General features: G+C 67.4%; 45 protein-coding genes and 1 tRNA gene (1 of these 46 cut by a window edge). 41 read left to right on the top strand and 5 right to left on the bottom strand.

What is annotated here, in order from left to right:
• The first annotated feature begins 212 nt into the window (after positions 1-212).
• The 12 genes from WC971_06025 to WC971_05970 all read left to right on the top strand — a co-directional run bounded on the left by WC971_06025 (position 213) and on the right by WC971_05970 (position 12004).
• A complete protein-coding gene (locus WC971_06025) occupies positions 213-644 on the top strand; it encodes a pyridoxamine 5'-phosphate oxidase family protein (GenBank protein MFA5844374.1) in 432 nt (143 codons plus the stop codon).
• 84 nt (positions 645-728) lie between these two features.
• Positions 729-998 (top strand): autorepressor SdpR family transcription factor, encoded by a 270-nt coding sequence (locus tag WC971_06020; protein ID MFA5844373.1) that lies wholly within the window; start codon positions 729-731, stop codon positions 996-998.
• Positions 995-1666: a DUF1648 domain-containing protein gene (locus tag WC971_06015; protein ID MFA5844372.1), complete on the top strand. Its 672-nt coding sequence runs from the start codon at positions 995-997 to the stop codon at positions 1664-1666. The genes WC971_06020 and WC971_06015 overlap by 4 nt, the downstream gene beginning before the upstream one ends.
• A gap of 366 nt (positions 1667-2032) precedes the next feature.
• The gene (gene trpE, locus WC971_06010; protein MFA5844371.1) at positions 2033-3523 is read left to right on the top strand and encodes an anthranilate synthase component I; all 1491 of its coding nucleotides are present in this window, start codon (positions 2033-2035) and stop codon (positions 3521-3523) included.
• The gene (trpD, locus tag WC971_06005; GenBank protein MFA5844370.1) at positions 3520-5211 is read left to right on the top strand and encodes an anthranilate phosphoribosyltransferase; all 1692 of its coding nucleotides are present in this window, start codon (positions 3520-3522) and stop codon (positions 5209-5211) included. Before trpE ends, trpD begins: the two co-directional genes overlap by 4 nt.
• A complete protein-coding gene (locus tag WC971_06000; protein ID MFA5844369.1) occupies positions 5208-6014 on the top strand; it encodes an indole-3-glycerol phosphate synthase TrpC in 807 nt (268 codons plus the stop codon). Before trpD ends, WC971_06000 begins: the two co-directional genes overlap by 4 nt.
• Entirely contained in the window at positions 6011-7354 is a 1344-nt protein-coding gene (locus WC971_05995) for a TrpB-like pyridoxal phosphate-dependent enzyme (protein ID MFA5844368.1), read from the top strand. Before WC971_06000 ends, WC971_05995 begins: the two co-directional genes overlap by 4 nt.
• Positions 7355-7413: 59 nt before the next feature.
• The gene (locus WC971_05990; protein ID MFA5844367.1) at positions 7414-8055 is read left to right on the top strand and encodes a phosphoribosylanthranilate isomerase; all 642 of its coding nucleotides are present in this window, start codon (positions 7414-7416) and stop codon (positions 8053-8055) included.
• Complete coding sequence (trpB, locus tag WC971_05985) at positions 8052-9275, top strand: tryptophan synthase subunit beta (protein MFA5844366.1); 1224 nt, start codon at positions 8052-8054, stop codon at positions 9273-9275. Before WC971_05990 ends, trpB begins: the two co-directional genes overlap by 4 nt.
• Positions 9268-10062, top strand: coding sequence for a tryptophan synthase subunit alpha (trpA, locus tag WC971_05980; protein MFA5844365.1), 795 nt, complete (start codon positions 9268-9270; stop codon positions 10060-10062). The genes trpB and trpA overlap by 8 nt, the downstream gene beginning before the upstream one ends.
• A gap of 42 nt (positions 10063-10104) precedes the next feature.
• A complete protein-coding gene (locus WC971_05975; protein ID MFA5844364.1) occupies positions 10105-11715 on the top strand; it encodes an NAD+ synthase in 1611 nt (536 codons plus the stop codon).
• 61 nt (positions 11716-11776) lie between these two features.
• Positions 11777-12004, top strand: coding sequence for a hypothetical protein (locus WC971_05970; GenBank protein MFA5844363.1), 228 nt, complete (start codon positions 11777-11779; stop codon positions 12002-12004).
• A 12-nt stretch (positions 12005-12016) separates the two neighbouring features.
• On the opposite strand, the gene WC971_05965 is transcribed toward WC971_05970, so the two are convergent.
• A complete protein-coding gene (locus WC971_05965) occupies positions 12017-12265 on the bottom strand; it encodes a hypothetical protein (protein MFA5844362.1) in 249 nt (82 codons plus the stop codon).
• 76 nt (positions 12266-12341) lie between these two features.
• Between WC971_05965 and WC971_05960 the strand changes: the two genes are divergently transcribed.
• The 6 genes from WC971_05960 (at position 12342) to WC971_05935 (ending at position 22928) form a co-directional block, all read left to right on the top strand.
• A complete protein-coding gene (locus tag WC971_05960) occupies positions 12342-12791 on the top strand; it encodes a GNAT family N-acetyltransferase (GenBank protein MFA5844361.1) in 450 nt (149 codons plus the stop codon).
• A 132-nt stretch (positions 12792-12923) separates the two neighbouring features.
• Positions 12924-13871, top strand: a complete 948-nt coding sequence (locus WC971_05955) for an aldolase (GenBank protein MFA5844360.1) — start codon at positions 12924-12926, stop codon at positions 13869-13871.
• Positions 13872-14747: an acetyl-CoA carboxylase, carboxyltransferase subunit beta gene (gene accD, locus WC971_05950; GenBank protein MFA5844359.1), complete on the top strand. Its 876-nt coding sequence runs from the start codon at positions 13872-13874 to the stop codon at positions 14745-14747.
• Positions 14744-15709, top strand: coding sequence for an acetyl-CoA carboxylase carboxyltransferase subunit alpha (locus tag WC971_05945; protein MFA5844358.1), 966 nt, complete (start codon positions 14744-14746; stop codon positions 15707-15709). The genes accD and WC971_05945 overlap by 4 nt, the downstream gene beginning before the upstream one ends.
• Positions 15710-15721: 12 nt before the next feature.
• On the top strand, positions 15722-16951 hold the full coding sequence (locus WC971_05940; GenBank protein ID MFA5844357.1) for a 6-phosphofructokinase: 1230 nt from the start codon (positions 15722-15724) through the stop codon (positions 16949-16951).
• Between the two features lie 298 nt (positions 16952-17249).
• The gene (locus WC971_05935; GenBank protein MFA5844356.1) at positions 17250-22928 is read left to right on the top strand and encodes a pre-peptidase C-terminal domain-containing protein; all 5679 of its coding nucleotides are present in this window, start codon (positions 17250-17252) and stop codon (positions 22926-22928) included.
• A 106-nt stretch (positions 22929-23034) separates the two neighbouring features.
• Here WC971_05935 and WC971_05930 read toward each other — a convergent pair whose 3' ends face one another.
• The 3 genes from WC971_05930 to WC971_05920 all read right to left on the bottom strand — a co-directional run bounded on the left by WC971_05930 (position 23035) and on the right by WC971_05920 (position 27379).
• Positions 23035-25629 (bottom strand): YCF48-related protein, encoded by a 2595-nt coding sequence (locus WC971_05930; GenBank protein MFA5844355.1) that lies wholly within the window; start codon positions 25627-25629, stop codon positions 23035-23037.
• A 208-nt stretch (positions 25630-25837) separates the two neighbouring features.
• Positions 25838-25924 (bottom strand) — tRNA-Leu (locus tag WC971_05925).
• A 126-nt stretch (positions 25925-26050) separates the two neighbouring features.
• Positions 26051-27379 (bottom strand): HD domain-containing phosphohydrolase, encoded by a 1329-nt coding sequence (locus WC971_05920; protein MFA5844354.1) that lies wholly within the window; start codon positions 27377-27379, stop codon positions 26051-26053.
• Between the two features lie 155 nt (positions 27380-27534).
• Between WC971_05920 and WC971_05915 the strand changes: the two genes are divergently transcribed.
• The 16 genes from WC971_05915 to WC971_05840 all read left to right on the top strand — a co-directional run bounded on the left by WC971_05915 (position 27535) and on the right by WC971_05840 (position 46053).
• Positions 27535-28953, top strand: coding sequence for a histidine kinase N-terminal domain-containing protein (locus tag WC971_05915; GenBank protein ID MFA5844353.1), 1419 nt, complete (start codon positions 27535-27537; stop codon positions 28951-28953).
• A 4-nt stretch (positions 28954-28957) separates the two neighbouring features.
• Positions 28958-29533 (top strand): response regulator, encoded by a 576-nt coding sequence (locus WC971_05910; GenBank protein ID MFA5844352.1) that lies wholly within the window; start codon positions 28958-28960, stop codon positions 29531-29533.
• A gap of 54 nt (positions 29534-29587) precedes the next feature.
• Entirely contained in the window at positions 29588-30253 is a 666-nt protein-coding gene (locus WC971_05905; GenBank protein MFA5844351.1) for a hypothetical protein, read from the top strand.
• A gap of 2 nt (positions 30254-30255) precedes the next feature.
• The gene (locus WC971_05900; protein ID MFA5844350.1) at positions 30256-31497 is read left to right on the top strand and encodes a glycosyltransferase family 39 protein; all 1242 of its coding nucleotides are present in this window, start codon (positions 30256-30258) and stop codon (positions 31495-31497) included.
• Positions 31498-31500: 3 nt separating this feature from the next.
• Complete coding sequence (locus WC971_05895) at positions 31501-32106, top strand: hypothetical protein (protein ID MFA5844349.1); 606 nt, start codon at positions 31501-31503, stop codon at positions 32104-32106.
• Between the two features lie 201 nt (positions 32107-32307).
• The gene (locus tag WC971_05890; protein MFA5844348.1) at positions 32308-33642 is read left to right on the top strand and encodes a heterodisulfide reductase-related iron-sulfur binding cluster; all 1335 of its coding nucleotides are present in this window, start codon (positions 32308-32310) and stop codon (positions 33640-33642) included.
• A gap of 8 nt (positions 33643-33650) precedes the next feature.
• Positions 33651-34844: a glutamine amidotransferase family protein gene (locus WC971_05885; GenBank protein MFA5844347.1), complete on the top strand. Its 1194-nt coding sequence runs from the start codon at positions 33651-33653 to the stop codon at positions 34842-34844.
• A gap of 2 nt (positions 34845-34846) precedes the next feature.
• Positions 34847-36358 carry a glutamate synthase-related protein gene (locus WC971_05880; protein MFA5844346.1) on the top strand — a complete coding sequence of 504 codons (1512 nt, stop codon included), beginning with the start codon at positions 34847-34849 and terminating at the stop codon, positions 36356-36358.
• 44 nt (positions 36359-36402) lie between these two features.
• Positions 36403-37194: a hypothetical protein gene (locus tag WC971_05875; protein ID MFA5844345.1), complete on the top strand. Its 792-nt coding sequence runs from the start codon at positions 36403-36405 to the stop codon at positions 37192-37194.
• A 459-nt stretch (positions 37195-37653) separates the two neighbouring features.
• The gene (locus WC971_05870) at positions 37654-40107 is read left to right on the top strand and encodes a hypothetical protein (GenBank protein ID MFA5844344.1); all 2454 of its coding nucleotides are present in this window, start codon (positions 37654-37656) and stop codon (positions 40105-40107) included.
• The gene (locus tag WC971_05865; GenBank protein ID MFA5844343.1) at positions 40104-40703 is read left to right on the top strand and encodes a hypothetical protein; all 600 of its coding nucleotides are present in this window, start codon (positions 40104-40106) and stop codon (positions 40701-40703) included. The genes WC971_05870 and WC971_05865 overlap by 4 nt, the downstream gene beginning before the upstream one ends.
• Entirely contained in the window at positions 40700-42301 is a 1602-nt protein-coding gene (locus WC971_05860; protein MFA5844342.1) for a glycosyltransferase, read from the top strand. Before WC971_05865 ends, WC971_05860 begins: the two co-directional genes overlap by 4 nt.
• 150 nt (positions 42302-42451) lie before the next feature.
• Positions 42452-42655, top strand: a complete 204-nt coding sequence (locus tag WC971_05855; protein MFA5844341.1) for a hypothetical protein — start codon at positions 42452-42454, stop codon at positions 42653-42655.
• Between the two features lie 312 nt (positions 42656-42967).
• Positions 42968-43822 (top strand): hypothetical protein, encoded by an 855-nt coding sequence (locus WC971_05850; GenBank protein MFA5844340.1) that lies wholly within the window; start codon positions 42968-42970, stop codon positions 43820-43822.
• A gap of 117 nt (positions 43823-43939) precedes the next feature.
• Positions 43940-45274 carry a glutamine synthetase family protein gene (locus tag WC971_05845; GenBank protein MFA5844339.1) on the top strand — a complete coding sequence of 445 codons (1335 nt, stop codon included), beginning with the start codon at positions 43940-43942 and terminating at the stop codon, positions 45272-45274.
• A 113-nt stretch (positions 45275-45387) separates the two neighbouring features.
• Positions 45388-46053 carry a response regulator transcription factor gene (locus tag WC971_05840; GenBank protein ID MFA5844338.1) on the top strand — a complete coding sequence of 222 codons (666 nt, stop codon included), beginning with the start codon at positions 45388-45390 and terminating at the stop codon, positions 46051-46053.
• 9 nt (positions 46054-46062) lie between these two features.
• On the opposite strand, the gene WC971_05835 is transcribed toward WC971_05840, so the two are convergent.
• A complete protein-coding gene (locus WC971_05835; GenBank protein MFA5844337.1) occupies positions 46063-46641 on the bottom strand; it encodes a methyltransferase domain-containing protein in 579 nt (192 codons plus the stop codon).
• Positions 46642-46751: 110 nt separating this feature from the next.
• On the opposite strand from WC971_05835, the gene polA reads away from it, so the two are divergent.
• From polA to uvrB, 7 genes are all read left to right on the top strand, one after another.
• Positions 46752-49394: a DNA polymerase I gene (gene polA / locus WC971_05830; protein ID MFA5844336.1), complete on the top strand. Its 2643-nt coding sequence runs from the start codon at positions 46752-46754 to the stop codon at positions 49392-49394.
• Between the two features lie 243 nt (positions 49395-49637).
• The gene (gene rpsA, locus WC971_05825; GenBank protein MFA5844335.1) at positions 49638-51137 is read left to right on the top strand and encodes a 30S ribosomal protein S1; all 1500 of its coding nucleotides are present in this window, start codon (positions 49638-49640) and stop codon (positions 51135-51137) included.
• A 102-nt stretch (positions 51138-51239) separates the two neighbouring features.
• On the top strand, positions 51240-51851 hold the full coding sequence (gene coaE / locus WC971_05820; GenBank protein MFA5844334.1) for a dephospho-CoA kinase: 612 nt from the start codon (positions 51240-51242) through the stop codon (positions 51849-51851).
• Positions 51841-52443, top strand: a complete 603-nt coding sequence (locus WC971_05815) for a lytic transglycosylase domain-containing protein (protein MFA5844333.1) — start codon at positions 51841-51843, stop codon at positions 52441-52443. The genes coaE and WC971_05815 overlap by 11 nt, the downstream gene beginning before the upstream one ends.
• Positions 52444-52616: 173 nt before the next feature.
• On the top strand, positions 52617-53330 hold the full coding sequence (locus WC971_05810; protein ID MFA5844332.1) for a hypothetical protein: 714 nt from the start codon (positions 52617-52619) through the stop codon (positions 53328-53330).
• A 33-nt stretch (positions 53331-53363) separates the two neighbouring features.
• A complete protein-coding gene (locus tag WC971_05805) occupies positions 53364-54026 on the top strand; it encodes a hypothetical protein (protein ID MFA5844331.1) in 663 nt (220 codons plus the stop codon).
• Between the two features lie 120 nt (positions 54027-54146).
• On the top strand, positions 54147-55584 hold the 5' portion of the coding sequence (gene uvrB, locus WC971_05800; protein ID MFA5844330.1) for an excinuclease ABC subunit UvrB. The gene runs 632 nt beyond the window's last position; 1438 of the gene's 2070 nt are visible here — the first part of the coding sequence; its start codon is at positions 54147-54149; its stop codon lies beyond the right edge, outside the window.

Here is a 55584-nt window from a genome sequence, read left to right as displayed (position 1 = left end):
CAAGCTTCTGACCAGCGGGAATACGGACGCCTAGATACACGCCGTTTCTGCGCATGATCGCTCGTCTTCGCAGCTTAGACCCATCAAACGCGGACTATTCGCGGGAGTTAGCTGCGGAACCCAGGCCTGCGCGGTCGTTGGCGCGTGCAGGCCATTCACCGCGACGCGGCCGACGCGGTCTGGCGCTCGGCGTTCAGCTACGTGACCGTCGAGTGACCCTCGACACGGCGATAGACGCGGTCCTCGACGCCGCGCCGGTGTTGCGCCTCGCGCTGAACACGGGCGGCGCTCCCTACGTCGTGCCGTTGTGCCTGGCCAGGGTCGGCGACGCGATCTACGTGCACTGCTCGGATGCGGGTCGCAAGCTCGACCTGCTTCGCGCCGATCCCCGCGTCGGGTTCGAGGCGACGATCGAGGCCGAGCCGATCGAAGGTCCGAAGCCCTGCAAGTGGGGGATGCGCTATCGCAGTGTGATCGGAGAAGGGGAGGCGGCCGTCGTCGAGGACGAGGACGAGAGGCTCCTCGCGCTTCGCGCGCTGGCGAAGCGCTACTCGGGCAGCGACGACGTCACTTCCGAGGACGCCGCCGCGACGGTCGTGATCAGGGTCCGCATCGTCGCTGCGACGGTGAAGTCGCACGGGTAGCGTCGCCTCTTGACGCGCTGGGCTCTCCGGCTATCATTTAGACGGTTGGCTAAACGTCTAATCACTCGCGGATGGAGGTGGCGCATGTCGGAGGTCTTCAAGGCGCTCTCCGACGACACCCGCCGTCAGATCCTCAAGATGCTCCGTGAGGAGGACATGACCGCGGGAGCCATCGCGAGCCGCTTCACCATCAGCAAGCCCTCGATATCGCACCACCTGTCCACCCTGAAGGCATCGGGTCTGGTCAACGCCGAGCGGCGAGGCCAGGAGCTGGTCTACTCGCTCGACACGACCGTCTTCCAGGAGGTCCTCGCGACGTTGCTCGAGTTGTTCGGAGAAAGGGACGAGAAGTGAGATTCAAGGACGCACCGAAGCTGCCGCTGCTCTTCATCACCCTGATGTTCGCGACCGGCGCCCTGGCTTGGGACCGGCTTCCGAACCGCATCCCGACGCACTGGGGGCCGAGCGGGGCGATCGACGCCTGGGCGGACAAATCGTTCGGCAGCGTCTTCGCCATGCCGCTGCTCGCGCTCGGTCTCTACGTGCTGCTCCTGGTCGCCCCGTACCTCGATCCGAAGCAGCGCAACCTGCTGGCCTCGGGCAAGGCGTACGGGATCGTCATAGACCTCGTCATAGGGGTCGAGGCGGTGGTCTTCGCGTCGACACTTGCGGCCGCGTTCGACCACTCGTTCGCGGTCGACCGGGTGGTCATGATCGCCGTCGGCGTGATGTTCGTGGTGATAGGCAACTACATGACGACCGTGAAGCAGAACTGGACGTTCGGGGTGCGTCTCGCGTGGACGCTCTCCGACGAGGTCGTCTGGCGCAAGACGAACCGCCTCGGCGGGTGGCTCTTCGTCGGCGCGGGGCTGTGTTCGATCGCCGGCACGTTCCTGCCGGCCCCGGCGAACCTGTTCGCGATGCTCGTGCCGCTTGGGATCATGCTCGTGACCACATACGTCTACTCGCTCGTCCTCTACAAGCGGCGCCACCCCGAGGAGTCGGGCCCCGCGCCGGAGTAGGTTGCACACCGTCGCGACGGGTGCTAGCATGCGCGGCAACCGAATAGCACGCCTGTGACGGGGAGGAGTACCCCGGTCGCGAAGCATAGAGAGCCGGTGGCAGGTGGAAACCGGCGTGAGCGATCGGCGGGAATGGACCCTCGAGGCACCGGGGCAACGGCGAACAAGCCTATTAGTCCCGGCGGACCCCCACCGATAGAAGGGGCCGGGTATCGGAGCACCCGCTCCGGCACCGCAGGAAACGAGTGGGCCCGCCATCTTCGGCGGGTCAACAAGGGTGGCACCGCGAGATGACCTCTCGTCCCTTGGGGATGAGGGGTTTTTCTATTCCCGGGAGCCAGTCTCCCGGCCGGAAAGGAGGACGGGATGCTGTTGCCGGGCAAGGACGAGTTCGTGAGACTCGCCGCCGAGCACGACGTCGTGCCGGTCGCGCGTGAGGTCTACGCCGACCTCGCGACGCCGATCTCGGCGTTCCTGGCGCTGGCCGACGGCGCCGAGCACGCGTTCCTCCTCGAGAGTGTCGTCGGTGGAGAGAGGCTCGGACGCTACTCGTTCCTCGGGATCGGCGCCGGCGAGACCATCACCGCCCGCTCGGGCGTCGCCCGGGTGAGCACCGGCCGCCGCCACAGCGACGTCCCCGCTCCCGACCCGTTGAGCGTCGTCGCGCAGCGTCTGCGGGCGGGTTCCGTCGCCCTCCTCCCCGGCCTGCCGGCCTTCATCGGTGGCGCCGTGGGGTTCGTCGGCTACGAGGCGGCGTCCGGCTTCGAGAAGGTCCCGCGCCACGACGTCGACGAGACAGGTCTTCCCGACGCGACGTTCATGTTCGCCGACACCATCGTCGCCTTCGACCACGTCCGGCGGGTGATGCAGGTGATCGCTCCCGTGCGTCCCGGCGACGAGCCCGCGGCCGACCACGACGCCGCCGTCGCCCGCATCGACGGCGTCCTCGCGCGGCTCACGGCCTCGGGCGCTTCGGCGCCGCTCGGGGAGGTCGGCCGAAGCGCACCCGTGCCCCTCACGGCGCACACGTCGCGCGAGGACTTCCTCGCGGCGGTGGGCACCGCCAAGGAACACATCGCGGCGGGAGACGTCTTCCAGGTCGTCCTCTCCCAGCGCTTCTCCGCTCCCTACGACGGGGACGGCCTCGACCTCTACCGCGTGCTGCGGGCCGTCAACCCCAGCCCGTACATGTTCTACGTCCGCACACCGGAGGTGACGCTCGTCGGGAGCAGCCCCGAGCCGCTCGTCCGCGTCGAGGGCACCACGGTGCTCACGCGCCCGCTCGCGGGCACGCGGCCCCGCGGAGCGGACGCCGCCGAGGACGGCCGCCTGCGCGCCGATCTGCTCGCGGACGAGAAGGAGCGTGCCGAGCACGTCATGCTCGTCGACCTCGGCCGCAACGACCTGGGCCGCGTCTGCGTCCCGGGCACCGTGCGAGTCGACGAGCTCATGGAGGTCGAGAGCTACAGCCACGTCATGCACATCGTGAGCAACGTCACGGGCACCCTAGCGCCGGGCCGCGACGCGTTCGACGCGTTGCGGGCGACGTTCCCCGCGGGGACGGTCTCGGGTGCTCCGAAGATCCGCGCGATGGAGATCATCCGCGAGTTGGAGCCTTCCACGCGTGGGCCTTACGCGGGCACGGTCGGTTACGTGGGCGTCGACGGCGCGATGGACATGTGCATCACCATCAGGACGTTCGTCCTCGCCGGCGGGCGGGCGTACGTGCAGTCGGGAGCAGGCATCGTCGCCGACTCCGATCCCGAGCGCGAATACGAGGAGACGCTGCACAAGGCGCGGGCTCTCCATCGCGCACTCGAGCTCGCCGCGGGGATGACGGCGGAGGTGGCGGCGTGATACTCGTCGTCGACAACTACGACTCCTTCACCTATAACCTCGCGCAGATGCTCGCCGCGCTCGGCGCCGAGATCCGCGTCGAGCGCAACGACGCGGTCAGCGGCGAGCAGGTCGCGGCGATGGCGCCCAGCGGCGTCGTTGTCTCTCCCGGCCCGGGGACGCCCGCGGACGCCGGCGCCAGCGGAGAGGTCATCGCCGCCTGCGCCGCCGCCGGCATCCCGGTGCTCGGCGTCTGTCTCGGCCACCAATGCGTCGCCGAGGTCTTCGGCGGCCGCGTCGTCCGGGCCCCGGTGCCGGTACACGGGAAGACCGCCGACGTGCTGCACGACGGCACGGGGCTCTTCTCCGGCATGCCCCGGCCGTTCACGGCGACCCGCTACCATTCGCTCGTCGTCGAGTCCGGCAGCGTCCCCGACGTGCTCGAGGTCATCGCGCGCACCGCCGATGGCCTCGTGATGGCGCTGCGCCATCACGAACTGCCGATCTTCGGCGTCCAGTTCCATCCCGAGAGCATCCTCACCCCCGAGGGCGCGGTCCTGCTGCGCAACTTCCTCGAGATGTGCGGGGAGGTCGAATCGCTGGCGGAAGCGGCACCCGCCGTCCATGCGTCCGAGGGAGTCTCCGACGCCAAGGAAGCTATCGCGCACGTCGTCGCGGGCGGGTCGCTCACCGAGGACCAGGCGTCCGAGGTGATGGGGGCCGTCATGGACGGGGAGGCGACTCCCGCGCAGATCGCTTCGCTCATCACGGCGATCAGGATGAAGGGCGAGACCGTCGACGAGATCGTCGGCTTCGCTCGCGCGATGCGCTCGCGGGCGACTCCCGTTCGGCCGGTCGCGGCCGATTGCGTGGACACGTGCGGGACGGGAGGGGACGGGCTGCGCACCTTCAACATCTCGACCACGACCGCGTTCGTCGCGGCGGGAGCGGGCGTGCCGATCGCCAAGCACGGCAACCGCGCGGTCTCGTCGTCGTCGGGCAGCGCCGACGTGCTCGAAGCGCTCGGTGTGCGCGTCGACCTCTCGCCGGCCGACATGGCGCGCTGCATCGACGAGGTCGGCGTCGGATTCCTCTTCGCCCAGGGCTTGCACGCGTCGATGCGCCACGCCGGCTCGCCGCGCCGCGAGATCGCTATTCGCACCATCTTCAACCTGCTCGGACCGCTCACGAACCCCGCCGGCGCGAAGCGTCAGCTCCTGGGCGTCTACGACCCGGCGCTCGTCCCGGTTATCGCCGAGGTCGCTGGCCGCCTCGGGGCACACCGCGTGCTCGTCGTCCACGGTCATCCCGGGATGGACGAGGTCTCGGCGAGCGGTCCGACCATCGTCGGGGACTTCGCCGACGGCCGCGTGAACACGTACGAGATCCTTCCGGAGGAGGTCGGCATCGCCCGCGGCTCCACGTCGGCGCTTGCGGGGGGCGACGCTTCCGAGAACGCGGGCATCGTCCGCGAGATCCTCTCCGGCGGGACCGGCCCGCGCCGCGACGTCGTGCTGATGAACGCCGCCGCGGCGCTGCTCGCCGCGGGGAAGGTCGCGGACCTCGCCGAGGGTGTCGTGCGCGCGCGCGAAGCGCTGGAGACAGGCGCGGCGCTCGCCGCTCTCGAGGGGCTCATCACCTTGAGCAGCCGGCTAGGTGCGGAGGCGGACGCCCGCGCGGCGCTTCAGACCGCGGAGGTGACGGGATGAGCGCGGGTGTCCTCGACAGGCTGACCGCGAGCAGGCGAGAGAGCATCGCCGCCGGGTTCGGTCGGCTCACGGCCGCCGAGTGCGAGCGCATGACCGCGCATGCCCGACCGGTGCGCGACTTCGCGGCGGCGCTTCGCGAGCACGCGGATGTCGCGGTGATCGCCGAGGTCAAGAAGGCATCGCCTTCCAGGGGGCCGATCGCCCTCGACTGTGATGCGGCGCGTCAGGCGCTCCTCTACGAGAGCGGCGGCGCGGCGGCGGTGAGTGTCCTGACCGAGCCGGACTCGTTCCGCGGCTCGTACGACGACCTCTCCGGCGTCGCCGAGGCGGTCGGCGTCCCCGTCCTGTGCAAGGACATCGTCGTCGACCCCGTGATGCTCCACCTCGCGCGGGCGCACGGCGCCGACGCGGTCCTGCTGATGGCGAGCGTGCTCGGGGAGCGTCTCGGCGCTTTCGTCGACGAGGCCGCGACGCTCGGTATCGCGTGTCTCGTCGAGGTGCGCGACGTCGAGGAACTCGAGACTGCGCTGCACGCCGGCGCTTCCATCGTGGGCGTGAACGCCCGCGACCTGCACGACCTGACCATCGACCGCGCTCGCGCGCGGGAGACGGTCGCTTCTGCCCGCCGTGCGGGAGTCCTGGTCGTCGCCGAGAGCGGTGTGCGCGGCCGCTCCGACGTCGAGGACTTCGCCCGTGCGGGAGCCCATGCGGTGCTAGTCGGCGAGACGCTCATGCGCTCGCCGTCACCACAGACGATCCTCAAGGGACTGACAGGTGTGCCGAAGGAAGGAGATCGACAATGAGCGGCAAGACGAAGTACGTGCTCGACGAGAAGGACATGCCGACCGCCTGGTACAACGTGCTGCCGGACCTGCCTCGGCCGCTCGACCCGTACCTGCATCCGGCGACGAACGAGCCGATCGGTCCGGACGATCTGGCCCCGCTCTTCCCGATGGAGATCATCAAGCAGGAGCTCAGCCCGGAGAGTTACATCGACATCCCCGGCGCCGTGCTCGACGTCCTCAAGACGTACCGGCCCTCGCCGCTCAACCGGGCCAAGCAGCTGGAGAAGGTCCTCGGCCTTCCCGCGGGCGTCAAGATCTACTACAAGTACGAGGGCGTAAGCCCCGCCGGCTCGCACAAGCCCAACACCGCCATCCCGCAGGCCTACTACAACAAGCAGGAGGGCATCTCGAAGATCTCGACCGAGACCGGCGCCGGCCAGTGGGGCAGCGCGCTCTCCATCGCTGGGGCGCTCTTCGGTGTCGACATCGAGGTCTTCATGGTGAAGGTCTCCTACGACCAGAAGCCGTACCGCCGCTTCCTCATGGAGACGTACGGCGCGAAGGTGCACGCATCGCCGTCGACGCTGACCGACGCGGGCAAGCACGTGCTCGCGATGGATTCCGACTCCACCGGATCGCTCGGCATCGCGATCTCCGAGGCCTGCGAGGTGGCGTTCAAGAACCCGGACGTGCACTACTCTCTGGGATCGGTGATGAACCACGTCTGCATGCACCAGACCATCATCGGTCTCGAGGCCATCAAGCAGATGGAGATGGCCGGCGAGGAGCCTGACGTCGTCATCGGCTGCATCGGCGGAGGCTCCAACTTCGCCGGCATCGCGTTCCCGTACTACCAGCGCAAGCTGCAGGGGAAGTCCAAGGCGCGCCTCGTGGCCGTCGAGCCCAAGGCCTGCCCCACGCTGACCGCGGGCGAGTACCGCTACGACCGCGGCGACGAGGCCGGCATGGCGCCGATCGTGATGATGTACACGCTCGGCCACGACTTCGTGCCGGCAGGCATCCACGCCGGCGGCCTGCGCTACCACGGCGACTCTCCGCTCGTGTCGATGCTCTACAACACCGGCGACATCGAGGCCGTCGCGGTGCACCAGATCGCGTGCTTCGATGCCGCGGTGCAGTTCGCTCGCGCCGAGGGCATCCTGCCCGCTCCCGAGTCGAGCCACGCCATCCGCGTCGCCATCGACGAGGCGCTCGCCGCCAAGGAGGCGGGCGAGGACAAGGTCGTTCTCTTCAACCTCTCCGGTCACGGGCACTTCGACCTGGCCGCCTACGAGGCGTACAACTCCGGCAAGCTGGTCGACTACGACTTCGCCTCCGGAACACACGTCCAGGACTGACCGATGACTGGCGGGCCGCCCCTGCAGGCGGCCCGCCGCGTCACCGTCCGGAGGAGCGCATGCGACAGCACAGGACGCGAGTGAAGATCTGCGGTGTGACCTGCGCCTCCGATGCGCAGGCGGCGGTCGCCGCCGGTGCCGACGCCGTCGGCGTCGTCCTCGCCGACGGCCCGCGCAGCGTCTCGATCGATGAGGCGCTGGCCGCCCTCGAGGTCGTACCGCCCTTCGTGGGACGCGTCGGGGTCTTCGTCGACGCGCCTCTCGATGAGGTGCGCGATGCCGCGAGCCGGTTGCGCCTCTCGGCGGTCCAGCTCCACGGCGACGAGGACCCGGGCTACTGCCGCGAGGTGGGAGTCTCCGTCATCAAGGCGTTCAAAGTCGGCACGGGGTTCGCTTTTCCGGCCATCGAGCCCTTCCGGGGCTCCGTGGCCGCCGTACTACTCGACACACTCGTGACCGGCAAAGACGGCGGGACCGGCATAACCTTCCCCTGGCAAAGCATCACGGATGTCCCCGGTTGGGCCACTCTCGTAATCGCGGGCGGATTGACACCCGTGAACGTCGGCGCGGCGATGAACGCGATGCGCCCGTTCGGCGTCGACGTCTCGTCGGGGGTCGAGGAGCGTCCTCGTCACAAGGACCGCGAGAAGCTGCGGGCCTTCGTGGCGGCGGTCCGCGCGGCGGACGAGGCGGCGTCGTGACCGGCCTCCATGGCGTCCCACCGATCGGCCCTGACGCGAGAGGCTTCTTCGGCGCGTACGGGGGGCGGTTCGTTCCCGAGACCGTCGTCCCGGCGCTCGACGAACTCGAGATAGCCTTCGCCGACGCCCAGGCGGACCCCGAGTTCCGCGCAGAGGTCGCCAGGCTCCTGCGCGACTACGTGGGCCGTCCGACGCCACTCTGGAGTGCCGAGCGCCTCGCCGCCGCGGTAGGGCTGGGGGCCGTCCTCCTCAAGCGCGAGGACCTCGCGCACACGGGCGCGCACAAGATCAACAACACCGTCGGCCAGTGCCTTCTCGCGAAGCGGATGGGCAAGGACAGGGTCATCGCGGAGACGGGCGCGGGGCAGCACGGCGTGGCGACGGCCACCGTGGCGGCGCTGCTCGGTCAGAAGTGCTGCGTCTTCATGGGCGTCGAGGACGTGCGGCGGCAATCGCTCAACGTCTACCGCATGCGCCTGCTCGGCGCCGAGGTCGTGCCCGTCGAAGAGGGCGGGGGGACGCTCGCCGACGCCACCACCGCCGCGCTGCGGCATTGGGTGGAGCGCGTCGAGGACACGTACTACGTGATCGGCTCGGCTGTCGGACCACATCCGTATCCCAGCGTCGTGCGCGCCTTCCAGTCGGTGATCGGGGAGGAGACCCTCGCACAGCTTGCGGAAAGGGACGAGGACATGCCCGACGCCGTCGTCGCGTGCGTCGGGGGAGGGTCGAACGCGATCGGCATGTTCCATCCCTTCATCCGGGATGTCCCCGCCTCGCGCCGCCCGCTGCTCTTCGGCGCGGAGGCCGCGGGTCTCGGTCTCGACACCGGGCGCACGGGCGCCTCACTCACGCTAGGAACGCCCGGGGTGATGCACGGCTTCTTCTCGTACCTGCTCCAGGACGAAGCCGGCGATCCGCTCGAGGCCTATTCGATCTCCGCGGGGCTGGACTACCCCGGCGTGGGGCCGGAGCACGGCAGCCTCAAGGACGCCGGGCTCGTCCGATACCTGCCGGTGACCGACCGCGAGGCGCTCGACGCCTTCGAGCTGCTCTGCCGGACCGAGGGCATCATCCCGGCGATCGAGTCCGCGCACGCGCTGGCCCTCCTGCCTCGTCTGGCCGACGAACTCGGTCCCGAAGCGCGAATCGTCGTCAACGTCTCGGGCCGTGGGGACAAGGACATCGACATCGTGCGGGAGGCCGGGCTCGGTGGCTGAGCGTGCTGGCCGGCTCGGGCGCGGGTTCCCGAAGGACCGCGCCGCCCTCGTCTGCTACCTCATGGCCGGCTACCCCGACCGCGCGACCTCCCTCCTGGCCGTGCGGGCCGCCGTCTCGGCGGGCGCGGACGTGGTGGAACTCGGAGTCCCGTATGCCGACCCGCTGGCGGACGGCCCGGTCATCGCCCAGGCGGCCAAGGCTGCGCGGGCGGCGGAAGGGGGCTTCGGACTCGCCGAGACCATCGGTCTCGCGCGCGAGACCGCGCTCTCTCCCGACGCGGTCGCCGGCGTGCCCATCGCGCTGATGACGTACTTCAACCCGATGCTGAAGTTCGGGCTCTCCCGGCTCGCGAACGAGGCGCTCGAGGCGGGGGTCTCAGGATTCATCGTCCCCGATCTTCCGCCCGACTCGGCCGGAGAATGGCTCGCGGTCTCGCCGGATCTGGACACCGTCTTCCTCGCGGCCCCCACCTCAACGCCGGAACGGCTCGCGCTCGTGGGGTCGTCGTCGCGGGGATTCGTGTACTGTGTCTCGACCACGGGGGTGACCGGGGAGCGCTCGGAGTTGCCCTCGGGGATCGACGCCCTCGTCGCACGCGTGAAGGCCGCCACGACGCTGCCGGTCGCGGTCGGATTCGGCGTCTCGACACCAGCTCAGGCCGCCGCGCTCGCGCGGATCGCCGACGGGGTGGTCGTCGGTTCGGCGCTCGTCCGGCTGCAGGCCGACCCCGCTGCGCTCGGGTCGTTCGTCGCCGAGCTCGCCTCGGCGGTGCGGGAGCCGGCGTGACCGAGTAGGTGCTACGCTTGGGAGGACGTCGACCCCCAGGAGATGCCGGCCGTGCGACTAGCCCTCGCCCAGATCGATGTGACCGTCGGCGACCTCGACGGCAACGCAGCGCGCGCGCTCGACGCGATAGGGCGCGCCGAGTCCGCGGGGGCGACATTCACGCTCCTGCCGGAGCTCGCTCTCACCGGCTACCCGCCCGAGGACCTCCTAGCGAAGAACCACTTCGTCGACGACGGCCTCGACGCGCTCGAGCGCGTCGCATCGGGCTGCAGGCATTCGACGCTCGTGGGCTTCGTCGACCGCGACGAACGCGGGCTCTACAATGCGGCGGCGCTGTGCGGCAACGGACGGGTGCTGCGCGTCTACCGCAAGCGCCGGCTGCCCAACTACGGCGTCTTCGACGAGGAACGCTACTTCCTGCCGGGCGACGACGACGGCCTCATCGAGCTCGGAGGCGACATGTTCGCGGCGACGGTATGCGAGGACGTCTGGGATCCCGGCATCGTCTCAGGTCTGGCCCGGCAGGGCGTCAGACTCGTGCTCAACATCTCGGCTTCCCCGTTCCACGCGGGCAAGGGACTCGAACGCGAGGAGATGTTGCGCGCCCGCGCTCGCGACTGCGGCGTCTGGCTCGCGTACTGCAACCTGGTGGGGGGGCAGGACGAGCTCGTCTTCGACGGGAGGTCGGTCGTCGTCTCTCCCGAGGGAGAGGTCGTCGCCCGGGCACGTGCTTTCGAGGAGGACCTGCTCATCGCGGACTTCTCGCCGCGTGGGAAGCTCGGCGCGTCGGGAGACGTCGCCCCGCTGCTCGCGGGCCCGGAGGAGGTCTACGCCGCGCTAAAGGTCGGACTCGGCGACTACATGCGCAAGAACGGGTTCGGGCACGTGGTCGTCGGTCTCTCCGGCGGCATCGACTCGGCGCTCACCGCCACGCTCGCCGTCGACACGCTCGGTCCACAGCGCGTCCACGGGGTCCTGATGCCGTCGCGGTACTCCTCCGCCGGCAGCGTGGACGACGCCCGCGCGCTCGCGGCGGCGCTTCATATCGACGCCGCCGAACTCTCGATCGAGCCGGCGTTCCAGGCGCTCTTGGGCACGCTGGACCCGGCGTTCGGGGGCCGGGCGGCGGATGTGACGGAGGAGAACCTTCAGGCCCGCGTCCGGGGGACGCTCCTCATGGCGCTCTCGAACAAGAACGGCTGGCTCGTTCTCGCGACCGGCAACAAGTCCGAGCTCTCCGTCGGCTACTCGACGCTCTACGGCGACATGGTGGGCGGTTTCGCGCCGCTCAAGGACGTCTTCAAGACGCGCGTCCAGGAGTTGGCGGCCTGGCGCAACGCTGCGGGGGCGGTAATCCCTGAGGCGACGCTGGCCAAGCCTCCGTCCGCGGAGTTGCGCGAAGGGCAGGTCGACGAGGACACGCTCCCGCCTTACGCGGTCCTCGACAGCATTCTCGCCGCATACGTCGAGCAGGACCGGTCCGTCGACGAGATCGTCGATGCGGGACACGATAGGAGCATCGTCGAACGGGTGTGCCGGATGGTCGACGCCTCCGAGTACAAGCGGAGGCAGGGGCCGATGGGCATCAGGGTCACCCCGGGGGCGTTCGGGAAGGACCGCCGCATGCCCGTCACGAACGGCTATCGTCGCTGAACCGCTCGTGGGGTGACAACGCTTTCTGGACAAGGTACCCTCTGTCTTGGGAGGGCCGCGGTTGCCGACGCGGTTAAGTGAAGTGGGGAAGCTCTACGATCTCATGACCGAGGTCGACAAGGTCATCGACCAACGCGGTCTCGACGCATTCAAAGTCAAGGGACAGATGAGCCTGAAGGCGGGGTTCTTCGTCAGCCTTGTCACGCCGTCGATGCCCGATGACGATGTGAAGATGAAGGCTCTGCTCGACGCTGCGCGAGAGGTCCTCGGGGTCACCCTGCGCGCGTGAATCCCTCTTCAGTCAGCAACCCTCGGCCGTCTTGCGGTCGTGTCGTACCCGTGTGCCCGCCACATGATCGGCGGAGTTCACGATCATCGTCTCGCTCGGCGGGCTGCGATGCTTCAGCATCGCGACCGTGGCGGCTCCTACGCCGACGACGATGATCCCCGCGTGACCGAAGAGCAGCACCGCGGCGATGAACGGTGCGGGCAGAGTCGAGACGCTCGTCTCGCCCGCATAGATGTCGATGACCAGGGCTTCCATGAGCATGGCGACGATCCCTAGCCCGCGACGAACGGTACCGGCTCGACGCGGCGGAACGCTCGAGACGCGCTACGATACGCGTATGCCCGGTACGCCAGACCTTCACTACGTCCGCGCCGGCGACGTCCTCCTTAGCGAAGCCGCCGCTCTGCGCTACTCGGTGCTCCTCGAGCCCTTCGGAGTGTCTGCCGACGGCGATCGGGACGACGCCGATCCCGCGTCGACGCATCTTGTGGCGGTCGAGGACGGCAAGGCCGTCGGATATGCTCGTCTCATCGCCATGCCTGACGGTTCCGCCCGCATCCGCCAGGTGGCCGTCGAACCGTCCCGGCAGCGTTCGGGGATCGGTTCGTCGCTCGTGCTCGAACTCGTAGGACTGGCGCGCAGACGGGCCATCCCGCTCGTCTGGCTCGAGGCGAGGGTCACGGCCATCGCCTTCTACGAGCGTCTCGGCTTCAAGGCTCGCCCGGGTGTCTTTCCTTCCGGTAGGACCGGGCTCCCGCACGTCCGGATGGAACAACCGTTGCGCTGAGCGTCGGGCGCGGTCCTCTGCTGGCGTGCTGGCCTCACTTGCCCTACCCTGGTGGGTGCGCTGCGAGTGCCCGCGGACCGGTCCGCGGGGAGCGCGAGCGGGGGAAGCCCGACGCTTCAAGGAGGAGGGACCATGCCCAGCATCACCCGTGAGCAGGTCCGAGTGCCCGCCGATGTCCCGGCGGCCGCACGGGAGACCTACATCGACAACTACCTTGCCGCCACGCGCGGCACCGGTCGGCTCATGCTCTACGCCTGCGACCAGAAGATCGAGCACCTCAACGACGATTTCTTCGGTGAAGGCATCTCGCCCGAGGACGCCGACCCGGAGCACCTTTTCCGTATCGGCTCGCAGGGGGTGTGCGGCGTGCTCGCCGGGCAGCGGGGGCTCATCGCCCGCTACGCCGCGGACTATCCCGACATCAACTACCTCGTGAAGATGAACAGCAAGACGCACCTCGTGAAGACGTCGCAGGAGGACCCGTACAGCCCGCAGCTGTACGACATCTCGACCGTCCTCGACCTCATCGACAACGGCGTGAACGCCGTGGGCGTCGGGTACACGATCTACCTCGCTTCGGAGTACGAGGCGTCGATGATGACCGAGGCCGGACAGCTCATCGCCGATGCGCATTCGGTCGGGCTCGTCGTCGTGCTGTGGATGTACCCGCGCGGCAAGGCCGTCTCGAACGAGAAGGACGCCCATCTGATCGCCGGCGCCGCCGGCGTCGCATGTTGCCTCGGCGCGGACTTCGTCAAGGTCAATCCGCCGAAGGGCAACGAAGAGAAGACCAGCGCCGAGTTGCTCAAGGAGTGTGCGCTCGCCGCGGGCTCGCCTCGCGGGACGAAGCTCGTCTGCGCCGGCGGCTCGACGGTCGACGCGAAGACGTTCCTCAGCCAGCTCTGGGAGCAGATCCACGTCGGTGGCGCCGAGGGCAACGCGACAGGCCGCAACATCCACCAGCGTTCGCTCGACGAGGCCGTCCGTCTCACGAAGGCGATCTCGGCGATCACCCTCGGAGACTGGAGCGCCGATGACGCGCTCGCCGTCTTCGAGGGCCGGAAGGACTACTCGGTCTAAGTGTCGATCGCGGACTGGTTCAAGGCGCGCGAAGACCGCCGCTATACCGTCGCGGGCGCCGTCGCGAACCGTTCCGAGCTGCCCGACGGCGTATGGCAGAAGTGCCCCTCGTGCAGCCGGATCATCTACCAGGGCGACCTCGAGCGGGACCTCGAGGTCTGTCCGCAGTGCGGTCATCACGGCGTGCTCGCGGCCGAGAGGCGCATCGCGCTGCTGGCGGACGAAGGGACCTTCGAGGAGACGGACGCCGGCATGTCCGCGTCCGACCCGCTCGGGTTCACCGCGGCCAAGTCGTACACCGAGAGTCTTGCGGTCGCGCGGGAGCGCACGGGGATGCGCGAGGCGTTCATATCCGGACGGTGCTCGATCGGGGGTCACCCCGTCATCGCCGGCGCGATGGACTTCCGCTTCATCGCCGCGTCGATGGGCTCCGTCGTCGGAGAGAAGGTCGCGAGGGTGTTCGACCGCGCGCTCGACGAGCGCCGCGCGGTCGTGATCGCGACCGCGTCGGGTGGCGCGCGGATGCAGGAGGGCATGCTCTCCCTGATGCAGATGGCGAAGACCGCCGCCGCCGCGAGAAGGCTCTCCGATGCGGGACTCCCGTACGTCTCGGTGCTGACCGACCCGACCTTCGGTGGCGTCACGGCGTCGTTCGCGACGCTCGCCGATGTCATCCTCGCGGAGCCCGGCGCGCATGTGGGTTTCACCGGTCCTCGGGTCATCGAGCAGACCATCCGGCAGAAGCTGCCCAAGGGTTTCCAGACCGCGGAGATGCTCGAGACGCAGGGTCTCATAGACGCCGTGGTCCCGCGGGCGGAGATCCCGAAGACCGTCGCGACGATCCTCGGCCACCTCATGGCGGGAGTGGCGCCATGACGCGGTTCGTGATGGAGTTCGAGCGACCGCTCTACGACCTTGAGGCGAAGCTCGAGGAGCTGCGTCGGCTCGACGTCAGCGAGCGGCCCGAGCTCGCGACCGAACTCGAGGAGCTCGCCGCCGACGTCGAGTCGCTTCGCGCGACGCTCTACGCCGACCTCGGTCCTTGGGAGCGGGTCCAGGTCAGCCGTCATCCCGACAGGCCCCACACGCAGGATTACGTCGCGGCGCTGTTCGCGGACGTCTTCGAGCTGCGCGGAGACCGCTCGGGTTCGGACGATCCCGCGATGTTCGCCGGGCTCGGCTCGCTCGAGGGACGGCGCGTGGTCGTGCTGGGACACCGCAAGGGCAAGACGACGAAGGAGAACATCGAGCGCAGGTTCGGCAGCGCGCAGCCGGAGGGCTTCCGCAAGGCTCGGCGCGCGATGCTGCTCGCCGAGCGGTTCGGTCTGCCCGTCGTCTCGTTCGTCGACACGCCGGGAGCGCATCCGGGCATCGAGGCAGAGGAGCGCGGGCAGGCGTGGGCTATCGCGGAGAACCTGGCGACCCTGTCCGCTCTGCGCGTGCCCGTCGTGATCGTCGGCATCGGCGAGGGCGGGAGCGGGGGCGCGCTCGCCATCGGGTTCGGCGACCGTCTCATCATGCTCGAGAACTCGTACTACTCGGTGAGCAGCCCCGAGGCCTGCGCTTCCATCGTGTTCAAGGACTCGTCGAAGGCCTCACAGACCGCCGCGAGCCTGTGCCTCACGGCCGCCGACCTCGTCGGACTCGGCATCGCGGACGAGGTCGTCCCCGAGCCCGCCGAGGGCGCGCACCGCGATCCCGGCCTTGCGTTCGAGCGGGTGCGCGACAGTGTCGTCTCGGCGCTCGACGATCTCGCAGGCAGGCTTCCCGATGACCTGGTCGCGACTCGACAGGGAAGACTCTCGCGTGTAGGGGTCTTCGTCGACGAAGGTGTGTGAGGAGGCGTGGCGATGGGCAGCGAACGGGTCGTCAAGCGAGTGGGGATGCTCTTCTCCGGCGGTCCGGCACCCGCCGCGAACGCGGTCATCTCGGCCGCCGCACTCTCCTTCCTCAACGCGGACATCGAGGTGATCGGCTTCCTCGACGGATACGAGAACCTCGAGCGGTGTTGCGAGAGCGGCCCGCTCGTCGAGGGGCGCGATTTCGTGCGGCTGTGCGTGAACGACGTGTCGGGCATCCGTAACCGCAAGTCGATCATCCTGCGGACCTCGCGCGCGAATCCCGGAAAGCACATCTCCTCGCTCGAGGACCTCACCGACTCCGCCAAGAACGAGAAGCTGCGAGCTGTCTTCCGCGGGCTCGAGTCGCTCGAGATCGACGCGCTCGTCTCCATCGGCGGAGACGACACGCTCAAGACCGCCAACTACCTCTATCTCATCCAGGAGGTCATGCCCGAACTCCGCCGCGTGAAGATCGTCCATCTGCCGAAGACGATCGACAACGACTACTACGGTATCGATTGGACTTTCGGCTTCACGTCCGCGGCGAACTTCGCGGCGACCGAGATACGGAACATCTCCGCGGACGCGCAGTCGACGAAGTCGTGGTACGTGCTCGAGCTCATGGGCCGCAAGGCCGGCTGGCTCACGTACGCCGCGGGTATCGCCGGAGAGGCGACGCGGATGCTCAGCGTCGAGGACGTCGACGGCGAATGGGACTTCGAGGCCGCCGCCTCCGACCTCGTCGACCTGATGGCGGTGCGCATCGCCGACGGCCGGGAATACGGCATCATCTGCGTCGCCGAGGGACTCGCGGAGCGGCTCCCGGACGACCAGCGGCCCCAAGAGGTCGACATGCACGGGAATTCGATGCTCGGGACGGTCCAGATAGGCGAGCACCTCGCGAAGGCGATGGAGCGCGTCTATCTGGCGCGGACCGGTGAGCCCATCAAGATCCGCAGCAAGCAGATCGGGTACGAGACGCGGTGCACCGAGCCCGTCGCGTTCGACATCCTCCTCGGGAGTCAGCTCGGGGTCGGCGCCTTCCGGGCCATCGCGAAGGAGGGCCTCACTGGGATGATGGTCAGCGTCCGCGATCAGCTCCAACTCATCTTCGTGCCCTTCGCCGAACTCATCGATCCCGAGACGCTGAGGACGCGCGTGCGTTTCATCGATCGCGAGAGCGACTTCTACAAGCTGGCCCGGGCGCTCGAGTACCAGCGCGGGCACGACAAGGCCTGACGCACGGCTCTCGGGCACGCGCGTCGACACGGGTCTCCTGTGGCGTGCGGCGCGCTCGATATCCGGGACTCCCTCGGGCTTCCGGTCAAGGGGTATCGCGAGCACGGTGAGGAGTACGGCCGGTGGTGAGGTCGCCATTCGGCGCACTTGTCGCGGGGGTGCTACCGTTCGTCGGTTTCTTTCAACCGTTGACGAGGGACATCCCTGGTTAGAGATTGTGCGCGGGGCAAAATCGGAGTATCCAGGAGGAGTACGAAAATACGTGCACGCATGTCCTGATCCCGGGGAGGGTTACGTCATGAACACACGCAAGGTCAACTCGGCCGCTCGCCGGCTCGTCGCGCTCGTCGCGATGGTCGCGCTCGTGGCCCTCGTAGTGCCGGTCTCGGCCGGTGCCGCGCTGCCCGCGAAGACGGTGGCAAAGCCGTCTCTCAAGGTGCAGGGGGCGACAGCTAAGAAACTCGAACACAACAAGCCGATCCCCGGCTTCAGTGACAAGCATGCGAAGAAGCTCGAGCCGACCCCGGGCGCGAAGCCGGGTGACGACGACATCTCGGGCGCGACGGCGATCCCGGCCTCCGGGTTCACGGGCACCGTCCAGGGATACACCGGCTCCGGCACCGACCCCTACGACTGCTATAGCGTCTACCTGACCGCGGGGACGACGTTCAACCTCACCATGACGGGGCCGTCGAACGACATCGACGTCTACCTCTTCGGGATCGGCTCGACCTCCGTCGCGGGCTGGAACCAGGTTGCCGGTTCCGGCGGCGGCACCTCCTACGAGAACTTCACGTACACGCCGACGACGTCCGGCACCTACTACGTCATCGTCGAGGCTCACTACGTCCCGACGGCATCCTCGTACACCGTCACGTGGTCCGGCGGCACGTCGTCGGGTGGCGGCGGGACCGTGACCAGCGGTGACAACGACATCTCGGGCGCGACGGCGATCCCGGCCTCCGGGTTCACGGGCACCGTCCAGGGATACACCGGCTCCGGCACCGACCCCTACGACTGCTATAGCGTCTACCTGACCGCGGGGACGACGTTCAACCTCACCATGACGGGGCCGTCGAACGACATCGACGTCTACCTCTTCGGGATCGGCTCGACCTCCGTCGCGGGCTGGAACCAGGTTGCCGGTTCCGGCGGCGGCACCTCCTACGAGAACTTCACGTACACGCCGACGACGTCCGGCACCTACTACGTCATCGTCGAGGCGCACTACGTCCCGACGGCATCCTCGTACACCGTCACGTGGTCCGGCGGCACGTCCACCGGAAGCACGGGGCCGCCGCCCGACGGCGGCGGGGTCGTGACCGACAACGACATCTCCGGCGCGATCGCGCTGCCGGCGTCCGGGTTCACGGGCACCGTGAACAGTTCCTCGGATACCTACGACTGCTACGTCGTCTCCCTCACGGCCGGCCAGTCCTTCACGGCCGGCGTCACCGGTCCCTCGAGCACCGACTTCGACCTGTACCTGTTCCCGCCAGGATCGACGCATGTGGCGAACTGGAACACCGTCGCGGCGGCTGCCGCCGGCACGGGCTCCTATCCCGATCAGTTCACGTACACGCCCACGACCTCCGGCACCTACTACCTGGTCGTAGAGGCGCATAGCGGTTCCGGGACCTACAGCGTGACGTGGTCGCGCGGCTCCGGCGGCGGGACCACCGGCTCCGACAACACCATCTCGAGCGCCGTGGCGATACCCTCCTCGCCGTTCTCCGGCACCGTGGTCGGCTCGACCGGCTCCGGCACCGACCCCTACGACTGCTACAGCGTCTACCTGACCGCGGGCTCGACCTTCAACCTGACCATGACGGGGCCGTCGAACGACATCGACGTCTACCTCTTCCCGCCGGGATCCACCGCGATCTCGAACTGGAACAACGTGGCTGGTTCCGGGGGCGGTTCCTCCAGCGAGAACTTCACGTACACGCCGACGACGTCCGGCACGTATTACCTCGTCGTCGAGGCGCACTACGTGCCGACGGTCTCCTCGTACACCATCACCTACTCGACCGGCGGCGGCTCCGGCGCGACCGATGCCGCGAACGACATCCCCAGTGCCGTGACGGCTCCTGCGTCCCCGATCAGCGGCTCGCTGACCGACGGTTCGGACGACTGGGACGTCTATGCGGTCGCCCTCACCGCAGGCCAGCCGCTGTCCGTGAGCCTCACCGGCCCCTCGGGCTCCGACTTCGACCTCTACCTCTACGCGCCCGGCTCCGGCTCGGTGAACACAGCGGACGAGGTGGCTGGGGCCTACGGCACGTCCTATCCCGACCAGTTCACCTACACGCCCACGACTTCAGGGACGTACTACCTGTGCGTCTACAGCTACTCGGGCAGCGGCGCTTACAGCCTGACGTGGCGCACGTCCGGCGGGACGACCGGCTCCGACGCCGCGAACAATATCCCCGGCACCACGGCCCCCGCGTCGCCGATATCCGAGAGCCTCGGGACGGGTGACGACTGGGACGTCTACGCCATCTCGCTCCAGTCGGGGCAGCGGTTCGCCGCCTCCCTGAACGGACCGGCCGGCTCCGACTTCGACATGTACCTCTACGCGCCGGGCAACACCACGATCAACGGCGGGACGACCGTCGCCAGCGCGAACGGAGTTACATATCCCGACACGCTCGACTGCGCGATAACGCGGACAGGGACGTACTACCTCGCGGTCTACCGCTACTCGGGGACCGGCGTGTACTCGCTCACCTACGCCGCCACCGGTTCGTCGGGCGGCACCGGTGACGCCGAGCCGGCGAACAACAACATCCCGGGTGTGGCACTGCCGTCACCCTCGCCCGTCTCCGGCTCGCTCGACGAGAACAGCGACACCGCGGACGTGTACTCGGTCACGTTGGCCGCCGGCGAGACCATCCAGGTGATCCTGACCTCCCCCGACGCCAGCACGGACTTCGACCTTTACCTGTACGGCCCCGGGGCGACCTCGATCTGGGTCGACTCCGCGGTAGCCGAGGCGGCGGCGACCTCCTACCCCGACACGTTCTCGTTCACCGCCAGGACGGCCGGCACGTACTACCTGGAGGCGTACGCGTACTCCGGGTCCGGCAGGTACTCCCTGGCCTACACCAGGGGGACGGTGTCCGCTCCGGACAACAACATCCCCGGCGTCGCGGCGCCTGTCTCGCCGATCTCGGGCGACCTCGCCGACGGCACGGACGATTGGGACGTCTACTACCTGGATCTGACCGCGGGCCAGCAGCTCACCGCATCGCTCACGGGCCCCTCGGGCAGCGACTTCGACCTCTACATGTTCGGTCCGGGGGCGACCTCGGTGCAGTCGGCGTCGGCTGTGGCCGTCGCCAACGGCACGGCGTATCCGGACACGTTCACGTTCACGGTCCCGACCGGAGGCAGCGGGCGCTACTATCTCGGCGCCTACTGCTATTCCGGTAGCGGGAGCTACTCGCTCACGTACAGTCGCACGACTCCCAGCACTTCCGACGGCAACAACGACATCCCCGGTCGCCCCATCCCGGCGAGTCCTGTCAGTGAGGGTCTCGACCAGACCTCCGACAGGGCCGACGTCTGGAGCATGTCGAACGCGCAGGCCGGAGAGACGCTCTCGTTCGACCTGACCGGTCCCGCCGGCAGCGACTACGACCTCTACCTCTACGGTCCGACGGCGACCTCGGTATACACCGCGAACGCGGTGGCGGCCGCGACGGTCGTCGGCAACGACACGCTGCGCTACACCGTGCCGTCCGGAGGCGCGGGCACCTACTACATGTGCGTGTGGGGTTATAGCGGCACCGGCTCCTATTCGCTCGTCTGGTCCCGCTCGAGCGGGACCGGCGGCAGCGTCGGCGGCGCCCCCGACAACGAGATCCCCGGCGTGGTCGCGCCGGCTTCGCCCGTGTCCGGCCATCTCGGCCCGAACACGGCGAGCGGCGAGGCGACCGACCCGGCCGACGTCTACCGTCTCGCCCTTGCGGCGGGGCAGCGCCTCACCGTGAGCCTTTCGGCGGCTAGCGGCACCGACTTCGACATGTACCTCTTCGGTCCCGGCTCGACGTCGATCTACCGCGATTCCTACGTCGCCTATGCGAACGCGACGACGTATCCCGATCGGTTCACCTTCGACGTCCCGGCGGGTCGCGCGGGCACCTACTACCTGTCCGTCTACCAGTACAGCGGAGCGGGCGACTACACGCTCACCTACGGTCTTGGAGTGGGTGAGACGCGCATCGGCGCCGATCCCACGTACATGAGCTTCTCGGCGCCTCCTGGGGTCAACCCGGCGGCCCAGCAGCTCGCGATCACGAACGCCGGCGCGGGCACTCTCACGTGGCGCGTGACGGAGTCCTCCGACTGGCTGAGCGTCTCGCCGGCCAGCGGCACGAACACCGGCCGCGTCACCGTCTCGGTGACCCCGGGCGATCTTCGCGCGGGGACCTACGTCGCCAACATGACGATCACCGCCGCGGGCGCCGTGAACTCTCCGATGACCGTACCGGTCCGGCTCACGGTCGGTTCGAACAGCGGTGGCGGCAAGTACGCCGTCCTCATCGGCATGCAGGACTACCCTGGCGTCGCCAACGACCTGCAGTTCCCGCACAACGACGTCTCCGACATGCGGTCGATGCTCATCAACCAGGCGGGCTACGACCAGTCGAACATCCTGGTGCTCCAGGACTCGCAGGCCACGCGCGCCGACATCCAGCAGGCGATCACGGGCTGGCTCGACCCGCTCGAGAACGCCGACAGCCAGGTCGCCATCTACTACTCGGGTCACGGCTCCTACACGATGGACACGGCTCCGATCGACGAGCCGGACGGCCGTGACGAGACGATCTACGTCTACGACGGCAACATCACGGACGATACGTTCGGGACGTGGATGGACACCCTCGAGAGCAACCACATCATGGTCGCCCTCGACAGCTGCTACAGCGGCGGCTTCATCCGCGGGCAGTCCGGCTCGGGCGACCGCGTCAAGTTCATGAAGCCGGGGCCGATCGCACCCGCGACCGCCGTTTCGGCGCGGAGCTTCCTCGCCCGCAACGGTTTCGCTCGCGATCTCGACGATGGCTCGGGCCGCGTGGTCATCAGTGCGTCCGACTACAACCAGACGTCGGTCGAATCGCCCTCGATCCAGAACGGTGCGTTCACCTACTACTTCGTGGAGGCGTTCGGCGCCGCGACGGCCGACTCCAACTCCAACTCCTGGATCAGCGCCCAAGAGGCGTTCGCCTACACCCAGCCCCTCACGGCCTCGAACTACCACCACACGCCGCAGATGCATGACGGTCACAGTGGTGCTCTCGAAGTCGTCGACCTGTCGGGTGGTACAGGCACCGGCGATGGCACCGGCGAGGAACCGCCGACGGCGCTCTCGACCGACCTCGAGTTGTCCGACCCGGGCAGCGTCCCCTACGGCGGCGGCATGATCACCGCCACGCTGCGCACCTCGGACGGCGAGCCGATCCCCGAGCGTGACGTGCGCCTCGAGTCGTCGACCGACGGCGACACGTGGGAAGAGACCGACACGATGGCGACCGATTCCGACGGTGTGGTCGAGTTCAACGTCGCGCCCGAGGGCTCGGTCTCGTACCGCGCGGTCTTCGAAGGCGATGACAACTACGACCTCGCCGAGTCGAACCAGGTCGATCTCATGCAGCGCGTAGCGCTGACGCAGCCGGCGGTCCCGGCGGGCACGCGGTACATCAACCGCGCGTTCACCGTGTCCGGCTACCTCAGCCCGCAGCACACGGTGGGCGCAGTGAGCGTACGCATCTACACGTGGCGCTACGTCTCCGGCAGGTGGGTCGCCGGCACGACATTCTCGATGCGCAACGCCAACTCCGGGTCGCGCACACGCTACGCTGGGGCCGTCACGCTCCGGGCGAGAGGTTCCTGGCGGATGCAGGCGGTCTACTCAGGCAACAGCAACTACGCTCGCACGTCGAGTTCGTATCGCACCCTGACGGTGCGCTAGCTTCGCGATAGAACGACACCTACGCTCCGCGGCGGCGGGGACTTCTCGAAGTCCCCGCCGCCGCGCCGTATCGTCTGGTCGTGCAAGTGCGAGTTGAACGCAGCCGCTACCTCACGGTCACGTAGTCGTATCCGCTCGACCATGTGGCCCTTTGGCCGGCATCGGCGGGGTGGTACGCCCGCAGCCTCCACGCGCCAGCGTAGGTCAAACTGATCGAAGCCGCGTACTTCGAGTAGGTGGAGTAGTTCGAGGCCCTGGCTGTCGTGTTGCCGTAGCTCCTCCAGACGCCGCTCACCTTGCGCCACTTGTAGATGCGCACCGGATAGGTCCCGGAACCATGTCTCGGCTTCAGGTAGCCGTAGACGGTGTAGTACCGCGAGCGGTACATCGTCGACGGCGCGACGGGGTTACCCACGTATGCGACGGGCGTCACCTTCACGTAGTTGCTCGCGCTCGACGCGGGAGCGTCGCCATCGCCGGCGAAGCTCACCTTGTAGTACGTCGCCGAGGACGGCCTGACGGTGAAGGAGAAGGCGCCTCCTGCGGTGGTCGTGGCCACGGTCGTGCTCTGGACGAAGCCGCTGGTCGAGCCCGAGGTCCACAAGCGCATCGGTTTGCCGGCCAGAGGGGCGTCCCGATAGGTCAGAGTCCCCGTCACGACACAGCTCTGGTCGTACGATGCCAGCGTCCTGGAGACGGAGGTGATGGTGGCGGTGCTGTGGGGCAGTGTCTTCAGGATCGAGCCGTTCCCGCCCACTATCCATGTGTCACTGCCGAAGGAGTCGACAGCGGTGATCCCGACCTTGGTCCCGGTCGAGCCGCTATCGGCATTGGTGGGATCTGCGTTGAAGTCCCAGCTCGATCCGCCGTTCGTGGTGTGGGCCGCGAAGTCGTGGCGGTACGAGCCGAGCAGGTTCGAGGCGTTCTGGCGGCCCACTATCCAGCCGTCGGTGGGGCTCGAGAACTTGAGGTCGGTGATGCGGAAAGTGGCGAGGTAGGGGCTCAGCGTGACCGCGTTCCAGTGCGCGCCGCCGTCGGTCGTCTTGAATAGGTTGGCGAACGAGTCGGCTGCGTAACCGGTGTTCGCGTCGACGAAGTCGAGCTCCTGCAGGCTCCCGCCCGTCGTGGCGACGGTCTGGGTGGTCCAAGTGCTGCCGCCGTTGCTCGTGCGCATGACGTAGCAGTTCGTGTTCGGGCTGGTGCTGAGTGCCATCCAGCCGTTGTTGGCGTCGACGAAGTCCACGTCCCAGTGGAAGCCGTCGTGAATGACCTTGTTCCAGGTCGCGCCGCCGTCGGTGCTGCGCCAGAAGTAGCCGAATGTGTGATCGGTCGCCCAGCCGTCGTCCGCGTCGGCGAAGCACACCTCGTCGGCCGCCATGTCGGTCTCGACCTGCGACTCCCATCTGGCGCCGCCGTTGGTGGTCTTGAGGACGCTGGGCCCTCCCGAGGACGGGCTGCCGACGATCCAGCCGGTCCGTGGATCGTTCTCGAGGAAGAAGACGTCCTTCATGTAGATGTTCCTCGACGACATGTCCTCGACCGTCCACGATAAGCCGCCGTTGTTGGTGCTGGCGTAGTCGTACGGTGTGATCGCATGACCGCTCGTGGCGCTCGTGAAGTCGACGGACGAGTAGCCCCGCTCCGTGGAGTCGGCGTAGCGGGGCTGGAAGCTCGCGCCGCCGTCGGTGCTGCCGACTACCTTGATGTTGTCGATGGCGAATATCGCACTGGAGGACGGGGCGTCGAGGTCGTAAGGCGACCGGTTGGGAGTCGTGGTGCAGTACACCCAGCCGGTGGCGCCGCTGTTCGTGGTCTTGTAGAGCTTGCCCGCCTCAGAGGTCGCGTACGCGGTGGAGCCGGTCAGGTCGCCGTCGACGACGCAGACTCTCTGGACCGGGTCGCCTGAGGCGTTGCCCACGGTCATCGTCGTCCAGCTCGAGCCCGCGTCGGCCGTCAGCAGCACGTCGCCGCCGGTCACGACGTAGACCTTCGTGCCGTTGACCGCGGCGATCGAGTCTGTCCAGTGCGCGGTGTGGGCGGTGCCGGTGAATGTGCGCTGCGTCCAGGTCGCGCCGCCGTCGGTGGTCTGCAGGTAGCCCTCGAAGATCCCTCCCATGTATGCATGCGTGGAGCTGGCCGCCGCGACGAGGTCAGGCGAAGCGCCTGCGGGCAGGACCTGCGAGGTGACCGACGTGCCCCCCGTCGTCGTGTGCCAGACCTTGTGGTTCCCCACGATCCAGCCGTTGTTGGCGTCAGCGAAATCGACGCTCGCGTACGAGATGTAGTTGCCGCTCATGTCCGTGTACCAGGCGCCCGTCCGGGTCCACGTCGCCCCGCCATTCGTGGTGCGGTAGACATGCTCCCCGGCCGAGACCCACCCCTTGTTCGCGTCCACGAAGCACACGTCGGTCGCGTCGTTGACGTTCGTCTCCGCGCCCTGAGGGACGATCGGGCCCTGCTGCGTCCAGGCGTAGCCGCCGTCGGTGGTCTTGATGACGGTCCCGTTCGCGCCCACCGCCCAGCCGGTGTTCGCGTCGACGAAGTCGATCGCCGCCAGAGGGTTGCCTTGCGGCGACGGCTGCTGCCAGACGAACCGCTGCGATGCATCCAGCGGTGTCCAGCCCACCACGGCTTGCGTCACGGAAGACGTGAGGCCGACCAGTGATGCGGCTAGAAGCAATGCGGGCAGGATGCGCTTCATGACGACCTCCAGACGCTGGATGACACATGCGCTTTCCGGGACAGGGGTAGCACCGTCCGTCACACCATTATTCCCGCAAACCTCTTGCGTGATGCTGGGTGTGGTGGCGGCGCAGCGCGCGACCGTGCTCTCGCTCGTCTCGTTCTTTCGGATGCGTGAAGGACGGCGGCACGGACCGGGTTCGGCTCGTCGCGAAGGCGGCGAGCGATGGTGCCCGGGGCGGGGATCGAACCCGCATGGCCTTTCGGCCACCGGTTTTTGAGACCGGCGCGTCTGCCTGTTCCGCCACCCGGGCCTGTGGGCGACGTCGCCCATGATAGGGCAAGCTCACGCCGTGGTGCCAGCAGAGTGCGAGGGGGCCGGGGAAAGCGCAGGGCCGGCGTGCCACTCGCCGGCCCTGGTGGATCGATGGCGCTGAGCGTCAGACCGCTCGGGCGAGGTGCGGCACCGCCTCCACGGCGTCGGCCTGCAGGCTTCGGACGAGATCGGCGACGAACGCGCGTACGATGCGCCGGTCGAATTCCGTCCCAGCGTGCTGGGTGAGGTACTCGGCCGCGTCCCGGATCGACATCCGCGGCTCGCCGCGGCGCTCCGAGGTCAAGCGCTCGTACTCGTCGCACACGCTGATGATGCGTGCGGCCAGCGGGATGTCGTCGCCTCCGACGTGCGTGGGGTATCCGGACCCGTCGAGTCGCTCGTGATGGGAGAGGATGGCGGTCTGGACGTCGTCATCGAATCCCGCGCTCGCGGCGAGCCGGGCTCCGAGCGCCGTGTGCGCTTCGAGCATCCCGCGCTCCGCGTCGGTGAGGTCGCGCCGCGCAGCGACGACCGCTTCGGGCACCTCGAGCATGCCCACATCGTGGAGGAGAGCGGCGCTGCGGACGTCCTGGAGCTGTACGGGCGTGAGACCGAGCCTGCGTCCGACCGAGACCGCGCGCGCGGCGATCTCCGTGGAGTGGCGCAGATAGTCGGGCTTACGAAGATCGACGAGGTGAGCGAGCGCCTCGAGCGTGCCTCTCAGCTGGGAGCGGACCTCTTCGAGCAGTTCGCGGTTCTCGAGGGCGAGTTCCATGACGCGCCCGACGAGACGCAGCCCACCGAGGTCCTCGTCCGTGAAGGCGGGGCCGACGCGCCACATCACGGCGACGGTGCGCAAGCGGTCCCGAACGCGCAGGGGGACCGTCAGGGTCGCCGTGCCCGATGCCGCGTCCGCCGCGGAGATAGGACGGCCTTCGCGGACGGACTCCACGGACGCGCGGATGACCGCGCTGAGTGTCTCTGCTCCCTCGTGGGCGGGATCGGTGTGGATGACGACGTCATCGCCGACGATGGCGACCGCGTCCGCGCCGAAGTGCTGTGCGGATTCCTTCAGCAACCAGCGCATCCCGTCTTCCTGGGAGAGTGAAGTCATGAGAGTGGCCGCACGGTGCGCGAAGGCGAGTCGATCATAGGAGCGCTGCACTTCGGCCTTGGCTTCCGCGAGGCGGTCGTGCACCTCGGTGATCTCGTTCCGCAGGCGGCGCGAGGTGTCGGCGAGATAGAGGACGACCATGAGCACGAAGCCGGTGATCAGCGTTCTCGCGATATCGTTGCGCAGCACCCACAGCTGCGACGAGCCCAGGTTCGACAGCAACGCGAATCCGAAGAGCCCGACCACGCCCACCAGGGCGAGGATGATCACGTACGCGAGGTAGCTGACCTGGACCTCACGGTCCAGCAGTGACTTGATGTCTCGTCCCCTGGCTGTCATCGTCTCCGACCTCCGATGCGAAGTGGCTTCCGTTCATCTATTCCGACTATCGTCCGGTGACAGACCGGCGTGCACAATGGGTGGACGAACGGTCGTGGCTCATTCAAGTGAGGCCGGTTAAGTTGCCGTTCGTCATGCTGGCGTATACTCGTTCCATGGACTCGAAGAGCGCATGTGGTGATGCTGGTAGAGGTGACGTCGAGGCGCATCTCGAGAACGTCGCGGCCAACCTCCAGCTCGTCGCAGACATGGGCTACGGGGACGTCGCGCTGGCCGTGCCTCGTCCCGACGGCTCGCTGTACGTCGTGGCCGACGCCCGGCCGATGACCGCGGTCCCCGTGGTCGCGTCGAGCCGGGTCGGCCGGACGCTGGGCCGCGGCGACGAGGTCGAGGCGTACGAAGCTCTCGTCTCCGGCCGGGTCGTCCTCGGCACTCGACGGCGCAGCACGCGCGGGCTGACGTATGCCACGGTCGGGTATCCCATCGGTCCCCGTGAGACACCCGCCGCGGTCGTCGTGCGCGACGTGACGCAGCAGGTGGACGAGGCGCCAGGGAAGATGGAGCGCATCTTCATCGAGCTCGCCGAGGGACTTCTCGAGGTACTGGCCGACGGCCCACTGCTCTGGGGTGGGTCGCACGAGGCGTTCTCGACGACGCGCCGTGCCGGCGACGGCGTCCTGCGCATCGACCCTGCGGGAACGGTCGACTACGCGAGTCCGAACGCGGTGACGATCATGAAGGCCGCCGGCGTCGAGCGGAGCGTGATCGGCATTCCCGCGTCGGCGATGCCGGCAGCGGTGGAGGCCGTCACCCTCGGGTTGCGCAGCGGCGAAGCGCACGCGGTCGAGGTCGAGGTGGCCGGCCGCGTACTCAGCTACCGCGAGATCGCGCTGCAGTCCTCGATGCTCGTGCTCGTGGAGGACATCACGGAGTCGCGCCGCCGGGAGCAGGAACTCAAGGTCAAGGAGGCGACGATCCGCGAGGTCCACCACCGGGTGAAGAACAACCTGCAGACGATCGCCTCTCTCCTTCGGATACAGGAGAGAAGGACGGACAGCCCCGAGGCCACGCGAGCGCTCGCCGAGGCCGTCGAGCGGGTGTCTTCGATGGCCGTCGTGCACGAGATGCTCGCGGCGTCCAGCGAGGAGCGGGTGGACTTCGCACAGGCGGCGCGCTCGGTGGTCGACATGGTCCGCCAGGGGCTCGCGGGGACGGAACCCGGCGTGACGGTGACGGTGCGGGGCTCGACAGGTGAGGTCCCGGCCTCGATGGCGACCTCTCTCGCCCTCGTGGTCGCGGAGCTCGTGCACAACGCGATCGAGCACGGCCTCGCCGGGGGTCCAGGGACGGTCACGGTCGCCATGCGCAGGCTGCCGGGAGAGGTGCACCTGTCGGTCAGGGACGATGGGGCGGGTCTTCCGGAGGGTTTCGACGTGGAGGGCTCGGCCCACCTCGGTCTCGCGATAGTCAGGACCATCGTCGAGGACGACCTCCGCGGCACTCTCTCGTTCGGACGCGGTCGCGGGACGTCCGTCACGCTGCACATCCCGCTCGCGGACACCGGGGAGGAGTGAGCCCATGCGCGCGCTCATCGTCGAGGACGAGGCGATCATCCGCATGGACCTCAAGGAGATGCTCGTCGAGGAGGGTCACGAGGTCGTCGGCGAAGCGCGCGACGGCGAGGAGGCGGTCGATCTCGCTCGTCGTCTCAGACCCGACATCGTCTTCATGGACGTCGAGATGCCGAGGATGGACGGGATAGCCGCGGCTCGCGTGATCGGTGACGAGAGTATCGCCCCCGTGGTGATGGTCACGGCGTTCTCGCAGGCAGGGTACGTGAGAGACGCAACCGACGCCGGAGCGATGGCGTATCTGGTCAAGCCGTTCACGAAGCAGGACATCGTGCCCGCGATGCACGTGGCCGTCTCTCGTTTCGCGGAGGCTCGCGCGCTAGAGGCCGAGGTGGTCGACCTCGAGGAGCGTCTCGAGACGCGCAAGGCCCTGGACCGGGCGAAGGGCGTCCTGATGTCGAAGGGCGCGACGGAGCAGGATGCCTTCCGGCGGCTCCAGAAGCTCGCGATGGACCGACGGCTGACGCTTCGGCAGGTCGCCGAGGCGGTCCTGCTCGCCGCGGAGGCCGACGGAGACACGTAGGCGAAGCCCGCTCGACCGGTTGGCTTGCGGACTCGGTAGAGATACACTCCGCCAATGAACGCGAAGAACGCACCTGCAATCGACACTCAGGACGATCCGAGTCCGTTGTTATTGCGTGCCGTTCTCGGCGCTCGGCGATACGCGCCGGCGATCGCGTGTATGGCCCTGCTGGCCATCATGTTCTTGGCGTTCCAGACCGTCGGTGTGAGCAACAGGCGGTTCGCCGAGGGATACCGCCGCTACGAGGTCGGAAGCTCTCGAGACGGCTACCTGCTCCTTCGCCGCCTCGGACTGCGGGGACGCATTGTCGTCCTGTTCGACAAGACAGCGCACATCGAGCAGTGGGGTGCCAGGGAGTACATCCGGTCGCTCGGGGGACGGGACGAGTCGGCGCCGGTCACCCCCGATAACTTCGTGGAAGGATTCATCCTCTCGGGCGTCGCCCGCCACGTCTACGTGGTCGTCCCCGAGAAGGAATGGCCCTTGATCGTGCTGCACATGTCGACGCGCGGTGACGGGATCGTCACGTCGAGCAGCGTGTCCAGCCGACTGTATGGCGCGCGCGTCGACTACGTGACGCCCGAGAACCTGCCGCGGTTCGGCGAGAGAGTGGTCGCCTACGTTCCAAAGACCGCGGAGTCCGAATATCCCTCCTCGTTCCTGACCTCCTTCGACGACCCGAGGGTCTCCGACATCTACGTCGTCCAAGAAGGCCGATGACGATGACGAGGGGACGCACGACGGACGCCGAGGGGACCGGAGTACCGGCGACCGCTTGGGCTCCTCCGTGGTGGACGCCGCTGGCGGTGTTCCTCTTGTCGTTGCTCCTCAGGATCTTCCATGTCGCCGAAGTCACACTGTGGCTGGACGACACAGCCCTCCTCGCGCCCAGCGCCTTCACGTACATCCGGTACGGTAGCCTTGGCCCTCCAGGCTGGTGGACGCAGCCGCTCAAGTACGTCCTGCTCTATGCCAGCAGCATCTTCTTCGGCAACGACCCTGTCGGCTGGCGGATGTGCAACGTGATGTTCGGGACCGGGTCCGTGCTGATGACCTACCTGGTAGCGCGCGCCATGTTCCGCCGTCCGTTCCCAGCGATAGCCGCCGCGGCGCTGATCGCGCTCGACCCGCTCTCGGTCGCCTTCTCGCGCAACATCTCGGAGGACACTCCCGCTACCTTCTTCATCCTCGTGGTCTGTCTGTTCTTCATAAGAGCCATGAAGACCGACCGTGACCGTGACTGGATCCTTACCGGGCTGTCTCTGGGCGCGGCGTGGGCGCTGCGCTGGTACGCGGTCATACCCGGTCTGCTGATGCTCGTCTTAGCACTCGCCCGGCACCGCAAGGAGGGCCTGCCCGGCATGTCCCGGATCGTCGCCTACCTCGGACCGCTTCCGCTGTCGATCTACGTCGCCGCTTTCCTGCCGTGGGCCGCTCGCGGCTACTCGGTGGCCGAGTGGTTCAGCCTCAACGTCGATGCTTACCGCGTCCAGGCGTCCGGCATGGAGGGGATGTTCACGGGTCTGACCAGGATCGCCGGACCGTCGCGGTGGTTCACCACGTGGATAGGAGCCGTCGACACGGCTTACCGCCCCGGGTCGTATGCGGCGATGTTCAACGATCTGCCGATCTGGTTCCTGTTCGTCCCGGCGGTAGCCTATCTTCTGTGGCGTGGATACAAGGGCAGGTCCATACCGGCGTTGCTCGTGGGGGGCTCGTTCATCCTGCTATATGTCTTCTTCCTGACCGCTAGACGTTCGATCATGCTCTACTCCAGCATCCCGCTCCTGCCGTTCGGTGCCATCGCCCTTGGATTCGCGGCCGACAAGGTCCTCGGGAGGAAGGCGTGGATCTTCCTCGCCATCGCCGTCGGGTGGAGCCTGTACCTGTTCCCTATAGTGAGCGGGATGCCGGTGCCGGGATGGGCCTATGGCTGGCTCCTCGCGAGACTGGGATGGTCGTGAGACATGGCTCGCTCTGACCCGATGGAGCAGCGGGATCGGCGTGCGATGATCGCTTTCGCTTTGACGCTGCTGACGGTCGTGGCTGCCGGGGCGCTTATGGGGCAGCAGCGACGTCTTGAGGGCAGCCATCTCGCGGCGAATGCGATCCTGAGCCTTCACGCCCTGGATAGGGGAGACTCTGGGGCGATATCGAGTGAGGAACCGACCGCGAACACCGAGATCGCCATGTTGAAGGCGGAGACCTTCGTCGATGCGTACGTGGAGTCCGATTTGGGGTTCCATGCGATCGCACGTCACGTGGATCGGGCCTGGCTCGCATACCGAGTGTCATACAGACTTCTCCGGGATCGTGAGGAAGGCGAGCTTTCGCCCCTGCTGGTCTCCGTGCCGGGAGGCGAGGAGGCTGTGGCGGCCTTCCCCGAGATCGCCCCGTTCGTGGAAGAGACGCAGGGCCTGCGCCGATTCGTGAATACCGACGTATTGGCGAAGGAGCTCGAAGCGAGGTCCGCGCGAGAGACGTTGGACGCCAAGTACGACTTCGATCGGCGGTATCCGATGTTCAGCGGACTCGACTCCGGCGAAGGTGGGGCTGCCAACCGCAGTCACTAGCGACCGCGGCATGTGGCCCGCTCGCGTGGGCGGCTCGAGCGGGATACCCCTACGCCTTCCACTTCGGCACGGCGGCTGCTATCATCGACGCATCGAGGCGAAGGTGCCTCGGGCATAGGACACGAGCAAAGGCGCTCGTCGGACCCCTCAGGGGGCCTCGGCGGGCGTCTTTCGTCGTCCGGAGAGAGAAAGCTGGCGCACATGAAGGGTCTAGCGGTCTTCTGGGGGTGCACGATACCCGCCAGGTTCCCGTTCATCGAGAAGGCGACCCGGCTCGTCTTCGACGACCTCGGCGCTGTGCCGGTGGAACTCGAGGGCCATACGTGCTGCCCGGAGGGCATCCTCGTGAAGGCGAACGACGAGGACGTCTACTACCTTACCGCTGCGCGCAACCTTGCTCTGGTGGAGCGCGCGGGGCTCGATGTCGTGACGCCGTGCAACGGCTGCTACTCGACGTTCAAGGAGACCGCGAGCCACCTGGCGGTCGATTGGCGGGCGCGCGACGCCGTCAACGAGCGCCTCGCGCAAGAGGGACTTCGCTACGAAGGCGAGTCGAGTATCGAGCACTTCGCCGAGTGGCTGTCGGAGGACATCGGGGCCGGCGTGCTCGCCTCCCGGGTCAAGCGGTCGCTGTGGGGGATGCGGGTCGCCGTCCACTACGGCTGCCACCTTCTTCGCCCACAGCCGGCCGTGCGCTGGGACGACCCGCTCCAGCCGACGAAGGTCGAGTCGCTCGTCGCCGCGCTCGGCGCTCACGTCGTCGACTATCCGACGAAGATGACCTGTTGCGGCGGGGCGCTCGATCGCGTCGGGGAGCGTGAGGGCTCGCTCGCGTTCGCGAGGCGCAAGCTCACCGACGTGCAGCGCGAGGGCGCCGACGCGCTCGTCGTGGTCTGTCCCTCCTGCTTCCAGCAGTTCGACCTGAATCAGGCGGCGCTGCAGAGGGCGCAAGAGGATGTCCACGTCCCGGTCTTCTACCTCTCCGAGCTGATCGCGCTCGCGATGGGCCACGAGCCCGAGGAGATCGGCCTCGATATGCATCGGGTCAGCGTCGAGCCCTTCCTGGATGCCTGGGCGTCGCGTCGCGCCGATCGCGAGCGGCTGGCCGAGCACTTCGACGTCTCGCTTCTGGCGAAGTGCGAGGCGTGCCGCGCGTGCAAGGACGACTGCCCGGTCTGTCAGGTCGACCCCACGTTCCAGCCGACCGATATCGTCGCGCGGTTGGTCCAGGGCGAGCTCGACGAGGTGCTCGCCGACGGGCAGCTGTGGAAGTGTCTCGAGTGCTACACGTGCCAGGAGCTGTGCCACAGCAGGATCGGCATGGCGGAGATCTTCCGGAAGCTGAAGGAACTCGCGACCGCCGCCGGGACGGGGCCGGAATCGGTGACCGCCGCCTACCGGGCGTTCACCGAGACGGGCACGCTCGGCAAGCCGAAGGAGTCGGCCCGCAAGAAGCTCGGACTCGACCCGCTCCCCGACGGTGGCGGTGAAGCGCTCGCCCGACTGCTCGCGAGCGGACACGAGGAGGGAGGGTGACCATGCCTATGCGACCCGCATACAGTGAGGAGTCGCCTTTCAAGATCCACGGCGGCTGCGGACTCATGGGCATCTGCGACGAATCCGGCGTCCGGTTCTCCGGCGAGGTGGCGATCCAGGCGATGGCCGTCCAGCACGACCGCGGGAACGGTCTGGGTGGCGGCTTCGCGGGCTACGGCATCTACCCGGAGTTCCCCGACCATTTCGCTTTCCACATGATGTACCACGACCTCCGGGCGAAGGACGAGGCGGAGGCGATGTTCGATCAGTACTTCCTCGTCGACCTCGCCGAGCCCATGCCGACGCGGATGGTGGCCGGGATAAACGACCCTCCGCTGCTGTGGAGGTACTTCCTGAGGCCGTACCCTCACAAGCTCGAGGAGTCCGAGGTCAGCGCCGAGGACTACGTCGTCCGGGTCGTCATGACCGTGAACTCGAGCGTGGACGGGGCGTTCGTCGCCTCCTCGGGGAAGAACATGGGCGCCTTCAAGGGCGTCGGCTATCCGGAGGAGATCGGGCACTACTTCATGCTCGAGGAATACGAAGGCCACACCTGGGTGGGGCACAACCGCTTCCCGACGAACACTCCAGGCTGGTGGGGAGGTGCCCACCCGTTCACGCTCCTCGACTGGTCGATAGTCCACAACGGCGAGATATCGAGCTACGGCATCAACAGCCGTTATCTGGAGCAGTTCGGCTACCGCTGCTCGCTCGGTACGGACACGGAAGTCGCCGCGTACCTCTTCGACCTGTTGCTCCGCCGCCACAAGCTCCCGCTCGAACTCGCATGCAAGGCGCTCGCAAGCCCGCTGTGGGCCGATATCGACCGGATGCCGGCGAACGAGCGGGACGTGATGCGCAGCCTGCGAGCGGTGTACGGCCCGGGCATGCTCAACGGGCCGTTCGCGATCGTGCTCGGTTTCAACGGCGGTATGGTCGCACTCAACGACCGCATCAAGCTGCGGCCGCTCGTGGCGGCGAAGTCAGGATCCCTCGTCATCGTCGCCTCCGAGGAGAGTGCCATCCGGGCCATCTGTCCGGATCCCGACGCGCTGTGGGCGCCGAAGGCCGGCGAGCCGGTCGTGGCCCGGGTCCGCGGGATGGATTGGCCGATCCATGGCGACCTGCACGCTACCCCAGGCGAGGTCTCCTGTGCCGTCACCGGCACGGAAGCCTCCTGCGACACGGCCGAGGTGAGTTAGAGATGCCGACCACCTACATCCAACCGGAGTTCCGTGTCCGGATCGACTACGACAAGTGCCACAAGTGCGGCCGCTGCGTCCAACAGTGCGGCTGGGGGGTGTACTCGTTCAACGAGCGCCCCATCCCGGACGACGCCAAGTGCAAGGCGTGTCACCGGTGCGTGACGTTCTGTCCGGCGCACTGCATCTCGATCGAGAAGAGCCCGCTCGCGTACCGGGACAACGACAACTGGTCGCCTTCGCTGCGCAAGGCTGTATGGCGTCAGGCGGAGACGGGCGGCGTGCTGCTGACGGGGATGGGCAACGATAAGCCCTACCTGCGCATCTTCGACCACCTGGTGCTCGACGCCTGCCAGGTCACCAACCCTTCCATCGACCCGCTGCGCGAGCCGATGGAGCTTCGGACCTTCCTCGGGCGCAAGCCCGATTCCGTGGCCGTCGAGGCCGACGCCGATGGAGGCTGGCGGCTCGCCGATGGCGGAGGCATGGAGAACAACGTCGAACTCGAGGCGCCGATCGTCTTCGCGCCGATGAGCTACGGGTCGGTCTCGCTCAACGTGCACAAGTCCATGGCGATGGCCGCGAGTAGGCTGGGCATCCTCATGAACACCGGTGAGGGCGGGTTGCACGCGGACCTGTACCCGTACGCCGACAACATCATCGTCCAGTGCGCTTCGGGCCGCTTCGGCGTGACTCCCGAGTACCTGAACCGCGGCGCGGCCATCGAGATCAAGGTCGGCCAGGGCGCGAAGCCGGGCATCGGCGGTCACCTGCCGGGCGAGAAGATCGACAACGAGGTCAGCCGGACCCGCATGATCCCGCAGGGGACGGACGCTCTCTCGCCAGCGCCCCACCACGACATCTACTCGATCGAGGACCTGCGGCAGCTGATCTACGCCCTCAAGGAGGCTTCGGGCTACAAGCCGGTGGGCGTCAAGATCGCGGCCGTGCACAACGTCGCGGCGATCGCGAGCGGGATCGTCCGCGCCGGCGCGGACTACATCTACCTCGACGGCTTCAGGGGCGGCACCGGCGCGGCTCCTACGATCATCCGCGACCATATCGGGATACCCGTGGAGATCGCGATCGCCGTCGTGGATCAGCGCTTGCGCGAAGAGGGCATCCGCAACCAGGCTTCGATCGTCGCGGCTGGCTCCATCCGCTCGTCGGCGGACATGGCCAAGGCGATCGCGCTCGGCGCGGACGTCGTCGCCATCGGGACGGCGACGCTGATGGCGCTCGGTTGCCACCTCTGCCAGCAGTGCCACACGGGCTGCTGTTCCTGGGGTATCACGACGCAGAAGCCCGAACTCACCCGGCGTGTCGATCCCGAGTGGGGCGCCGAGAGGCTCGTGAACCTCGTGCACGCATGGAGCCACGAGCTCCAGGAGATCCTCGGCGCGCTCGGCGTCAACGCCGTCGAGTCGCTGCGCGGGAGCAGGGAGCGTCTGCGCTCCATCGGTCTCGACGAGCAGACGTGTCGTGTCCTCGGCGTCAAGCCGGCCGGGTTGTGAGGGATAGGGGAGCGAACGCGATGTCGATCACGAGCACCGGCCCGATGGAGGGTTATCGCAAGGCCGCGCCGGACGTCGCCGTCGATGGCAAGACGGCGGTCATCGACGCGAAGGGCGTCTACTACCGCCAGTTGAACCAGGCCGTGAGAGCGGCCTTTGCCGACGGGGCGACGACCGTGCGGCTGAACGACGTCAACGGTCAGCGCTATATCGGCACCGGCCTCACCGGCGCGGGCCGGCGCATCGAGGTGCACGGCACGCCCGGCAACGACCTCGGGATGTTCATGGACGGGCCGACTGTCGAGGTCTTCGGCAACGCGCAGGACGGCGTCGGCAACACGATGAGCGGCGGTCGAGTCGTCGTCCACGGGGACGCGGGGGACGTCCTCGGGTACGGCATGCGAGGCGGGGTCGTCCACATCGCGGGCGACGTCGGCTATCGGGTGGGCATCCACATGAAGGCGTACGAGGGGCTGCGGCCTATCGTGGTGTGCGGCGGCAAGGCGCGCGACTTCTTCGGCGAGTACATGGCGGGAGGCCTGCTCGTGCTGCTCGGGACGCGGACCCAGTTCCCCGATCAGCCGATCGTCGGATCCTTCGTCGGGACGGGTATGCACGGCGGCGTCATCTACCTGCGAGGCGGTGTGGAGCCCTGGCAGTGCGGCAAGGAGGTAGGGATCTTCACCGCTGACGAGGACGACCTGTCTCGACTCCGCCCGATACTCGAGGATCACTGCGGCGCATTCGGCCTGGACCTTGCTGATATGATGTCGGTGCCGTTCACCAAACTCGTGCCCACGAGCCACCGGCCGTACGGGAAGCTGTACGCGGGCTGACCGTTCGTCGCCTCTGGAATAGACCGGTTCTCGCGGTCGACCGGACATCGTGCCCGGTCGATTTGCTGCCAGGGGTGCGGGATGTGGTCGGTTCGAGTACCGCTTGTCGATGACGGCTTTCTTGCCGGTAGGCGTTTCGGGAGTCTCTCTCGGTCGAGCGACTGCCCACAACGAAGGGATTTAGCGAAGAGGATAGGACGGTCGACGTCGATGTGATGGCGCGCACAGTCCGAAAGGATTTTCTGTGCGGGTCGGAGGCGTCGAAGGAAGCCGCTGACGGGTGACCTGGCACCGGGATGTGCATCTCCGACATGGACGGCAGCCGGACCGAAGGCGGGCCGACCGGGGAGCCACTGCTGCACGATGCGGGCTCACCGAACGCATACGCGTCCCCCTGGGGGACGCGACGAGCGGCGTCGAAGGTGGTGCGCCGCGCTTCCGGTCGTTCTCCTGCTGCTCATGGCGAGCGTCGTCCTCGTCATCCCGTCGTCGGCCGACGGGTTCGTGAAGACCACCATCAGCATCAACGGCCTCGTGGGTGACTGGGACGGCGTTCTGTCCGACCCGGACAACGTCATGTACGACCGCACCGGCACCGACGACCCCGACGATCCGAGCAGGTCCGAGCAGCGCGACATCAGTCTCGCCGCGATCACGTACGACGATACGAACCTCTACTTCTACATCCGCCGGAACACCACGGGGCAGAACGAGGTCCACTTCTTCTTCTACGTCGACAAGAACGGCGATGGTCGCCTGAAGTCGAACGAAGTCTACATGGACTACAAGTTCACCGGTGACCGGTACTTCTCCAACGGCACGAAGCTCATGTCGTACGTCCCGGCGGACGCCGTCAACGGGGACGCGATCACCGGCGACGGTGTCGACGAGCCGGGCTCGGCGGGCAACGAGATCACAGGGGCGTCGTTCGACGCGACCGCGGCTGCGAACGGGCTTGAACTCGAGTTCCGCGTGACGTGGGCGTCGCTCGGTCTAGCTCCCGGAAGCCCCATCATGCTGCACTTCTCGAGCGGGAACAGCGCGAACATCCCCGGTGGCGTCATGGACAACACCGATCCGTTCGACCTGCGGCTCCGCTCCGTCTCGGTCGAGCCCGACCTTCAGAGCGGCGGCGCGGCGGGTTCGACGGTGACGTACAGCCATACCGTGCTGAACTCCGGCGCATCGACCGAGACGTTCAGTCTTGCCGCGTCGTCGACGGCGGGCTGGGCCGTCGGGATCTACCGTCCGGGCGGGCCGAGCATCACGTCCGTGACCCTGCGCTCCGGGGAGACGACGACCGTGCAGCTGCGGGTGACCATCCCATCCGGCGCCCCTGACGGTGCTCTGGACACCGAGGTCCTGCGCGCGACTTGCGCGAGCGACAGCGCGGTCTGGGACATCGCGACCGACTCGACGAGGGTCGGCCTGGTCACCATCGTGCCTCCGCGAACGGGCTCCATCGCTCCGAGCTCGACCATCTCGTTCACACATACCGTGTCGAACAACACCAGCCAGTCCCAAGTGGTGTCACTGACCGCGTCGTCGTCGCGCTCGTGGACGGCCCTCGTCTACGACTACTCCGGCGCGAGCCTGTTGCCGACCGTCGCGCTCGCATCGGACGCTTCGACGACGGTCGTGGTGAAGGTGAGCGTGCCCTCGACCGCTACCTATGGGACGCAGGACAGCATCAGGGTCCTGGTGCGGCTGCGCTCGGACCCTACGATCTCGGCGTACGTCGACGACACGCTGACCGTAAGACGCGGTATCGACATCGAGTCCGACAGCAGCGGCCCCGGAGCGGCGGGGACCCGCGTCTCGTATCCGCACACGATCACGAACAGCTCGGCGACGACGCGGACGGTCAGCCTGACCGCGTCCTCAACCCGGTCGTGGACGGTGCAGTTCTACCTCGAGGACCTCGTCACCCAGGTGACGACGATCGCAGTCGGTCCGTACGGTGCGAGCCGGATCGTCTACGCGCGTATCGACATCCCGTCGGGGACGAGCACGAGCACCGTGGACACGACCACCGTCACCGCCACCGCGGGATCCGACAGCGACAGCGTCAAGGACGTGACGAGGGTCGCCACGCCGGTCACATACGCGGATCCCGGCTACCAGAGCCCGAGTTCGCTGTTCACGCTCGGCGACAAGGTCTATGCGCAGGGCATGAACCTGCAGGACTACGCGGCGGTGCGTTTTCGCTGGATAGACGCGTCCGGCACGGTGGTGTACGAGAGCGGCGACGTGCCCGTCGACGCGATGGGGTACGCGCGCGGGGACTACACCGTCCCGACGACCGCGACGGTGGGCGACTGGACGGTCATCCTCCTCAACGCGAAGAACGGCTCCGAGATCAACCGCAGCCCCTTCAAGGTGAGGTTCGACGGCACGTTCACGTCGCTGTACGCCACCGATGCCGGCGCGGTCGGCTCGACGGTGTCCGTCGACGCCACCGTCACGAACAACGGCACGAAGACCATCACGGACTCGAACGTCGAGTACGTGATCTGGTGGGACTCGAACGCGGACGGGGTCTTCGGCGCGGGCGACACGTACATCGACTCCACGGGGGCCCCGCAGACGTACTCGGGTTCGGGTACGGTGACGACCCACCTCACGTCTGGCGTGACCGTCGCCGGGGGCGCTTCGTGGTCGGAGGCCTCCCCCTGGACCGTCTCGAACCGGCTCTTCCCCGAGCGCGGCAACTACCATGTAACCGCCTCGTGGAAGACGTCATCGGGCATCCTGATCGATTCGCGCGAGACGACCTTCTACGCGATACCCATCCTCGGTCTGCCCCTCGCCATCCTCTCCTTCGTCGGGGCTCTCGCGTTCATGTGGCACCGTTACGTGGCGGGGCCGGCGAGCGAGGGCAAGGACTCGCGGCGCAAGGGGGTGGCATCGTGAGGCCGACGATGCCCGTCCTGCTCGCGTCCTCGGTCGTGTGGGCCGTCCTCACGTGGATGCTCCTGAACCGCCGGATGTGGCTCGCCTTCTACGTCACCGGCGCCTTCGGGTTCACCGTGCTCGTGGTGTTCTCGGCCATGGCCCTCGGCTGGGACTTGCGGTTCGAGTCGATGCAGGCGGTCCTGGTCGCGCGCCTCGCGCCACGCTTCGGCATCGTCGTCGAGCACCTCGGCGACCGGGGCCTCGGGATCAAAGGGCCCGAGGGCTGGTCCGTCTTCGATATCGGGCTGGAGTGCTCCGCGCTTCTCGAGGCGAGCGCCCTATCCGGTCTGGTGCTCTTCTATCCCGCCTTCAGTACCGGTCGCAAGGTCTGGACGGCACTCGTGGGTCTGCTGGCGAGCTACATGATCAACGTCGCCCGCATCCTCATCATCGTCGCGATCATCACATCGTTCGGGACCGCCTGGGTCTTCCCGGCGCACGCGATCTTCGGGAGGATCTTCTACTTCGCAGCGATGATGGCGGTGTTCTGGTTCCTCGTGACCATGCCCACCGTCAGGTTCGTGAGCGACCGGATGGAGGCTGACGGATCATGACCGGCAGCTTCTGGGTACTCCTTCTCTTCTGGGGCGTCTGGCTGATCACCCCCGTGATAACCGATGGTTTCGACGCCATGAGCCGGCTCCTCATCGTCTGGGGCACCCGCGGTTCGCAGAAGTGGTTGAGTCGGCCTCTGCCCGACGACAAGCTGCCGACGGTGTCGATCATCGTTCCGGCGCACAACGAGGTGGAGGTCATCGACCGCTGTCTCCAGTCGATCAAGGCGCAGGACTACCCGCACGACAAGCTCGAGATAATCGTCGTCGACGACGGCTCGACCGACGGCACCGTCGAGCGGATCGAGGGCCATCTGAACGGCGCGGGCGCCGGGGAGTCCGTCTCGGTCGATGGGACGCTCGGGAGGACTTTCGCGGGCTTCCGCCTCAGGGGCCAAGCCATCCGTGTCGGCCGGTTCCACGGTGTGATAACACTCATAAAGAACGGTCACCACGGGAAGGCGCATGCGCTGAACGCCGGCATCGAGGCGTCCACCGGCGAGATCGTGGCCAACGTCGATAGCGATGTCGTGCTGGCGCCGGGGACCGTGCGGGCGATCGCGACGGCATTCCGCAGGGACCCGATGCTCGGGGCCGCCACCGGCGACATCGAGATAGACTGGGACATCCTCGAGGAGCGTGACTCGAACGGACGGCTCGTCCTCGATGAGAACGGCGACATCAGATCGCGCCGCCTGCGCAGGTCCGAGATGCTGCTCGCGCAGTGCCAGTACCTCGAGTACCTGTCCTCCTTCAGGCTCGGACGTCAGGCGCAGTCCGCCACGGGGACGATCTACACGCTCGCCGGCGCCTGTTCGGCGTTCAGACGCTCGGTCCTCGTGCGGGGAAGCCTCTACTCGAACCGGACCGTCTCCGAGGACACCGACCTCACGCTCGACCTCCATCAGCAGCACGTCAGGGTCGGCTACCTGCCGCAAGCGAAGGTCTTCCTGGAGCCGGTGATCGATTGGGACGGGATGTACGCGCAGCGCGTGAGGTGGACGCGCGGCCAGCTCGAGGTATGTGGGGTCCACGACCACATGCTCGGCAAGCGGAAGTACGGCGCGCTCGGGTCGTTCGCCCTTCCGCAGATGCTCCTGCTCGACCATACGCTCGCGTTCCCGAGACTCATCTGGACGCCGCTGTTCCTGCTCTTCCCGCTCTTCGGGTACTCCGTCGTCACCGTGGCGCAGGCTCTCGTCGCGATGTACCTCTTCTACGCTCTGCTCGAGACCCTCAACACGCTCGCGAGCTACGCTCTCGTGGACGAGGAGACGCGCTGGCGCGTAGAGCAGTGCGGGTGGGCTGTGCCGCTCATGCCGGCCTACAGGTTCGTCATCTTCCACTTCCGCTTCTCCGGGTTCCTCGTGACGCTCAAGGAAGAGCAGCAGTGGTCGATGCCCGGGCCCTTTCGTGGCGGGAGACGCGCCATCGAGACGAGCCGGCTGCGGTCCGCTGAGGTCCTCTCGCTCCTCGTGGGGTGGATGCACACCCTCGGCATCGCTCTCACCTTCTACCTGCGCGCGGTGATGTTCCCGCTCCTTGTCACCGTGGCCTTCACGGTGTACCGCGCGATCCAGGGCGGCCGTCGCGGCTGACGCGCGCCGCACCTCCCTCGCATCACCCAACCCAGCGGTCTATTGCGGGCGCCGTACGGCACACCGTTCATCGGTGTGTTCTCAGTACGCATAGCCGAACGGTCGATAACCAGGATGAAAGGACATACCGACAAGACAGAAGGTGACATCATGGCGAACATCATCTGGATCGGGATGTGGGTGGTCTTCGCAGCGGGCTATGGAGCCGTCTTGATGCTCACCGAGCGCAGCGCCGGCCGTTACGTACGCGGCGAGATCGCGCCGGCACCGGAGAACGCTCGCATCTTCGTGACTGGTCTCGGCGGAGCCCCGGTCGAGCAGGCCGTTCCCGTCCGCCGCCTTGCGATGCGCTAGACAACTCTTCCGCTCGTTCCCTCGAAAGAGCCGTCCACTTCGGACGGCTCTTTCGCTTAGTAGGGCGGATGTCGGCTGCTGTGGGTTCGGATCTCGGGAGCATACCGTTCGTCCGGTAGCCGGCTGACGATGCTCACCCATAGCAGCGACGAGCCGCGTGCTTTGATCCCTGGTAGATGCCATACGTAGATCCTGCGACGGATTTGATGTCCCCCCGCTAGGTGACACGGATACCGCTCGGACTCCCGATGCAACCTCTGACCAACGGTTGCTGGGAGGGGATGAGCGGTTATGCGGTTCATGATACGGACGATGGTCGCGGGATTGTCGGGAGCCGTCGTGCGGCTCGCTCTCGGGTTGAGCGTGCTGACGGTCGGTTGGCTCGGGGGTCACGTGTTGAGCGAGTACGCGCAGCGCGGATACGTGGACTTCGCATCCCTGCTCCCGAGGACTCAGGTCGTCGAGGCTCAGGGGATGCTGAGGATCGAGGGCGCGACGGTCGATGAGACGAGGCTGTTGCGTGCGGCCGTCGAGTCCCTCCGGTACCCGGTGGACACGGGTCTGTTCGCCGTCAAGGTCGTCGAGAACGATCCCATGCTGACCGGTGCGTCCGCCATCTTCGTCTATCCCGAGAACGTCATCTACGTCGACCGGGAGACGATCCGCGTCAGCGGGACGCAGGAACTCGAACACATCATGGCGCACGAGATCGGGCACAGCGTGGACCTGTTGCTCATGGACGAGGCAGCCCGTCAGACCGTCTCGCGGCTGCGCCGCTATCCCGCGCAGCTAGGGTGGGAGGGGTCGCAAGTGGCCTGGAACCTTCGCCCCCAGGAGGACTTCGCCGAAGTGTTCGCCACCCTCGTGACGCCGGGGTCCTCGCAGCCGATCGCCACCTCCTATGGGCATATCCAGGACGTGAAGGCCCTTCGGCGCGTCATCGACGCTTACGCACCGGGCGTGTCCGCCCCTCACGCCGCTACCGGCGGTACCATCTCGCTCGCGGCGGCGGGCGACGCGTTCGCGACGAACCCGGTGGAGGGTTCGCTCGTGATCGTGATGGCGGGTCTCTGGACCCTCGCGGGCGCGTACAGCCGCATGGAGCGCGTGCGGCGTCGTGCCCTGAGGGTCGTGCCGGCGATCCCGCACAACGTCCTCGCCGCCTGATCGGCCGGTAACGCGCACGAAACAATCCTCAGGTTACGCTCGCGATGTCAGACACGGCCCGCCGGGCCGGGCGAGTGCGGCCGCGACGTGGATCGCTGGCCATGAGGAGGCATGGGAATGGGCAAGTTCGACAAGGAGTACGTGCTCAAGACGGTGCAGGAGCGCGACATCCACTTCATCCGCTTCTGGTTCACGGACGTGCTGGGATTCCTTAAGTCCTTCGCGGTGACCGATGCCGAGCTCGAGAACGCGTTCGAGGAGGGCATGGGTTTCGACGGCTCCTCGATCGACGGGTTCACCCGCATCCAGGAGTCGGACATGGTCGCCTATCCGAATCCGGAGAGCTTCCAGGTGCTGCCGTGGCGTCCCGGCGAGTCGGGTGTGGCCCGGATGTTCTGCGACGTGGTCAAGCCCGACGGCACGCCCTTCGAGGGCGATCCGCGCCACGCTCTTCGTCGCGTCCTCAAGAAGGCGTCGGACATGGGCTACACGATGTACGTCGGCCCCGAGCTCGAGTTCTTCTACTTCGCGGACTCCGAGTCCACCGAGGTCCTCGACCACGGCGGCTACTTCGATCTCACACCTCTAGACGTCGCGTCCGATCTTCGCCGCGAGACCGTCCTCACGCTCGAGAAGATGGGCATCCCGGTGGAGTACAGCCACCACGAGGTCGCGCCGTCGCAGCATGAGATCGATCTGCGCTACTGCGATGCCCTCTCCATGGCGGACAACGTCATGACCTACCGGTTGGTCGTGAAGGAGATCGCGTACCAGAACGACGTGTACGCGACGTTCATGCCCAAGCCGATCCAGGGTGTGAACGGATCGGGCATGCACGTGCACCAGTCGCTGTTCGACAAGAACGGCAACGCGTTCTTCGACCCGAAGGACCCCGAGGGCTTCAACCTCTCGAAGGTCGCCAAGCACTACATCGCCGGCTTGCTGAAGTACGCGCCCGAGTTCTGCGCGGTCACGAACCAGTGGGTCAACTCCTACAAGCGGCTCGTCCCGGGCTACGAGGCTCCGGTCTACGTCTCATGGGCCCGCCGCAACCGCTCGGCGATGGTCCGCGTGCCGATGTACAAGCCGGGCAAGGAGAACGCGACGCGCATCGAACTGCGTTCGCCCGACCCCTCGTGCAACCCCTACCTGGCGTTCGCGGTCATGCTCGGCGCTGGCCTGAAGGGCATCGAGGAGCAGCTTCCGCTCATGCCTGAGGCGAGCAACAACATCTTCCACATGTCCGAGCAGGAGTTGGCGGACGCCGGCATCGGCACTCTGCCGAAGGACCTCGGAGAGGCGATCATGCTGTTCGAGGGCTCCGAGCTCATGAAGGAGGTCCTCGGCGAGCACATCCATGCGTTCTTCGTCGAGAACAAGAAGGCCGAGTGGGCGGAGTACGTCTCGATGGTCTCACCCTGGGAGACGGACAAGTACCTGTCGGTATTGTAGGTCTTTGGCGCCCCTTGGGCGTCACTACGAGCGCGGCAACGGCGCCGGGCGGAGAAACCCTCCGTCCGGCGCTCGTGGTTCCCGATAAGGGATGGAGCGGTAGAATCGTGCACATGAAGACAGCACTGATAGCGGCCGACGATCCGCACACCGCTGCGTGGGCGTCCGCCGCCCTCGAGGACCTCGACATCCGGATCATCCGGGTCCCGGCCGCGGAGCTCGTCGCGCGCTTGAGTGCCGGTGAGGTCGACGTCGTCGTCCTCGACGGAGGGCGGAACCCGGAGCCTCTCATGCAGACGATCGAGCATGCTGCGGCCGAGGGGCTCGAGGTCAGGCTCCTCCTGCTGCTCGAGCAGGAGGCGTTGCCCGGGTTGCGTCTGCCCGTGCGTCTACCGTGCGACTTCATGGTGCGAGGAGGGTCGTCTCAGGAGTTGAGGGCGCGCGTGCGGGCGATCCTGTGGCCCGGCGAGGAAGCGACGACGCAGGAACTCGTGCGCATCGACCACCTCACGCTCAACCTGGCGACTTACCAGGCGAGCGTGGGCAACGTGCCGGTGGACTTCACATATCTCGAGTACGCGCTCTTCTCCTTCCTCGTGACGCATCCGGACCGCGCCTACAGCAGGGAGGTGCTCCTGCGCCGTGTGTGGGGGTCCGACTACTATGGCGGTTCGCGGACGGTCGACGTCCACGTGCGGCGGGTGCGGTCGAAGATAGGGCCGGAACTGGCGGCTCGCCTCGAGACCGTCCGCAACGTCGGCTACCTCTGGCGGGGCTGAGCGCTTCCTCTACTCTACGGTGCCGAGGAAGCGGTAAGACGCGCCCTTCGTACGCTCGCAGTCGCCGTGGATACCGTGAGCCGCCATGAAGGCGCACATGTCCTCGGGGGTGCGGAACGCGCCGGGCTCGCCGACGAGCCGCTCTCCCAAGACGATGAGCCGCATGGCGAAAGGACGCGGATCGAGGTCGAGCACGACGGCCGTGCCGCCGCGCCGGACGACTCTGGCCATCTCTCGCACCGCACCGCCTTGATCGCGGAAGTGGTGGAACGCATCGGAGACGATCGCCGCGTCGAACGTCCCGCTCTCGAAGGGCATGCGCTCCGCGACACCGACGACCGCGGCGACACGGTGATGTTCCGGAACGTAGGCGAGCATCTCGGGGGTCGGGTCGAGGACGGTGACGCGTGCACCCAGGATGTCCGCGAGCCGGACGGCGAGAGCGCCCGTCCCGCCCCCGATGTCGAGGACGGCCCCGTGAGCCCCGACGGCTCCGCTCAGCCAACCGGCGATGACCGCCGCGTCCTCGTCGGACCATCGGTCGGCCCAGCGGCCGAACAGCGGAGCGGCCCAGGCGAACAGACCCACAGGACTCCTCATCACCGGCGTCTCGACGCTCTGCTACCATCACAGACGCGGCCGTGGTCTTCCCGGACGCAAGAGCGTCACATCACGTTCGTACCCGAAAGGCGGCTCACGTGGCCAAGCGCGTGCTCGCGGTCATCGACGGCAACAGCCTCGTGCACCGCGCGTACCATGCCCTGCCGCCGACGATGACCGCACCGGACGGACGGCCGACCAACGCGGTGTTCGGGTTCGTCTCCATGCTGGTGAGGCTCATCTCGGAGTTGCGTCCTGACGGGCTCGTCGTCGCCTTCGACAAGGGCCGTCCGGCCTTCCGCACCGATGCGCTCGCGCGGTACAAGATCCACAGACCTCCGACGCCCGACGATCTCAGGGCGCAGTTCCCGATGGTCAAGCGCCTCCTGGAGTCGCTTCATGTGCCCGTGGTCGAGGTCGACGGCTGGGAAGGCGACGACATCCTCGGCACGCTCGCCGAGCGCGGTGCGGCCGCCGGTCTTCGCGTGCTGCTCGTGACGGGCGATCGGGACGCGTTCCAGCTCGTCGGTGACGACGTGGTCGTCGTGACCTCGAAGCAGGGTCTCGGTGATCTCGTCGTCTACGACGCGGACGCCGTCTTCGACCGCTACGGTGTCACCCCGGCGCAGGTGAGGGACTTCCTCGGCCTGAAAGGGGACACCTCCGACAACATCCCCGGAGTGCCCGGGGTCGGGGAGAAGACCGCGGCGAAGCTCATCGCCGAACACGGGACGCTCGACGCGGTCCTCGAGAACGCCGCTTCGATCAAGGGCAAGCTCGGCGAGAACCTGCGGGAGTATGCGGACAGCGCGCGCGTGAGCAGGGAGGTCGCCACGATCAGGTGCGACGTGCCGATCGATCTAGACCCGGCGTCCGTGGAGTGGGGCACGTTCGATCTCGCGGAAGCCGTCGCCGCCTTCGAGGAGTTGCGCTTCACGTCGCTCGTGCCTCGCCTGCGGGAGCTGGTCGGGTCTGCGCCACAGCATGCGGCTCCGATGGTCGAGACCGTGCGCGTGTCGGCGGCGTGGCCGGTCGTGGGCGAGGCCGAAGCGAAAGCCGCGCTGGAGTCCTGCCTCGACGGTCCACCTCGTTGGGTCGGCGCGGTGTGCGACGACGGAGCGGGGGAGTCGCTCTTCGGCGACCGGCTCGAACTCGTGCTGGCGATACCGGCCGGCGAAGCGGGCGTCGTGGGGAGGTTCTCGGGTACCGCTGCCGCGGGTGCCGCCGAGTCTCTCTTCGCGCGCGGACTCGTCGCGTCACCGGACCTCAAGATCCTGCTGCACGTGCTGAGGGACGGTGTGACGGACCCCCTGGGCTCGCTGGAGCCCGCGAGGACGCTCGACTGCGGCGTCGCGGCGTACCTCCTGGAATCCGAGCGCTCGGGATACGACGTCGAAGGTCTGTGCGACGCCTATCTCGGTGCGGAGGTCTCGTGCGAGCAGGGGACCTCCGCCGGGCGGGCGCACGGCGCCGCGCTGCTCGCGTCCGCGCTGCTCGAGAGGCTCGAGGAAGACGGTTCGCTCGCGTGTCTGAGCGACATAGAGCTGCCCCTCGTGCCCGTTCTCGTACGAATGGAGGACGTCGGCGTCGGCATCGACGTGGCGGCCCTGCGCGCCCTCGGTGAGGAGACGTCCGGCGAGATCGCCTCCATCGCTGCCGAGATCCGTTCCCTCGCCGGAGTGGACGACTTGAACGTCGACTCTCCGAAGCAGCTCGGAGAAGTCATCTTCGGCAAACTAGGTCTGCCGCCGGGGAAGCGGACGAAGACCGGATACTCCACGGACTCGTCGGTCCTTTCAGCACTCGCGCCCGCGTATCCCATAGCCGAGCGGATCCTCGCGTACCGCGAGCTCACGAAGCTCACGTCGACGTACATCGACGCCCTTCCTCGGTTGCTGGGTGAGGACGGCCGGCTCCATACGACGTTCAACCAGACGGTCGCGGCGACGGGCCGGCTCTCGTCGTCGAACCCGAACCTGCAGAACATCCCGATACGCTCCGAGCTCGGGCTTCGTATCCGCGCCGCGTTCGTGCCCGCCGAGCCGGGCGACCTGATGGTCACGGCGGACTATTCACAGATCGAGCTGAGGATACTCGCGCACCTCTCGCGTGACGAAGGCCTCATCGAGGCGTTCACCTCCGGACGCGACTTCCACTCGGTGACCGCTTCGCGTGTCTTCGGGGTCACGCCTGAGAACGTGACTCCCGAGCAGCGCCGGAGGGCGAAGGCCGTCAACTTCGGCATCGTCTATGGACAGACCGCGCATGGGCTCGGCGGATCGCTCGGTATCGGGTACGGCGAGGCCCAGGCGATGATCGACCGGTACTTCGCCGCGTATCCCGGTGTCCGGACGTACCTCGACGCCACGGTCGCGGCGGCGCATCGCGACGGCTGGGCGGTGACTCTCTACGGTCGCAAGCGCCGGATCCCGACGTTGCTCGCGAGCGATCACAACCTGCGCGCCTTCGGAGAACGCACGGCGATGAACCATCCGATGCAGGGGACGGCAGCGGACATCATGAAGCTGGCGATGATAGAGGCGGACCGCCGGCTGCGCGCGGAGGACCTGCGCGCAAGGATGGTGCTGCAGGTCCACGACGAACTGGTCTTCGAGGCGCCGGTCTCCGAACTCGAGGCCGTGAAGGCCCTTGCGGCCGAGTCGATGACGCGCGCGGCGGCGCTCTCCGTGCCTATCGAGGTGAACGTCGGGGCGGGGCCGGACTGGGCGAGCGCCAAGTAGGTCCGCGCATCGCCGTTACGCGCCCGAGCACCCCTGGCGCCCCCCGCGCCGGCGTAGTATGCTTTCTCCTCGGTATGCCAGCGCCAAGAGCGGGTATACCGAGGAAAGTGACCGGTCCCCGAGTACATGTATGGAAAGCCTGGCGACGAGGAACAGACGGCCGCACGGCCACCCTGTAGGCCACTAGTCGACGAGCGTGACGACATGAACCGGGGCCCCCGAACCACGGAAGGGGCACCCACCATGGCACCATTCAGTGATGAGAGCGTGATCGACGAGCGCGAGTACTCCGACGAGGAGATGCATGCGCTCATCGACGGGACGATGACCGATTTCGACGAGGGCGACCTCGTCGAGGGCGTCGTGGTCCAGGTGGAGCGGGACGAGGTCCTGCTCGACATAGGCTTCAAGTCCGAGGGCGTCATCCCGGCGCGAGAGCTCTCCATCCGCAAGGACGTCGATCCCTCCGAGATCGTGTCGCTCGGCGACCGCATCGAGGCTCTCGTCCTCCAGAAGGAGGACAAGGACGGCCGGCTCATCCTCTCCAAGAAGCGCGCGGAGTACGAGCGCGCCTGGGTCAACATCGAGGAGAAGTTCACCGCCGCCGAGGATGTGTTCGGAGAGGTCATCGAGATCGTCAAGGGCGGTCTCATACTCGACATCGGTCTTCGCGGCTTCCTGCCCGCGTCCCTGGTCGACCTTCGCCGGGTGAAGGACCTGACCGTCTTCATGGGCGAGCAGCTCGAGTGCCGCGTCATCGAGATGGACCGCAACCGCAACAACGTCGTCCTGTCGCGCCGCGTCGTCCTCGAAGAGGGACGCAAGCACGAGCGTCAGGAGATCCTCACCAAGCTCCACAAGGGCCAGATCCTGCCGGGCGCGGTCTCGAGCATCGTCGACTTCGGTGCATTCGTCGACCTCGGCGGCATCGACGGTCTCGTGCACATCTCGGAGCTGTCCTGGAACCACGTGAACCACCCGTCCGAGGTCGTCGCGGTCGGCGACAAGGTCAACGTGCAGGTCCTCGACGTCGACCTCGACCGCGAGCGCATCTCGCTCGGCCTCAAGCAGACGCAGGACGATCCGTGGAAGCAGCTCGTCAAGAAGTTCCCGATCGGCGCCATCGTCACGGGTGCGGTCACGAAGCTCGTGCCGTTCGGCGCGTTCGTTGAGATCGGTGACGGCGTCGAAGGCCTCGTCCACATCTCCGAGATGGCGAAGGGCCACGTGGAGACTCCCGAGGACGTCACGCGGGTCGGCGAGGAAGTGATGGTCAAGGTCATGGATGTCGACCTCGATCGCCGTCGCATCTCGTTGTCTATCCGCGCGGCGACAGAAGTTGTCTCCGGCGGCGTCGAGGATGCTGAGGGTGAAGAGGTCTCCGAGGCCTCGGCCGAGGACGTCGCCGAGGCGCCCGAAGAGGCTCCGGTCGAAGAGGCCGTGGTCGAAGAGGCTCCGGTCGAAGAGGCCGTGGTCGAAGAGGCCCCGGTCGAAGAGGTCGCGCCGGAAGAGGCAGCCGCCGAGGAGCCCGAGGCCGAGGAGGCCGTCGAGATATCGGAGGAGACGCCCGCGGAGGATGTCGCCGAGGAGTCCGAAGAGGCTCCGGTCGAAGAGGCCGTGGTCGAAGAGGCCGTGCCCGAAGAGGCTCCGGTCGAAGAGGCCGTGCCGGAAGAGGCAGCCGCCGAGGAGCCCGAGGCCGAGGAGGCCGTCGAGGTATCAGAGGAAGAGCCCGCGGCCGAGTAGGCGCAGGCCGGACCCGGTCCGGTCGATGGAGTACGATGTGCGGGGTCGGACCGTTCAACGGTCCGGCCCCGACGTTTCGGGACGTGTCACGGAGGTGGAACAGTGCTCGTGGTCGGTCTGACGGGCGGTCTGGGCGCCGGCAAGACGCTGGCAGGTTCGTTCTTCGCCGAGCGCGGTGCCGTGGTGCTCGACGCGGACGAGGTGGCCAGGGCTCTGCTGGAGCCGGACGCGGTCGGATACCCGGCGGTCGTCGGGACGTTCGGCGCCGGTATCCTCGACCCCGGGGGTCGCATCGACCGCGCGAGGCTCGCGTCTCTCGCCTTCGCGTCGGGTGGCGACGCGCGACGGCTCGACGCGATCCTGCATCCTCTGGTAGCCGACACCCTGCGGTCCCGGCTCGACGACCTGGCCGCTTCGCCGTCCCCGCCGTCGGTCGTCGTTGTCGAGGTGCCGCTGCTCGTGGAGTCGCCCGAGGTCCGCTCCTTGTGCGGGCTCATCGTCAGCCTCGACGCGCCCGAAGGCGTGCGCATGGCCCGTGCCCGGGCGCGAGGCATGGACGCCGACGACGCGGCGAGGCGATGCGGACTGCAGGCGAGCGACAGCGAACGAGCGGCCATCGCCGATGCCGTCGTCGACAACTCCGGTTCCGCGGAGGCGCTTCGGGCGGCCCTCGAGCGGTTCTGGGATCGCGAGGTGGCGCCGCGTGTCGCGTGACGAGCGCGTCTTCACCACCGTGCGCGTCGTCGTCGTCGCCGTGGTCGCCGTGCTCGCGACCTTGGCCTACCTGTTCGCGCGAGGGCCCGCGGTCTGGCAGCGCCTCTACCACCCACTCTCCTACGAGCGCGTGATCGAGGGCGCCGCGCTGCGCCACAAGGTGAACCCTTTTCTCGTCTGCGCCGTGGTGAACGCGGAGTCCGGCTTCGACGCCGATGAGGTGTCGAAGGCGGGTGCGATCGGGCTCATGCAGGTCATGCCGGAGACCGCCCGCGAGTTGCGCCAGCGAGGTCTCGTCGCCGAGACGGTCGTCGCCGGCAAGGAGCTGTCGGACCCGGAGGTGAACGTCGAGTACGGTGTGGCGTACCTGCGCTACCTCATCGGCCGCTATCACGAGGTGGAGGTCGCTCTCGCCGCGTACAACGCGGGGCTGCGCAACGCCGACGTGTGGGCCGGCGCCGGCGGTGACATCCGGGAGGCGATCGACTTCCCCGAGACGCGTCACTTCGTGCTGCGCGTGATGCGGGCACGCGAGCGCTACGAGGATCTCTACCCCGATGCTTTCCCGACCTGGCGTGGGAACGTGCGATGACGGGCAAGCCATTGCGCGTCGACGCTCCGTTCGAGCCCGCGGGCGATCAGCCGAAGGTCGTCAGACTGTAGGTAACGGTGGGCTATTGCGTTTGTCAACGGGGGGGGCGTAGTCTGGGGTTGAGGTCGTGTGTCCACCAAGCTAGAGAGTTGGGGGCATGCATGTTGCGTGAGATGCGCGTCGCAGCCACCAGGCGAGTTGGATTCCGAGGCGCGCCGTTCGTCGCCTCTCTGACGCTTCTTCTTCTCGTGCCTCAGGTGGCGCTCGGTTTTCCGGGTGCTGGAGGTCGGGTTACCTGGTCTGACGGAAGCGATGTGAGAAACGCCTACGGCGTTATGGGGACGATGTTCGCTTATTCCCGGCCTGCTACGGGCGTGAAGGTGAACTCCATGTACGTGCGCAATCCGGACTACCCGAACTCCTGGGCTGTCGAGGTCGGTTATACCTCCACCGGATCGGGGGCAGGAGCCTGGGGTCTTCCCGAGAATCACGACCCCTGGTTCTTCACTGTGAGATACAAGGATGGGGTATACGCCGGTGAGGATTTCTCCTACACATTTCCATTCACCGTAGGAGAGAGGACCACCCCCAGCCTTCAGAGAAGAGGTAACGACGACTGGGATGTCTACTATGGGAACTATCTTGCGCATACCTGGTGGGACATGCCGCAACTTCTGATGGGACGTCCTACGGTGGGTGAGGAACGGTGCAACACCGGCGTGGACCCCCGCGCCGATATCACCTGGATGAAACTCAAGCAGTCCAATGGTGGCTGGCTTTACTGGTGGCATGGTGTCGCCGAAGGATCGGACGGGGCTTACTCTTTCAGATTCAATCACGTCGGCGACTCGAACCACTGGGTGTACTGCGATGACCATAACAGATAGTCGTCGCCTTGAAGTGCGAGGGACGGGAAGTCGATGAACCGACTCAAGGGATCGTGTATAGCAGCGTTGGCGGCCGCGCTTCTCATCAGCTCTGGATGCACGGCCAGTGTGAGGAACACCTCCGGCGCAGTAGGTAGAGCCGCTCCGAAGACGGTCTCGAGTCCCGGCCGCGTCGCATCGAGCGTACAGGCAAGTCGTTTCCTGACCGAGACCGCTCCGATCGACGATCCGAAGGTCGAGGGGATCGACATCGATGAGGCGTTGCGTCGTATCGGAAGACCGGTTCCTCTGCCCCGGATCGGACGAGACGCCGTGAAGAAGGTCGTGCTTCGTCAAGGTGATCCGGCTCACGGCGAAGCCCCAGAGTTCTTTGCCCTCTCGTTACTGTACTCTACCGGCGTGCACCTATACGTGACTCCAGGGCACTTCGACCTGGATAGTTTCGCGGATCTTGGGTCCCCAGACATCACCTTCACCGATGGAACTGATGGAAGGACGCATGCCCGGAGAGAAACGGTCTCCGGTAAGGATGTCTTCACCTACGTGGGGGGCGTTCAGAGCGGTCGCGCCTTGGGTTGGCATGTAAAGACGGTGGCCAACTGGAACGACGGCGAGTACATGTACACCCTCTACGCCCCTGCCGAGGATGCGGCCGCGCTTGGCCAGTTGCGCGCCATGATAGCCGCGACTCGCTGACGCGCCGATAGCGCCGATAGGCGGGGTGTCCCCTCAGGTCGCACCGTTCTCCCCCTCTGGTCTTCGTCGCGCGGGTGTGGTAACCACTAGCCACCATGCAAGTCGGAGAGGGAGTGACCGGTGGCACAGCGTCTCGTGGTGCATTCGGAGTTCGAGCCGGCGGGTGACCAGCCGAAGGCGATCGAAGAGCTCGTGCAGGGCGTCGAGTCCGGGCTTCGCGAGCAGACGCTGCTCGGCGTCACTGGGTCGGGCAAGACGTACACCATCGCGAAGATGCTCGAGCGTCTCCAGCGGCCGATGCTGATGATGGCCCCCAACAAGACCCTCGCCGCACAGCTCGCCTCCGAGCTCAAGGACTTCCTGCCCGACAACGCGGTCGTCTACTTCGTCTCGTACTACGACTACTACCAGCCCGAGGCATATGTGCCGACGACCGACACGTACATCGAGAAGGACGCCTCGATCAACGAGGAGGTCGAGAAGCTCCGCCACGCGGCGACCGCCGCTCTGCTCTCGCGCCGGGACGTCGTAGTCGTGGCGAGTGTGAGCTGCATCTACGGCATCGGCTCACCCGAGGACTACGCGGGCACGGCCGTCTTTCTGACGGTCGGGGAGGAGCGCGACCGGGACACGGTCCTGCGCGAGCTCGTCGACATCCAGTACGACCGCAACGACTACGAGCTCTCGCGGGGGACGTTCCGCGTGCGAGGCGACGTCCTCGACGTCTTCCCGCCCTACGCCGACCATCCGGTCCGCGTCGCGTTCTTCGGAGACGAGATCGAGTCGATCCGGGAGGTCGACCAGGTCACGGGGGAGTCTCTCGCGTCCTTCGATGCTCTGCCCATCTGGCCGGCGAGCCACTACGTGACGGTCCCGGAGAAGCTGCAGGCCGCCCTCGGCACCATACGCGAGGAACTGCGCGGGCGGCTCGCCGAGCTCAGGGCGGCGGGGAAGCTGCTCGAGGCGCAGCGCCTCGAGATGCGCACCACGTACGACCTGGAGATGCTCGAGCAGATGGGGTTCTGCTCCGGGATCGAGAACTACTCGCGGCACCTCGACGGGCGTTCACCCGGCGAGCCGCCGAACTGTCTGATCGACTACTTCCCGAAGGACTTCCTGACCGTCATCGACGAGTCGCACGTGACCGTGCCGCAGATCCGCGGCATGTACGAGGGAGACCGCAACCGGAAACTCACACTTGTAGAGCACGGGTTCCGTCTCCCGTCGGCGCTCGACAACCGCCCGCTGCGTTACGACGAGTTCATGGAGCGGGTGGGTCAGATCGTCTACGTCTCCGCGACGCCGGGCGACATGGAGTTGCGCGCGAGCGGGAGAGTCGTCGAGCAGATCATCCGCCCGACGGGCCTCGTCGACCCCTCCATCTCGGTCCGGTCGACTCGCGGGCAGGTCGACGACCTCGTCCACGAGGTGCGCGAACGCGCGGAGCGCGACGAGCGCGTGCTCGTGACGACGCTCACGAAACGCATGGCCGAGGACCTCACGAGCTACCTCTTCGAGCAGGGGCTGCGAGTGCGCTACCTGCATGCGGACGTCGCGA

It is taken from the genome of Coriobacteriia bacterium (assembly GCA_041658765.1).
Lineage (GTDB): Bacteria > Actinomycetota > Coriobacteriia > Anaerosomatales > JBAZZO01 > JBAZZO01.
Note: the sequence above shows the minus strand (reverse complement) of the source record. Positions and strands in the feature narration are given on the sequence as shown.

Excerpts from the sequence above, each read along its gene's own strand:
- WC971_05840 (MFA5844338.1), top strand. The coding sequence starts at position 45,388 with ATGAAGACAGCACTGATAGCGGCCGACGATCCGCACACCGCTGCGTGG.
- WC971_05875 (MFA5844345.1), top strand. The coding sequence starts at position 36,403 with ATGGAGGGTTATCGCAAGGCCGCGCCGGACGTCGCCGTCGATGGCAAG.
- WC971_05805 (MFA5844331.1), top strand. The coding sequence starts at position 53,364 with ATGAACCGACTCAAGGGATCGTGTATAGCAGCGTTGGCGGCCGCGCTT.
- WC971_05880 (MFA5844346.1), top strand. The coding sequence starts at position 34,847 with ATGCCGACCACCTACATCCAACCGGAGTTCCGTGTCCGGATCGACTAC.
- WC971_05810 (MFA5844332.1), top strand. The coding sequence starts at position 52,617 with ATGCGCGTCGCAGCCACCAGGCGAGTTGGATTCCGAGGCGCGCCGTTC.
- WC971_05975 (MFA5844364.1), top strand. The coding sequence starts at position 10,105 with ATGCCGGCCGTGCGACTAGCCCTCGCCCAGATCGATGTGACCGTCGGC.
- WC971_06000 (MFA5844369.1), top strand. The coding sequence starts at position 5,208 with ATGAGCGCGGGTGTCCTCGACAGGCTGACCGCGAGCAGGCGAGAGAGC.
- WC971_05895 (MFA5844349.1), top strand. The coding sequence starts at position 31,501 with ATGGCTCGCTCTGACCCGATGGAGCAGCGGGATCGGCGTGCGATGATC.
- WC971_05935 (MFA5844356.1), top strand. The coding sequence starts at position 17,250 with ATGAACACACGCAAGGTCAACTCGGCCGCTCGCCGGCTCGTCGCGCTC.
- WC971_05955 (MFA5844360.1), top strand. The coding sequence starts at position 12,924 with ATGCCCAGCATCACCCGTGAGCAGGTCCGAGTGCCCGCCGATGTCCCG.
- WC971_05860 (MFA5844342.1), top strand. The coding sequence starts at position 40,700 with ATGACCGGCAGCTTCTGGGTACTCCTTCTCTTCTGGGGCGTCTGGCTG.
- WC971_05855 (MFA5844341.1), top strand. The coding sequence starts at position 42,452 with ATGGCGAACATCATCTGGATCGGGATGTGGGTGGTCTTCGCAGCGGGC.
- trpE (MFA5844371.1), top strand. The coding sequence starts at position 2,033 with ATGCTGTTGCCGGGCAAGGACGAGTTCGTGAGACTCGCCGCCGAGCAC.
- WC971_06020 (MFA5844373.1), top strand. The coding sequence starts at position 729 with ATGTCGGAGGTCTTCAAGGCGCTCTCCGACGACACCCGCCGTCAGATC.
- WC971_05850 (MFA5844340.1), top strand. The coding sequence starts at position 42,968 with ATGGTCGCGGGATTGTCGGGAGCCGTCGTGCGGCTCGCTCTCGGGTTG.
- WC971_05920 (MFA5844354.1), bottom strand. The coding sequence starts at position 27,379 with ATGACAGCCAGGGGACGAGACATCAAGTCACTGCTGGACCGTGAGGTC.
- WC971_05900 (MFA5844350.1), top strand. The coding sequence starts at position 30,256 with ATGACGAGGGGACGCACGACGGACGCCGAGGGGACCGGAGTACCGGCG.
- WC971_05940 (MFA5844357.1), top strand. The coding sequence starts at position 15,722 with ATGGGCAGCGAACGGGTCGTCAAGCGAGTGGGGATGCTCTTCTCCGGC.
- WC971_05890 (MFA5844348.1), top strand. The coding sequence starts at position 32,308 with ATGAAGGGTCTAGCGGTCTTCTGGGGGTGCACGATACCCGCCAGGTTC.
- WC971_05960 (MFA5844361.1), top strand. The coding sequence starts at position 12,342 with ATGCCCGGTACGCCAGACCTTCACTACGTCCGCGCCGGCGACGTCCTC.
- WC971_05930 (MFA5844355.1), bottom strand. The coding sequence starts at position 25,629 with ATGAAGCGCATCCTGCCCGCATTGCTTCTAGCCGCATCACTGGTCGGC.
- WC971_05845 (MFA5844339.1), top strand. The coding sequence starts at position 43,940 with ATGGGCAAGTTCGACAAGGAGTACGTGCTCAAGACGGTGCAGGAGCGC.
- WC971_05905 (MFA5844351.1), top strand. The coding sequence starts at position 29,588 with ATGAACGCGAAGAACGCACCTGCAATCGACACTCAGGACGATCCGAGT.
- rpsA (MFA5844335.1), top strand. The coding sequence starts at position 49,638 with ATGGCACCATTCAGTGATGAGAGCGTGATCGACGAGCGCGAGTACTCC.
- WC971_05885 (MFA5844347.1), top strand. The coding sequence starts at position 33,651 with ATGCGACCCGCATACAGTGAGGAGTCGCCTTTCAAGATCCACGGCGGC.
- WC971_05910 (MFA5844352.1), top strand. The coding sequence starts at position 28,958 with ATGCGCGCGCTCATCGTCGAGGACGAGGCGATCATCCGCATGGACCTC.
- WC971_05870 (MFA5844344.1), top strand. The coding sequence starts at position 37,654 with ATGGCGAGCGTCGTCCTCGTCATCCCGTCGTCGGCCGACGGGTTCGTG.
- WC971_05990 (MFA5844367.1), top strand. The coding sequence starts at position 7,414 with ATGCGACAGCACAGGACGCGAGTGAAGATCTGCGGTGTGACCTGCGCC.
- WC971_05915 (MFA5844353.1), top strand. The coding sequence starts at position 27,535 with ATGGACTCGAAGAGCGCATGTGGTGATGCTGGTAGAGGTGACGTCGAG.
- WC971_05965 (MFA5844362.1), bottom strand. The coding sequence starts at position 12,265 with ATGCTCATGGAAGCCCTGGTCATCGACATCTATGCGGGCGAGACGAGC.
- WC971_05995 (MFA5844368.1), top strand. The coding sequence starts at position 6,011 with ATGAGCGGCAAGACGAAGTACGTGCTCGACGAGAAGGACATGCCGACC.
- WC971_05945 (MFA5844358.1), top strand. The coding sequence starts at position 14,744 with ATGACGCGGTTCGTGATGGAGTTCGAGCGACCGCTCTACGACCTTGAG.